Raw genomic sequence first — 56991 nt, 5'->3', positions numbered from 1 at the left:
GTGCCGGTCGGCCTGGTGATCTGCGAGGACCTGTGGTTCTCCGAGCCGCTGGCGGATACCGTGCGCAACGGCGCCGAACTGGTGCTGGTGCCGAACGCATCGCCGTTCGAGCGCGGCAAGCATGCGCAGCGCGACGCGCTGCTCGCCGAGCGCACGCGCGAGAGCGGTGCGGCGATCGCCTACCTCAACGTGGTCGGCGGGCAGGACGCGCTGGTGTTCGACGGCGCGTCGGTGGTCGCCGACGGCGACGGCACCGTGCATCCGGCCGCGGCGGCGTTCACCGACCAATGGCTGGTGGTGGACTACGCCGCCGGCGAGCGCCGCTTCGCGCCGGTGGTGTGGATGGACGACGGCGACGAGAGCATGGACGCGCTGGCCTGGCGCGCGGTGGTGCGCGGGGTGCAGGACTACTGCCGCAAGAATGGATTTTCGAAGGTGTGGCTGGGCCTGTCCGGCGGCATCGATTCGGCGCTGGTGCTGGCGATCGCGGTCGATGCGCTGGGGGCGGACAACGTCACCGCGGTGCGGCTGCCGTCGCGCTACACCGCCGGGCTGTCCAACGACCTGGCCGAGGAACAGTGCCGCGCGCTGGGGGTGAGGCTGGAGACCGTGCAGATCGAGCCGGCCTTCAAGGGGTTGCTGGAATCGCTGGGGCCGCTGTTCGCCGGCACCGAGCCGGACATCACCGAGGAGAACCTGCAGTCGCGCAGCCGCGGCGTGATCCTGATGGCACTGTCCAACAAGTTCGGCGGGCTGCTGCTGACCACCGGCAACAAGAGCGAATACGCGGTCGGCTACGCGACGATCTATGGCGACATGTGCGGCGGCTATGCGCCATTGAAGGACCTCTACAAGACCGAGGTGTTCGGGCTGGCGAAGTGGCGCAACACGGTGGGCGGCGCGCCGGTGATCCCGCCAGCGGTGATCGCGCGCCCGCCCTCGGCCGAACTGCGCGAGAACCAGAAGGACCAGGACTCGCTGCCGCCCTACGACGTGCTCGACGGCATCCTGTACCGCTACGTGGACCAGGAGCAGTCGCGCGAGGACATCGTCGCCGCCGGGTATGCCGCCGAGACCGTGGACCACGTGCTGCGCCTGGTGCGGATCAACGAATGGAAGCGCCACCAGGCCGCTCCGGGGCCGAAGGTGTCGCGGCGGGCGTTCGGGCGCGAACGGCGCTATCCGATCACCAACGGCTATCGCGGGCAGTGAAAGAGGGGGCGAAAGCCCCTTCTTCTGGGGGACTGCCAGTGCCGGGTGATGCTCCTGCGGGAGGGACTTCAGTTCGTGCCGCAGAAAAGCCAGTGAGCTATAGGGCTTGGCGCGCCGCCGCGCGAGGCGATGTCACCATTGGGGGCTGTCCCGTGGGAGGACTTCGGTGCCGGACGCTTGGCCAGAGGATCCCGAATCGAGCGACAGCCCAGTCGATGGCCGTGGACGCGGCTTCGGCCGGAAGCTCCCTCGGGAAGGCCTCATCGCGGCTGAAGCCGCTCCTACGGGAGACAGGATCCGTAGGCGCTGAATGAAGATCCGCGACGAGAAAGGGGCCCTGGAGGCCCCTTTCATGGTTGCGTGAATTCCGCTTTTGCTAGTTGCGATTCATCTTGGCGTTGGCCTGGCCGGTAGCGGCCGACTTCTCGCCCGCGAACGGGTTCAGCTTGCGGATCGCCCACGGGTACTTGGGCCAGTCGCCGGTCAGCCAGGGGTGCTTCGGATCGTTCATCTCGAGCACGCGGCGGGCATCGTCGGCGAGCTGCTTGTTGCCCAGGTGGGTATAGGCCTCGGCCAGCACCGCCACGGCGTCGTACTGGAACGCGCTCTGCGGGTAGGTCTCGAGGATGTAGTTGGCGCGGCCGGCGGCCGACACCCAGGCGGTGCGGCGCAGGTAGTACAGCGCGTTGTCCAGCTCGTACTGCGCGAACGTGTCGCGCAGCGCGATCATGCGCAGGCGGGCGTCGGCGGCGTAGCGGCTGTTCGGGTAGCGGTCGGCGACGGTGTTGAAGTCGTTGTAGGCCTGCTGCGGGGTGGACAGGTCGCGGCGGCTCGGGTCGAGCGACCACACCTTGCGCAGGAACACCGTGTCGCGGTTGCTGTTGGCCAGGCCGCGCAGGTAGTACAGGTAGGCGATGTTGCGGTGGGTCGGGTAGGTGCGGATGAAGCGGTCGATGCTGGAGACCGCGTCCTCGTTCTTGCCGGCCTTGTACTGGGCGTAGGCGCTCTCGATCATCGCCTGCTCGGTGTACGGGCCGTACGGGTACTGGGCGATCAGGCGCTTGAAGCTGGCCTCCGCACCGGCCCAGTTGCCCTTTTCCATCAGGCCGTGGGCCTTCTCATAGATCTGCTCGACGGGCGCGCCCTCGTCGGGGTTCTTCTTGGCGCCGCGGTGGCAGCCCGTGGCGACCACCACCAGGGCGAGCAGCAGGGCGGCGATGCGGACGGGCGCGTGGAGCTTGGAGCGTCGGATCATGGGTCGAGGGCAGGACGCGTCAGGAATACGAAAGGGCGATAATAGCCTAGTGGCCTGTCCGGCGACTGACTTCGGCCGGCCAGGTCCCGATTTCTCTTCACTTTCCCGGTTCCCCATGTCCGACAACCTCCCCGAATCCCCGCGCCAGGCCGTCGTGCCGGACCAGGCCGCGGGCCGCCGCTTCGATGCCGTGCTGGCCGAGCTGTTTCCTGAATTCTCGCGCTCGCGGCTGGCCGAATGGATCAAGTCGGGCGACGTGCTGCTGGACGGCGAGCCGGCCCGGCCGCGCGACCCGGTCCGCGGCGGCGAGACCGTGCGGTTGCAGGCGGTGCTGGAAACCCAGACCCACGCCGAGCCCCAGGACATCCCGCTGGACATCCTGTACCAGGACGACCAGGTGTTCGTGGTGAACAAGCCGGCCGGGCTGGTGGTCCATCCCGGCGCCGGCAACCCGGACGGCACCCTGGTCAACGCCCTGCTGTTCCGCGATCCGGCGCTGTCGGCGCTGCCGCGCGCCGGCGTGGTGCACCGGCTCGACAAGGACACCAGCGGGGTGATGGTGGTGGCGCGCACGCTCCAGGCGCAGACCGCGCTGGTGGAGCAGCTGGCCGCGCGCGAGGTGCACCGGCAGTACCTGGCGGTGGTGGTGGGGGCGCTGGTGTCCGGCGGCACCGCCAATGCCGCGATCGAGCGCCACCCGCGCGACCGGTTGCGGATGGCGGTGCGCGAGGACGGCAAGGAGGCGGTGACCCATTACCGGCTGCGCGAGCGGTTCCGCGCGCATACCGCGCTGGAGTGCCGGCTGGAAACCGGGCGCACCCACCAGATCCGCGTGCACATGGCGCACCTGAAGCACCCGATCGTCGGCGATCCGCTCTACGGCGGCCCGCTCAAGCTGCCCAAGGGCGCGACCGAGGACCTGGTCGCCGGGCTGCGCGGCTTCAAGCGCCAGGCGCTGCATGCGGAGACGCTGGAGTTCGCGCATCCGGCCAGCGGCGAGCCGGTCCGTGCCGTCGCGCCGGTGCCGGCCGACATGCAGCGGTTGCTGGCGGTGCTGCGCGAGGATTCCGCGCTGGCCGCCGAGCGGGAGCGGCGCTGACATGGCGGGCGTGCCGCTGCTGCGGGCGGATTGGCCGGCGCCTCCCGGCGTGCGGGCGTTCACCACGCTGCGGCACGGGGCAGGCGGCTCGCAGCCGCCGTTCGACCATTTCAACCAGGGCAATCGCTACGCGGCCGATGGCGACGACCCGGCCCAGGTCCAGCGCAATCGCGACGAACTGGCGGCCCTGGCCGGGCTGCCGTCGCCGCCGCACTGGCTGCGACAGGTGCACGGCACCGGCGTGCTGCGTTTCGAGGCGCCCCCGGCGGCGCAGGGGATCGAGGCCGAACCGACCGCCGATGCGGCGGTGACCGCGGTGCCGGGCGTGGTGCTGGCGATCCTGACCGCCGATTGCCTGCCGGTGGTCTTCGCCGCCGCGGACGGCAGCGAGGTCGGCGCGGCGCATGCCGGCTGGCGCGGGCTGGCCGACGGGGTGCTGGAGCGCACCGTCGCCGCACTGCGGACCGCGCCCGGGCACCTGCGGGCCTGGCTGGGCCCGGCAGCGGGATCGCAGGCCTACGAGGTCGGCGAGGACGTGTTCCACGCCTTCGTCGATGCCGATCCGGGAGCGCGGGCGGCTTTCGCCGCGACCCGGCCGGGGCACTGGAAGGTCGACCTGTACGCATTGGCCCGGCGGCGACTGGCGGCGGCAGGGGTCCCGGCCGACGCGATCCATGGCGGCGGCCTGTGCACGATCTCCGACCCCCAGCGGTTCTTCTCGCATCGCCGCGATCGCCGCAGCGGCCGCATGGCGACCCTGGCCTGGATCGCGCGCTGACCTCGCCCTTGTTCGAGGAAGATGCGGCGGTGGAGGTCGCGCTACCCCAGGTTCGGTCGGCACGGTGCCTGCCTGGCGCCGGACGTGTCGCTGCGCGGGCGGTCCCTCTCGGCTAGATCCGGAAGGGCTGGGCGACAGGTTGGCGGGAGGGACTTCAGTCCCGATGCTTGCCGCCAAAGCCCGCCGGGACTGAAGTCCATCCCGCAAGATCACGGGGGAACATGAAAAAAACCGGCCATCTTGCGATGGCCGGTCCGATTCCCGGAGCTGCGCTGCGACTTACAGCGATTGCATCTCCGGATTGGCATTGCGGTTCTTCTCCTTCTCGGCCGGCTTGGCCGCCGGAGCCGGTGCTGGCGCGCCATCCGCCTGAGTGACCGGCACTTCCAGGTAGGGCAGGTGCAGCGCCTGGCTGGTCATGCCGCGGATCTCGTTGGTCAGGGCCGCGCTGTCGTTGAGCTTGCGCCCGTAGGACGGGATGATGTCCTTCAGGCGCGCCTGCCAGCCGGCGGCCATTTCCCTCGGGAACGCCTTGGCCATCAGGTCCAGCATGATCGGCGGCGAGGTCGAGGCGCCGGGCGAGGCGCCCAGCAGCGCGGCGATGGTCTTGTCCTTGTCGGTCACGATCTCGGTGCCGAACTGCAAGATCGCGCCCTTTTCCGGGTCGCGCTTGATGATCTGCACGCGCTGGCCGGCGGTGATCAGCTTCCAGTCCTCGCGCTTGGCGTTGGGGTAGTACTTGAGCAGTTCGGCCTGGCGGTCCGCGTCGGTCAGCTCGGCCTGCTGCATCAGGTACTTCACCAGGTCGAGGTTGTCCTTGCCGACCTTCAGCATGTCGACCACGTTGTCGTGGTTGACCGAGGAGTACAGGTCGAACCAGGAGCCGTCCTTCAGGAACTTGGTGCTGTACAGCGCGAACGGCCCGAACAGCACCACCGGCTTGCCGTCGAGCTTGCGCGCGTCGATGTGCGGCACCGACATCGGCGGCGAGCCGGTCTCGGCCATGCCGTAGACCTTGACCTTGTGGCGCTCGGCGATGGCCGGCGCCTCGAAGGCCAGGAACTGCCCGCCGACCGGGAAGCCGGCGTAGTCCTTGGCCTCCGGGATGCCCGACAGCTGCAGCAGCTTGAGCGCGGCGCCGCCGGCGCCGATGAAGACGAAGCGGGACTTGACCGTGTGTTCCTGGCCGCTCTTGAGATCCTTGACGGTGACGTTCCAGGTCTTGTCGTCGTTCTGGCGCAAGGCGGTGACTTCATGCTGCAGCTGCAGCTTGAAGTTGGGATTGCGTTGCAGGGCGCGGGTCAGCTCGTTGGTGATCACGCCGAAATTGACGTCGGTGCCCAGCGGCATGTAGGTCGCGGCCACCTTCTGGTTGGGATCGCGGCCTTCCATCACCAGCGGCGCCCATTGCTTGATCTGCTCCGGGTCGGTGGAGAACTGCATGCCGTAGAACAGTGGGTTCTTGACCAGGGCGTCGTGGCGCTTGCGCAGGTACTCGATGCGGTCGTCGCCCCAGACGAAGCTCATGTGCGGGGTCGGGTTGATGAACTCCGACGGTTCCGGCAGCCGGCCCTGCTTGACCTGGTAGGACCAGAACTGGCGCGAGATCTCGAACTGCTCGGCGATGCCGACCGCACGCTTGGTCTCGATCGAGCCGTCCGGCAGCTCCGGCGTGTAGTTGAGCTCGGCGAAGGCGGAGTGGCCGGTGCCGGCGTTGTTCCAGCCGTTGGAGCTTTCCAGGGCCACGCCGTCCAGGCGCTCGAACAGTTCCAAGCGCCAGTCGGGCTGCAGTTCCTGCAGGTAGGTGGCCAGCGTGACGCTCATGATGCCGCCGCCGACGAGCACGACGTCCACGGGCTTGTCGTTCTCGGCGGGCGGCACCGAGCGCTCGTGGAGCGGCCAATAGAGGAACAGCACGCCCGCCAGTAGCAGCAGCACTACGACGCCTGCCAGGACCTTGATGAATTTCTTCATTGGATACTCGGGATGGGAGAGGGGGAGCCGTGCCATCGGAGCTGGATGCGGACGCGACGGGGCGCGTGCGTCGGGCAGGCACGAAGGTCGATTTTACTGCAATGCAGCATAATGGCCCTCCCGGCGCCGGCAGGGCTCGCTGGATCAGCCGCCCGCCTGCAGGGCCCGAAGATAGCACCGCCGCCAGTGGTTGATGTCGTTGCGGCGTAAATGCTCCATCATCGCCTGCCAGCGCTCGACCCGCTTGGGCCGGGCGAGGGTGGCGGCGGTGGCGATCGCGTCGGCGACCCCGTCCAGGTCGTGCGGGTTGACCAGCAGGGCCTCCTTCATCTCGTCGGCGGCGCCGGCCAGCAGCGACAGCACCAGCACGCCGGGATTGTCCGGGTCCTGCGCCGCCACGTACTCCTTGGCGACCAGGTTCATGCCGTCGCGCAGCGGGGTCACCAGGCCGACCGCGGCCGTGCGGTAGAAGCCGGTGAGGGTGGCGTGGGTGAAGTTCTGGTTGACGTAGCGCAGCGGCGTCCAGTCCGGCTCGGCGTGGCTGCCGTTGATGTGCCCGGCGATCTGTTCGAGCTGGTTGCGCAGTTGGCGGTACTCGGCGACGTCGCCGCGCGAGACCGGGGCGATCTGCAGGTAGGTCAGGCTGCCGCGCTGGTCGGGATGGCGGTCGAGATAACGCTCGAAGCCGAGGAAGCGCTCGGGCAGGCCCTTGGAGTAGTCGAGCCGGTCGACGCCGATCGCGAGCTGGCGCCCGCTCAGGCTGGTGCGCAGGTCGCGCACGGCCTGCTTGGACATCGCCACCTTGGCCTGCCGGGCGATCTGCTCGGTATCGATGCCGATCGGGAACGCGGCGGCGCGGAAGCGGCGCCCGTCCGGGGCTTCCACCAGGTCGCCGTCGAGCAGCCGGCCGCCGCCGAACAGGCGCACGTACGACTTGAACCGGTCCACGTCGCGCTGGGTCTGGAAACCGACCAGGTCGTAGGCATACAGGCTGGGGAAGAAGCGCGCATGGTCCGGCATGGCCTGCACCAGGTCGGCCGAAGGCATGGGCACGTGCAGGAAGAAGCCGATCCGCCCGCCGAAGCCGCGCTCGCGCAACAGCGCGCCGAGGGGGATCAGGTGGTAGTCGTGGATCCAGACGACGTCGCTGTCGCGCAGCATCGGCGCGAGCTTTTCGGCGAACAGCGCGTTGACCCGGCGATAGCCGTCGCGGGTGGCGCGGTCGTAGTCGACCAGGTCCAGCCGGAAGTGCAGCAGCGGCCACAGCGTTCGGTTGGCGAACCCGTTGTAGTAGGCGTCGATGTCGCGCTTGTTGAGGTCCATGGTGACGAAGCGGATGTCGCCATCCTGGTGCTCGTGCAGGGCGCCGCTGTCGCCGCGCACGGTCTTGCCGCTCCAGCCGAACCAGATGCCGCCCTGCTCCTTGAGCGCGGCCAGCAGGCCGACGGCGAGGCCGCCGGCGCGGCTTTCGCCGGGCACCGCGACGCGGTTGGATACCACCACCAGTCGGCTCATGACGCTTCCCTCCAGCTGCGCGACAGCCGCATCGCCGCGATGATCAGGCCGACGTGCGAATAGGTCTGCGGAAAATTGCCCCAGGCTTCCCCGTCCTCGAAGGCCAGGTCTTCCGACAGCAGGCCCAGGTGGTTGCGGCGCGCCAGCACGCTTTCGAACAGCTGCCGCGCCTCGTCCATGCGGCCGATGGCCGCCAGCGCGTCGATGTACCAGAAGGTGCAGATGGTGAAGCTGGTCTCCGGCTCGCCGAAGTCGTCGGGCGCGATGTAGCGGTACAGCGAGTCGCCGTGCTTGAGGGTGCGGCCGATCGCCTCGACCGTGGCGATGAAGCGCAGGTCGTCGCTGGCGACGATGCCGATGTCGGCCAGCAGCAGCAGGGACGCATCCAGGCGGTGGCCGCCGAGCGTGTCGGTGAAATGGTTGCGCTCTTCGCTCCAGGCGTCCTGCAGCACGCGCTGGCGGATCGTGTCGGCGCGCTCGCGCCAGTAGCCGATGCGTTCGTCCAGGCCGAGCCGGTGGGCGATCTTGGACAGCCGGTCGCACGCGGCCCAGCACATCGCCGCCGTGTAGGTATGCACCTCGGCGCGCCCGCGGAACTCCCACAGTCCGGCATCGGGCACGTCGTGCAGCGCGTAGGCGCGCTCGCCGAGCGGCTCCAGCCGGCGGAAGGTGTGCTCGTCGCCGGGGTCCTTCAGGCGCTGGTCGAAGAACAGCTGGGTGGAGGCGAGCACCACGCTGCCGTAGACGTCGTGCTGTTTCTGGATCCAGGCCAGGTTGCCGCGCCGCACCGGGCCCATGCCGCGATAGCCGGCCAGCGAGTCGACCTCGTGTTCTTCCAGCTGCGACTCGAAGCCGATGCCGTACAGCGGCTGCAGCGTGCCGTCGCTGGTGGCGATGTTGAAGATGTAGGCGATGAACTGCTCCATCGTGCGGGTCGCGCCGAGCCGGTTGAGCGCGCGCACCACGAAGGCGGCGTCGCGCAGCCAGCAGTAGCGGTAGTCCCAGTTGCGCGGCGTGTTGGGCGCCTCCGGGATCGAGGTGGTCATCGCGGCGATGATGGCGCCGCTGTCCTCGTACTGGCACAGCTTGAGGGTGATCGCGCTGCGGATCACCGCATCCTGCCAGTCGAGGCGGATGGACAGGTAGCGCACCCATTCGCGCCAGTAGTCCTCGGTGCGCTCCTGCGCCTCCTGCACGTAGCCGGTGAGGGAGCGGTTGAGCGACTCGTCCACGCCCAGCACCAGGTTGACCGGGTGGTTGAGCACGAATGGCAGCCCGTCGCGGATGAAGCGCACCGGCACGTCGGTGGTCAGGCGCAGGGTGAAGTCCGGCAGCAGCCAGCGGATGTGGTTGCTGCCCCAGGTCGATTCCGGCTTGCGCGAGCCCCAGTCCGCCAGCGGGCGGGCGCGTACGATGATGCGCGGGTTGCCGGACAGCGGGCGGATCTGGCGGATGATGCTGACCGGGCGGTAGAACCGCCCGTTGTTGCGCCAGCGCGGCGCGAAGTCGATCACCTCGATCGCGCCGCCCTTGTCGTCGCGGAGCACCGTGCGCAGGATCGCGGTGTTGGTGATGTAGCTCTGCTCGCTGCCGACCAGGCCTTCCAGCTCGACGGCGAAATCGCCGCCGGGCTGCTCGCGCGGCGAAAGCAGCGCGCAGAAGGCGGGGTCGCCGTCGAACGCGGGCATGCAGCTCCACACGACGCGCGCCTGCTTGTCGATCAGCGCGCCGAAGCTGCAGTTGCCGATCACGCCCAAGTCGAGATTGGGGACGCTTGGAACCGGTGAGTTCATGGAGTGTCTTCCGTTCACGGCCGTGCGTTGTCGTGCAGCCATGCGTGCACGGCGGGAATGTCGGGCAGGGCGTAGCGCGCCTGGGTGCCGGTGCGCCGGCCGACCAGCACGCTCCAGCCGCCGAGGCGGTTGGCGGCGGCGAAGCCGAACTCGTCGGTCAGGTCGTCGCCGACGAACACGGGGCGGCGGCCGGCGAACGGGGGCTGCCGCATCAGTCGTTCGACCGCGCCGCCCTTGTCGCTGCCTTCCGGCACGAACTCGACGACGTGGTCGCCGGGCTGCAGGCGATAGCCCGGCAAGCCCGCGATCTCGGCCTGGGCGAAATCGAGCACCGAAGCGCCGGCCTGCGGTGCCGAGCGCCAATGCAGCGCCAGGCTCACGCCCTTGTCCTCGACGAGCACGCCGGGATGGGCCTGCGCCATGTGCGCGGCGCGCCGGTGCAGTTCGTGCAGGAAGCCGGAGGTGTCGTCGGGAATGGCCACGCGCGCCTGGGCATCGCTGCGCAGTTCGTGGCCGTGCAGGCCGGCGGCGGGCAGTCGCAAGGGCTCGAACAGCGAGTCGAGTTGCGCGAGCGGCCGGCCGCTGACCAGCGCCACCGCGCCGAGCAGTCGGTCGCTGATGCGGCCTATGGTTTCGCGCACGTCGGGCAGCAGGCGGACCTGGTCGGGCTGCTCGGAGAAGGCGATCAAGGTGCCATCGACGTCCAGGAACAACGCGCAGGCGTCGTCCAGCGATGGCGGGGTGGGGAGTGGAGGGACCTCAGCCATTGGGGCATTGTGCCGGAAGTGGGTGTGAGCTTCCGGTTATGGCGGCTGGGCGAATGCCGGATCCTCGTTACTTCGTGCAGGAGGGATTTCGGTCCCGATGGGCTCTACCGAATTCGCTGGGTGGTCGCGGCCTCCTCCCATCGGGATGAAGGCGTGTTGCTTGCGAGTCGTTGGTTCGCAAGCGCCCGAACGCCTGGCGCGCCGGCGCCAGGCCGGGGCGCGCAGCGAAGTGCGCGATAGGCGGATGAGGGCGGGCGAAGCCTGCAACGACCCGTCACGAGCCGCGCGTACATGCCCCGGTATGACCCGGGCGGCATCTGCGGCCCGGGTCCCCGTGCGATCGGCATCGCCGGTCAGAACGTGTAACGCACCCGTCCGTACCAGTACGCGCCGTTGCTGCCGATCGGCGAGAGCACGTCGTACGGGAGGTTGCCGTAGTAGTTGGTCTCGCTGTTGGACAGGTCGGGATAGCTGTCGGTGACGTTCTGGCCGCCGATGGCCACGGTCCATTGCGGGGTGATGCGGTACTCGGCTTCCACGTCCAACTGCAGTTCCGCGCCGTAGGTCTGCGGGGCCGAGGCCCAGCCGAAGACGCGGGTGACGCTGCCGTAGCGCGACAGCCGCGAGGACAGCGTCCAGCGGTCGTTGCTCCAGTTGCCTGCCAGCGAGGCGCGCGTCTTGGGCGTGGCGGTGGTGAGCGTGTTGGTTTCCTCCACGCCGAACAGCACGTAGTCCGGGTCCAGCGCCAGCAGCTGCGACGGCGTGGCCAGCACGTTCTTCAGCGTGGTCTTGGCGTAGCTGTAGGTGCCGGTCAGCAGCAGGTTGCCGCCGAACGCCTCGCCGCGCCAGTTCGCCACCAGCTCGGCGCCGCGGGTGCGGGTGTCGGCGGCGTTGACGAAGAAGCTGGCGCTCTGCAGGCCGGCGACGCCGAAGTTGCCCGCGACGTAGTCGGTGAGCGCGTCGCCGGTGATGCTCTCCGATAGCGCGATGCGGTCGTCGATGTCGATCTGGAAGAAGTCCAGCGACAGGTCGACGTGCTGGCCGAGGCGGCTGGTGAAGCCGAGGCTGTAGTTGACCGACTTCTCCGGCTTGAGGTCGGTCGCGCCCAACGCGCGCGCGATCGGGTTGTTGACCGACAGCACGCGGCTCTGCACCAGCTGGCCGTCCGAGCCGTAGCCCGTCGAGGTGGATTCGAAGCCGATCTGGCTCAGCGACGGGGCGCGGAAGTTGTTGGAGATCGCGCCGCGCAGGGCGAATTCCGGCGCGAACTCGTAGCGCGCGGCGAGCTTGCCGGTCCACTGGCTGCCGAAGTCCTGGTAATGCTCGTAGCGGCCGGCCAGGTCGGTCGAGAGCTTCTCGCCGAACTGGCTGGACAGGCTGGCGTAGGCGCTGGCGACGTTGCGCGACAGGTCGGCCGCGTCTTCCGGGGTCAACCCGCCGCCGGCCTGTGCGCCCGTCGGGCGATCGCTGTACGGGCCGGCCGCGTAGCTGGCCGGTTCGCCCGCGTAGGTGCGGAACTGCTCGCGGCGGAATTCCACGCCGGTGCCGAAGGTATGGCTGGCGCCGGCGGCCTCGAAGCCGCGGGTCAGGTCGAGGTTGGCCACGGTCGCGTCGAAGACGTAGCGGCTGACTTTGAACGAGGTCGGGCTGTCCGGGCCGAGCGAGGCGTTGAGCGAATCGCGCAGCTTGTAGGTGAAATCGTTGCGGCCGTAGTCGAGGCTGGCGTCGTAGTCCCAGTCGCCCCATTGCCCGCGCGCGCCGACCACGCCCTGGTAGTCGCGGTTGTAGCCGAGCGAGACGGGCCGGTAGCCGTTCGGGTAGACCTCCGGCCAGTTGGCGCCGTCGGTGTCGTCCGGATAACGGAAGTAGTTGGCGCCCTGGGTGTCGCGATGGCTGTAGGTGCCGAAGGCGTAGAAGCGGCCGGTCCGGCCGAACGGCAGTTCGCCGTTGAACCAGGCGTTGATGTCGCGCGATTTGCCGTCGCCCAGCTGGTAGTTGCGCTTGCCCTGCAGCGCGAGGTTGGCCTCGTTCTGCTGCCAGTCCGGGATCTGGTCGAAACCGGCGCGGTTGGTCGGCGAGCGGCGCTTGTATTCCAGGCCGGCCTTGATGAAGCCCTCCTCGCCGAGGCGGGTGCCGGCCTTGGCGGTGACCTCGCCGGTCTGGCCGTCGGTCACTTCGCTGTGGATCGGCTTGAGGTCGGTGTGGTGCGCGCCCCAGGTGGCTTCGACCTCGCCGTGGTCCGGGTCGTCGTCGAGGATCACGTTGATGACGCCGGCGATCGCGTCCGAGCCGTATTGCGCGCCGGCGCCGTCGCGCAGCACTTCGATGCGCTTGATCGCGCTGACCGGGATCGAGTTGAAGTCCACCGGCGTGGTGCCCTTGCCGATCTTGCTGTCGGTGTTGACCAGCGCGGAGGTGTGGCGGCGCTTGCCGTTGACCAGCACCAGCACCTGGTCGGGCGACAGGCCGCGCAGCTGCGCGGCGCGCACGTGGTCGGCGCCGCCGGAATTGGACTGGCGCGGGAAGTTGAACGACGGCAGCAGCGCCTGCAGCGCGCTGCCCAGCTCGCCGTTGACGATGCCGGCCTTGCGGAGGTCCTCGGCGCTGAGCACGTCGACCGGGGCGGTGGATTCGAGCACGGTGCGGCCGCTGGCGCGGGTGCCGGTGACGATCACGGTATCCAGCGTGGCGGCGTCGGACTGCTGGGCATGAACCGGGGCGGACAGGGCCAGTGCCACGGCCAGGCCGAGCAGGGTGGGGATGGGGCGCGACATGGGGGGAGGGTCTCCTACGAACTGCGGGGATCGCGGCGATGGTTGCGATCGATATCAACATCCATCCGGATGAAGCGATATATTAACGGGCCGTTGACGCCGGCGCGAGGGGCCATCGGCCGTCCGCCGGCATCAGCTCATCACGGATACTTATTTGCGAGTCCTTCGCGGAAGCGGCGCATATCCCCATGCGCGGACGCTTCCGCGAACCCGTCGCAAGGCACGGCGCACCCCACGGCGCCCCGGGCCTTGTTCTTTCGTCGTCCCTGGAGAACCCATGAAATTGCTGCGCACTTCCCTGCTGGCCGCCGCCTTCGCCCTGTCGGCGTGTTCGACGCTGGCCCCGACCGCGCCGGGCACCAGCGGCACCACCGCCACCTTGCAGGGCGACGCGGCCCGCCCGGCCGACGCGCACGGCTGGGTGCGCAGCGAGCTGTATTTCGGCGTCGGCGAGGAGACCGGCCCGGCCGAGCGGCCGCAGACCGAGAAGATCAGCGAGGCGCAGTGGCGCGCCTTCCTCGACAAGGAGGTGACGCCGCGTTTTCCCGACGGCCTGACCGTGTTCGACGCCTACGGCCAGTGGTTGTTCCGCGGTGCCAAGGAGCCGAACCGGCTGGCCACCAAGGTGCTGGTGATCCTGCACGAGGACACGCCGCAGCGCCGCGCCGACATCGAGGCGATCCGGTTGGCATGGAAGCGGGCCACCGGGCACCAGTCGGTGCTGTGGTCGCGCCAGGCCGTGGACGTGTCGTTCTGAGCGCGGCGCGAATGACCGGCCCGGGTTACGCGATCCGCGAGGACGACCTTGGTGGCGAGGCGGTCCGCGCGCTGTTGGCATTGCACCTGCGGGGCATGCATGCGCAGTCGCCGCCGGGCAGCGTCTACGCGCTGGACCTGTCCGGCCTGCAACGGCCGGACGTGACCGTCTGGAGCGCCTGGCGCGGCGATGCGCTGGCCTCGATCGGCGCGTTGCGGACGCTCGGCGATGGCCACGGCGAGCTGAAGTCGATGCGCACGCATCCGGCCTTCCTGCGCCAGGGCGCGGCCGCGGCGTTGCTGGACCACATCATCGGCGTCGCCCTCAAGCGCGGCCTGCACCGGCTGAGCCTGGAAACCGGCAGCGGGCCGGCGTTCGAACCGGCACTGGCGCTGTACCGGCGGCGCGGCTTCGTCGAGGGCCCCGCATTCGGCGATTACGCGGCCAGCGATTTCAACCGGTTCCTGCACCTGGACCTGCGGGAAGGCGTATGACGCCCATGGCGAAATGGATGTTGGCCGCAAGCGCGTTCGCGGTGTCCGTGCCGGCGGCGGCAGGGAATCCGTTGGAGTTCCAGGTTGCGGCAGGCGTGCATGCCCGGGTCGATGCAGCAGGCGACGGTTCTTTTCAGGTCAAACTGCTGCCGAGCGGCATCGTGCAGCAGTTGCAGGGAGCCAGCAATGAGGACGGTGAGTCCAGCATCGATCATGCCGACTACAACTTCGATGGCTACGAGGACCTGGTGTCGTCGGCAAGGATGGGGCAGGTCAACGACGTCAATATCGTGTACCTGTTCGATCCCGGAAGCGGACGTTTTACCGAGCTGAAGCTGCCTGCGAACGCACCCAAGAGTTGCGAAGGTTTTTGGGATCTCGTGCCCGAGCCAAGAACCAGGCAGCTCTTCAGCAGTTGCCGTGGTGGCCCGATGTGGTACACGGACGTGTATCGCTACGACGTGCAAGGGCGGCTTTATGTGTATCGATCGGAGCGGGTGGTCGATCCCGCGGTGAGCGCAATGCTGGACCTCACGCCGGATGACGGCGCCCCTGTGGCGGTATGGTCGACTTACGACCCTGCGGGACGAGTGACGGAGCGGGCCGTCGGACTTGGGCTGGTGACCCCGCCCGAAGGCCCGCTAGTGCCATTGCAGGGCGTCGTCTCCGCGGAGCGCTTGCCGTTGCATGCCAAACCGATCGACGGAGCCGCCGCTCGCTACCTGGTGAAGCGGGATCGCTTCGAGGCGCTGGACATCAGCGAGGACGGGCAGTGGCTCAAGGTCCGCTACCGCAATCCGGACAAAGGCGCCGTCGTCGGTTGGGTGCATGTACCGCAGGATGCCTTATGAGCGTACGAGCCCGATGCGGCACAACGCTGTCGATGGCCCCGCATTCGGCGATTACGCGGCCAGCGATTTCAACCGGTTCCTGCACCTGGACCTGCGGGAAGGCGAAGCGGGATAGCGAAAGGGGAGCCGACATGCCCTCGATGTACGACATCTATGCGCGCCATGCCGATCGATACGACGAGCTGGTCTCGCGCGAGGACTGGCAGGGGAATCTTGGCCGGTACCTGCTCGGCACCTTCGACTTCGAAGGCAAGCGCGTGCTCGAGTTCGGGACGGGGACCGGCCGGGTCACTGCGCTGTACGCCGCACTCGCCGCGGAAATCGTGTGCTTCGATCGGTCCGCGCACATGCTGGAGCGCGCTCGGCGCCGCCTGCGGGCGCACGAGCACAAGCTGGCGTTCCGCCTGCTCGACAACGCCGACATCGCCACCCTGGCGGAGCAGGCGGACGTGGTGATCGAAGGCTGGAGCTTCGGGCACCGGGCGCTGGACATGGACGACCCGGCGGCGGCGGCCGACGAGCTGGTGGAGGCCTGCCTGGCGCAGTTGCGTCCCGGCGGCACGCTGGTCCTGATCGAGACCCTGGGGTCCAACGTCGATGCGCCGGCTGCGCCGCTTCCCGGACTCGAAACGTTCTATCGCGCGCTGGAGCAGCGCCACGGCCTGCGCCGCGATGTCGTGGCGACCGACTATCGCTTCGACAGCCCGGCCGATGCGGCGCGGGCGTTCGGCTTCTTCTTCGGCGAGGATGCCGCGGCGGGCATCGAGCAGCGCCACGATGGCGTGATTCCCGAGTACACCGGCGTATGGTCCAGGCGGAAGTAGCCGTCCGCCCCGGTCCGTGCGCAATGCAGTATCCCGCCGCGGTCGTCCTTCCGGAGGGGCGCGGGGATTATTCTCCGCTCCCTTGCCCCGTCTTTCTCCTCCCACGTCCCTTTAACCACGCATGAGCACATCCCCCTCCAAGTCGCCGCGCTGGTTCGTCGCGGCCGACCTCAACGGCTTCTTCGGCCTGGTGGTCGACAACCTGTCGATCCTGGGCTTCATCGCGATGGCCCTGGTCGGCATGTTCCAGTTCCCGGCGGACGTGGTGTTCGGCCGGATGTTCCCGGGCACCGCGTTCGGCGTGCTGGTCGGCAACCTGCTGTACACGCTGATGGCGCGGCGGCTGGCCGCCCGCACAGGGCGCGACGACGTCACCGCGATGCCCCTGGGCCTGGATGCGCCGACCAGCATCGGCATGGCGTTGCTGGTGCTCGGCCCGGCGTTCGTGACGTTCAAGGCGCAAGGCCTGGACCCGCACGCGGCGGCGCTGGCGACCTGGAAGCTGGGCATGGCCTCGCTCATCGTGATGGGCCTGCTCAAGCTGGTGCTGTCGTTCTTCGGCGAGGCGGTGACGCGCGCCTTGCCGCGCGCGGCGCTGCTCGGCTCGATCGCCGGCATCGCGCTGGTGCTGATGGGGCTGCTGCCGCTGCTGGAGACGCTGCGTTCGCCGATCGCGGGCTTCACCACGCTCGGCCTGCTGCTGTACGTGCTGGTCGCCAAGGGGCGCCTGCCGGTGAAACTGCCGGGCGTGCTGGTCGCGTTCGTGTTCGGCACGTTGCTGTACTACGGGCTCGGGTTGGCCGGGCTCGGCGCGCCGGGCTTCGCCTTGCCGCAGTGGACGCCGCCGCAGGTGGTGCTGCCGTGGCCGACGCTGGGCTTCGTCGAGGGCCTGCCGAACACCGTGCCGTACCTGCCGCTGCTGCTGCCGTTCGGCCTGCTGATGGTGGTTGGCGGCATCAACGTCAGCGAGAGCGCGCGCGCCGCCGGCGACGACTACCGCACCCGCGACATCCTGCTGGTGGAAGCGTTCGCCACGCTGGTCGCCGGCGTCTGCGGCGGCGTCGCGCAGACCACGCCGTACATCGGCCAGCCGGCCTACAAGCACATGGGCGCGCGCAGCGGCTACACGCTGCTGACCGGCCTGTTCGTGGGCATCGGCGGCATGCTCGGGATCGTCTCCGGGCTGGTGCAGTGGCTTCCGCTGGCGGTGCTCTCGCCGATCATCGTCTACGTCGCGATCGACATCACCACGCAGGCGTTCCAGGCCACGCCGAAACAGCACGCCGGCGCGATGGTGCTGGGCTTCCTGCCGTCGGCCGCCTACCTGCTGGCGATCAAGGCGCCCGGCTGGATCCCGCCGGAGCAGCTCGCCGCGCTGACCACCCGCGTGGATGGCCACGGCCTGCCGGAGCTGGCGGTGATCTTCACCCTGGGCAACGGCTTCATCATCACCGCGATGTTGTGGACGGCCGCGGTCGTGGCGATGATCGACGGACGCCTGCTGCGCGCCGCCGGATTCCTGCTGGTCGCGGCCGGCCTGGCCCTGTTCGGCCTGATCCACTCGGTCGACCCGCGTGGCGGCATCTACCTGCCGTGGCAGCTGGAAGGCCTGGCGCGCACGATCAGCTGGCAGTTCGTCGGTGCCTACGTCGCCCTGGCGGCGTTGCTCGGGTTGTTGTCGCTGCAGGGGGAGCAGGATCCGCTTCGAACCCCCGTCGCCCGGGAGTAGACTGCGTCCGGGGCAGCCTGGAGGCGGCGTGATGGACATGGCGCTGGCGGTGGACCGTATCGCGGCACGGGTCTATGCCGGCGTGCTCGACGATGGCCATTGGCGTGGCGGCCTGGATGCGGTCTGCGAAGCGGTCGGCGGTTTCTGCTTTCACCGCATGACCATGGATCCCCTGAGCCTCGATGTGGTCGAAAGCGAGGCCAGCTTCAGCGCGCCGCCCGACAAGGTGGTGGAGTACGAGCGGCACCATGCCGGCCGCGACCTGCGCGTCAGAGTCGGATTGGCCCTGCCGGTAGGGAGCCCCATGGTCGATCACCGCGACCTGGGCATGCGGGCGATCGCGCGCGACCCGATCTACGTCGACTGGCTGGCGCCGATAGGCCTGCGGCATTCGATGGGCGTTGTCCTGCGGAAGGACGCCGAGGCCACCGACCTCCTCGGGCTGCTGCGCGAACGCGCGCAACCACCATTCGAGGACGAGGCTTGCGAGCTTTTCCAGCGGCTGGCGCCCCATCTCGCCGAAGCCAGCCGTTTGCGCTCCCGCGCCCGTGAGCTGGCCCTGCAGGCGGCGCTGGGCCATGCCGCGCTGGATGCGCTACCGCAGGCCGTGATGATGATCGATGGCCAAGGCCGCGTCCTGCATGCGAACGCCCGCGCCCTGGCCTGTGCCCGGACCGGGCAACCCTTCGGCATCCGGCAGGGACGGCTCCGGTTCCCCGACGCGGCTGCCTCGGATGCCTTGGCGCGGGGACTGAACCGGGTCGGCGCCGGCCATGCCACGGCGTTCCGGCTGGCGCGGCCGGACGGGTGGATCGTGGCATCGATGCTGCCGTTGGCGGACGGGCACCGGTTGGCAGCGGGGCAGGGGCGGCCGTGGGCGCTGATGGTGATGTCGGGCATGGGCACGTCGCACGGCCCCGACCCGCGGCTGCTGCGCGAGCTGTTCGCACTGACCCCGAGCGAGATCCGGCTGGCGCTATGCCTGCTGTCCGGGCAGACCTTGTCGGACTTCGTCGCCTCGCAACGTTGCAGCGTGGAAACCGGGCGTACCCACCTGAAGAACCTCCTGCACAAGAGCGGGTGCCATCGCCAAACCGACTTGGTGCGGCTGCTGCATTCGCTGGGATAGGCGTTCCTACCGCATTCGGGGGATGCCGTTCGCGCGTGCCCCGCGATACCGTCAGGGCCGTGTCCAACGGGGGAGAGGCATGAACGCCAGGGCGGTATGCATGGTCTTGAAGGTGGGTTTTTGCATGGGCATGGCTGGTATCCCGGCCATCGGCCATGCACAGAGCCTGGAACAATGGCAACGCGCGATCCAGGTCGTCGGCGACGCGATCAGCGATGCGCAGCGTCGCCGCGAGGCCGAGGAAGCCGCCGAGGCGGAGCGCCAGCGCCAGCAGGCGCAGCGCCAGGAGTACGAGCTGCGGCAACGCGCCGCCGCCGCCGAGCAACAGCGGGTGCAGCAGGCGCGGGCGGAGGCGCAGCGGGTGGCCGCACTGAGCCCGCCGCCCCGGTACGACGGGCGCATCGTGCTGCACCGGCAAGTGCTGGAAGCCCAGCGCCAGTGGCCCGCGCCTTTCCTGGACTACAGCGGAAACCAATCTCCTGCCTGGTCGCCCGGCGGCGCCAGCCTGGCCTACCTGTACGCGGCACAGGTGCATTGGCTGGACCTGGCCGAAATGCGCGACAGGCCGCTACCCCCGCGCTTGCCCGACGCTGCCTGGATCCAGTTCCTGCGCGACGACGTCCTGCTGGTCACGGCGAGCGAACACGACGGGAAGACCTATCAGTCGCGCCATCGCTATTTCCTGCTGGACCGCCAGGGGACGCTGCTTGGACAGGGCCAGGAGCAGGCGAGCGTGCTGTATCACCCCGGCGACGGCAAGCCGCGCTACCTGCAGGTGGGGAATGCGGCGGGCGACTGCAAGCGCATCAGCGTGTTCGATGCCGCCGATCCGGCCGGCAAGGCACTGTGGACGCTCGAGCTGGGAAGGAAGGCGCGCGAATGCAACGCCACGGTGAGCGCCCAGGGCCACCACGAACTGCTCGTGGCGGACAGCGGGCGGATCGCGTACTACCGCGACGGCGTCCTGGTGCGGCGGTTCGGCTCCGGCATCGACGACGAGCAGCCGTACTTCGTCCCCAACCTTCCCTACGCATACGTCTCGCACCAGAACGATGAGGGAGGCAGCTACACCTACACCCTGAGTTTCTGGGACATCGACAGCGGCCGGAGCGTTTGCACGGTCACGCCTCCCGACGGTTCCTCCAGCGTCGGCATGGCCTATGCCGGCGGCAAGGCCCTGCTGAACAACTCTTCCCTGCTGCTGTCGCTGCCCGAGTGCGGCCTGGAACGCCTGCCCGGGGTACGCGCCGGGCCCGTGTGGGGCGAGCGGGCCCACGAGTTGGCCGCCCTGTACGGCGAGGCCGGCCGCGTCACCGTCCTCGATACCCGCACCTGGCAGCCGGTGGCCCGCCTGCAGGTCGATGCGCAGGGCTGGCCATCGTCGCCGGACGAGTACTACAAGCTGAGCGTGGCCTGGCATCCCCAGGGACGCGTCCTCTTCGGCCTCTTTGAGGCGGGCGAGACGCAGGAATTCGACGCAGCCACCGGGCGTCCGCTGGGCCGGCTGCCCGGGGGCGCGTCGCTGCGGGAGGACGGGCGCTACCTGCTGAGCTCGGAAGGATTTGACACCCGCCGAGGCGATGCCCGCTACCGCGTCTGGCGCTGGGACGCCCTGCACGACGACGCGCTGACGCGCTTCCTCGCCTCGCTGGTCAAGGACAAGTACGAGACCCGCGAGCAGTTCCGCCAGCGGCTCGCCACTGCCTCGGCGCCCTACACGCTGGAGGTGGCGCTGGCCGATTACGACGCCGATCGTGGCGCCTGGACGGCGCAGTGGCAGGGCATTCCGCTGCAGGTGCCGATGGCGCCCGCGCAGGCCCGCCGGCTGGAAGGCGTGCCGCGGCTGGTGCTGGAAGGCCGCCTGCACGCGCTGGATCCGGACTACCTGGAACTGCAGCAGCCGACGGCGCTGATGCCGGACGGCCAGCGCCTGCCGCTGCCGGTGGCGACGCATCCGCTATCGATCGACGACCCTGCCAGCATGGCCTCCATGACGGCCGTGGCTTCCGCTACCAGTGGAGCGAGCGCGATCGAAGCATCGCCCGAGCAGGCCGCGCCGGCACTGGCGCATGCTTCTGCCGTGCCGCCCGGTTGTTCGGAATCCGACTATCGCGCCCGCTATGCGCAAATGGAGCGGGAAATCGCCACTGGCGACTACGGTATCTGTGGTGGTGGCCGGCTCGGCAAGCGCCTGGCCGAGGAGACGCTGGCGATGCTCTCGGCTTGCCCGTCCACGCCGGCAATGGAGGAGTATCGTCGCGAGATGGAACAACTGCGCAGCGATTCGCTGGGCATGATCGAGGGTGCCTGCGGGGACTGAAGTGCATCGTGCCCGAGACCTGCAGCCGCCGGCGTGGCTCCGTCGCCGGCGTGATGCCTTGGCTGCGATCGCAGCGGCCGGCCATTCAGCCGTGGATGCGGAACCTCGCGGGGGCGCGCGGGTCAGACCTGGGGTATCCACGGCGAGAATTACTCGACATGCAGAACAAGACCGCGCTCTGGCCCTGGCTCACCGGGGCGATCCTGGTCGCCGGCATCGGCTGGTGGCTGTTCCGCCCCGACACGACCACGCACACCACGGCCTCGCCGCCGGCCTTCCCCTCGCGCACCGAACCGCCGGTCCAGGCGCCGCCCTCCGCGAGCGCCGCGGCGCCCGGGGGGCCGCAGCATCCGGTCGAGAGCCCGGCGGCCGCGGATCCGGCCATTCCGGCGCTGGCAGACAGCGATGCGGCGGCGTGGGAGGCGCTCTCCAACCTGGCCGGCGATGCGTCCGTGCTGGACGTGCTGTTGCGCGACCACCTGATCCAGCGGCTGGTCACGATGGTCGACAACCTGCCGCGGCGCAGCGCCACCCGCCAGTCGCTCGCGCTGCGCCCGCTGCCGGGCGAACTGCAGCTGCGGCAGGACGAGGCCGGCGCGACGCTGGCTCCCGCCAATGCCGAACGCTATGCGCCGTACGTGAAGGCCTTCGCCGCCGTCGATCCGCAGGCGCTCGCGCGCGCCTACCGGCGTTTCTACCCGCTGTTCCAGCAGGCCTACGTGGAGCTGGGCTATCCCGACGGCTACTTCAACGATCGCCTGGTGCAGGTGATCGACCATCTGCTGCAGGCGCCGGAACCGGCGCAGCCGCCGCTCGTCGAACCCAACGGACGCGGCAAGTACCGCTTCGTCGACCCGGCGCTGGAATCGCTGTCGGTCGGACAGAAGGCGCTGGTGCGGCTGGGCCCGGGGCAGGAGGCGGCGGTGAAGCGCCAGTTGCGCGCGATCCGGGCGGCGTTGACGCGCTCCTGAGCGGCAAGGCGGGACGGAGGAAGGATCAGGCCGGATCCGTCCGCGCGGGTTCGTCCTGCCCCGCCAGCAGCCAGGCCAGCTTGCGCGCGCGCGGCTGCCGCTTGAGCTGCCACTCCGCGCGCGAGGCGGAAGCGCGATCGGGGTAGGGCCGGCTGCCGAGCAACTGCAGCGGCGGATTCGCCCGGGTATAGCGTGCGCCCTTGCCGGCCAGGTGCGCTTGGTAGCGCGCCTGCAGGTCGTTGGTGATGCCGGCGTAGTAGCTGCCGTCGCGGCACAGCAGCAGGTAGAGATACCAGGGCTTGGGCGGTTGCATGGCGCGCATTATCGGCCTGCGTCGGGGGCGGAGGGGACGGAGGGCGCGGTGGGCGTGCTTGGCCTGGCGCGGATGCTCGACAGGTAGGCGTTCCGGGTAGCGTGGCTGTCCTCGCCGGGGATTTCCGGCCGGCCAGTCCATCGGTATCGGTGGCGACGGATGCGATGTCCCCGGCGCCGCGCTCGAGGAGGCGAGTTCGGGCATCGGCACCGGGCCGGGATGTGAGAGTGACTTCAGCCGCGATGGGGGCGGTCATGCAGGCCCCTCTGCAAAACCCCGCACGTCCATGTGCGAGGGCCAAATGGAGGAGCCCCATCGCGGCTGAAGCGGCTCCCGCAGGGGCCCCGGCCGGGCTCTTGAAACCGCCGCGTCGAGCCGCATCTGCTTGATATCGCCGGGTTTCCCGGCCCTTCACTGTTCCGAGGATTCCCCATGCGGATGGACAAGCTCACCTCGCGTTTCCAGCAGGCGCTGGCCGACGCGCAGTCGCTGGCCGTGGGCCGCGACCACAACATCATCGAGCCGGTGCACGTGCTGACCGCGCTGCTCGACCAGCAGGGCGGCAGCACGCGGCCGCTGCTGGCCCAGGCCGGCGTCAACGTGCCGGTGCTGCGCGAGCGCCTGGGCGAGGCGCTGGACAAGTTGCCCAAGGTCTCCGGCCAGGCCGGCAGCCTGTCGATCGGCAACGATCTCAACCGCCTGCTCAACCAGACCGACAAGCTCGCCCAGCAGCACGGCGACGCCTTCATCGCCAGCGAGTGGTTCGTGCTGGCGGCTGTGGACGATGGGGGCGCGCTCGGCGTCGCGCTGCGCGCGGCCGGCGCCGACAGGGGCCGGATCGAGGCCGCGATCGAGAAGGTGCGCGGCGGCGAGACCGTGCAGAGCGAGAACGCCGAGGACCAGCGCCAGGCGCTGGAGAAGTACACCATCGACCTGACCGCGCGCGCCGAGAGCGGCAAGCTCGATCCGGTGATCGGCCGCGACGAGGAAATCCGCCGCACCATCCAGGTCCTGCAGCGCCGCACCAAGAACAATCCGGTGCTGATCGGCGAGCCGGGCGTGGGCAAGACCGCGATCGTCGAGGGCCTGGCCCAGCGCATCGTCAACGGCGAAGTGCCGGAAGGCCTGCGCGGCAAGCGCGTGCTCTCGCTCGACATGGGCGCGCTGATCGCCGGCGCCAAGTTCCGCGGCGAGTTCGAGGAGCGCCTGAAGGGCGTGCTCAACGACCTGGCCAAGAACGAGGGCCAGATCATCCTGTTCATCGACGAGCTGCACACCATGGTCGGTGCCGGCAAGGCCGATGGCGCGATGGACGCCGGCAACATGCTCAAGCCGGCGCTGGCGCGTGGCGAGCTGCACTGCATCGGCGCGACCACGCTTGATGAGTACCGCAAGTACATCGAGAAGGACGCCGCGCTGGAGCGGCGCTTCCAGAAGGTGTTCGTCGGCGAGCCGACCGTGGAGGACACCATCGCGATCCTGCGCGGGCTCAAGGAGCGCTACGCGGTCCATCACGGCGTGGAAATCACCGACCCGGCGATCGTCGCCGCGGCCACGCTGTCCAACCGCTACATCACCGACCGCCAGCTGCCGGACAAGGCCATCGACCTGATGGACGAGGCCGCCTCGCGCATCCGCATGGAGATCGATTCCAAGCCGGAGGAACTGGACCGCCTGGAGCGGCGCCTGATCCAGCTCAAGATCCAGCGCGAGATGCTGAAGAAGGAGAAGGACGAGGCGTCCAGGCAGCGGCTCGCGGACCTGGAGAACGACATCGACAAGCTCGAGCGCGAGTTCTCCGACCTCAACGAAGTGTGGAAGTCGGAGAAGGCGGCGCTGCAGGGCGCGACCAAGATCAAGGAGCAGATCGAGCAGGCCAAGATCGAGCTGGAAGCGGCGCAGCGCCGCCAGGACTTCGCCAAGATGAGCGAGATCCAGTACGGCGTGCTGCCGCAGCTGGAGAAGCAGCTGGCCGCGGCCAACGAGGCCGAGCAGCACGAGTTCAAGCTGGTGCAGGACCGCGTCACCGCCGAGGAGATCGCCGAAGTGGTGTCGCGCTGGACCGGCATCCCGGTCAACAAGATGCTGGAGGGCGAGCGCGACAAGCTGCTGCGCATGGAAGATGTGCTGCACGAGCGCGTGGTCGGGCAGGAGGAGGCGATCAAGGTCGTGTCCGACGCGGTGCGCCGTTCGCGGGCGGGCCTGTCCGATCCGAACCGGCCGAGCGGCTCGTTCCTGTTCCTCGGCCCGACCGGCGTGGGCAAGACCGAGCTGTGCAAGGCGCTGGCCGAGTTCCTGTTCGACAGCAGCGACGCGATGGTGCGCATCGACATGAGCGAGTTCATGGAGAAGCACTCGGTCGCCCGGCTGATCGGCGCGCCTCCGGGCTATGTCGGCTACGAGGAAGGCGGCTACCTGACCGAGGCGGTGCGACGTCGCCCGTATTCGCTGATCCTGCTCGACGAGGTGGAGAAGGCGCATACCGACGTCTTCAACATCCTGCTGCAGGTGCTCGACGACGGCCGCCTGACCGACGGCCAGGGCCGGACGGTGGATTTCCGCAACACCGTCATCGTGATGACCTCCAACCTCGGCTCGCACCAGATCCAGGAGCTGAGCGGTGACGATTCACCGGAGGCCTACACCCAGATGAAGGCAGCGGTGATGGGCGTGGTGCAGGCGCACTTCCGTCCGGAGTTCATCAACCGGCTCGACGACATCGTGGTGTTCCATCCGCTCGACAAGCGGCAGATCAAGCAGATCGCCAAGATCCAGATGCATGGGCTGGAGAAGCGGTTGGCCGAGCGCGGCTTGAAGATCGAGGTCTCGGACAAGGCGTTCGAACTGCTCGGCAACGTCGGCTTCGACCCGGTGTACGGCGCGCGTCCGCTCAAGCGCGCGATCCAGTCGCAACTGGAGAACCCGTTGGCGCAGCGCATCCTGGCCGGCGATTTCCTCGGCGGCGACACCGTGAAGGTGGATGCCGAGGGCGGGCAGTTGGTGTTCGCCAAGGGCTGAGCCCGGCACCGGGGCGGGACTCCGGTCCCGCCCTGGCTGGCCCATGGGGCGCTAGAACGGCGGCAGCCGGCGCTTGACGGGTTGCGACTTCACGATCGAGGTACTGGTTTCGGCCATTTCGGCGATGCGATCGAGGATGAAGTCCAGGTGCTCGATGGAGCGCAGGTAGAGACGGCCGATGAAACAGTCTTCGCCGGTGACCTTGTCGCATTCGGCGAACTCCGGGATGGCTTCGATCAGCGCCTGCACGGCCTTGAGTTTTCCGGGCATGGGCCGGATGCGGACGATGGCCTGCATCGGATAGCCCAGGGCGCGCGGTTCGGCCTGCACGGTGAAGCCCTGGATCACGCCGCGGTCCTCCAGGCGGCGCAGCCGGTCGGCGGTGCCCGGGGCGGACAGGCCGACCCGTTCGGCCAAGGCCTTGGTGGGCATCCGGGCGTCCTGTTGCAGCAAGGTCAGGATGCGGCGATCGGTTTCGTCGAGCGACATGAGAAATATCCTGGGTCTTTCCTTTCAAGGAAAGATTTTCTTGTGGATTCGCCTTTATTTCGAAAGGAAAGATCGCCTGGCCGTCTGTAGATTGCAAGCCCACGATTGAAGAGGGCGCTGCAATGACGGAACGTACCCGGGGTGTGCTGGAAATGGTCGCGGCGATGGCGATCTCCGGGACCATCGGCTGGCTGGTGGTGGTGTCCGGGCAGCCGGTGGCCAGCGTCGTGTTCTGGCGCTGCCTGTTCGGCGCGCTCACGCTGATACCGGTGTGCCTGATGCGCGGCTATTTCAGGTCCGGCACGATCACGCCCCGGCAGGCCGGCGTGGCCGTATTGGGCGGCATCGCGCTGGTGGCGAACTGGCTGCTGCTGTTCGCGGCGTATTCCGGGGCTTCCATCTCGATCGCCACCGCGGTCTACAACACGCAGCCGTTCATGCTGGTCGGGCTCGGCGCCCTGTTCCTGGGCGAGCGGCCGACGCTGCGCAAGCTGGGGTGGCTGGCGCTGGCGTTCGGGGGCGTGCTGTTGATCGTCCAGGCGCGGCCGGGGCAGGGCAGCGGCACGCACTACCTGGCGGGCGTGTTGCTCGCGCTCGGCGCGGCCTTCTGCTACGCGCTGGCGGCGCTGTTCGCGAAGCGGCTCAAGGGCGTACCGCCGCACCTGATCGCCCTGGTCCAGGTGTCGGTCGGGGTGGCCGCGCTGTGGCCGTTGGCGAGCTTGCCGGAAGCGACCGGTGCGGCCGCCGCCTGGACGACGCTGGCGACGATGGGCGTGGTGCATACCGGGTTGATGTACATCCTGCTGTATGGCGCGATCCAGAAGCTGCCGACGCCCGTGACCGGCGCGTTGTCCTTCATCTATCCGATCGTCGCGATCGCCGTGGACAGGCTCGCGTTCGGCCATGCGCTGCAGCCGGTGCAGGTCGCCGGTGCCGTGATGGTGCTGTTGGCGGCGGCCGGCATGACGCTGGGCTGGCCATGGCGCAGGCCAGCGCCGGCAGCCGCGTCGCAGGCGACGCGTTGACGGCCGGCCCGGCGCTCGCGCAGCACGGGAGGCAGCCGAAAGCTGGGCGAAAGCCGTGCGGGCCAGCCTGACGGCCAGGCCTGCTCCCTCCCTCCCCGCATGCAGGCCGAGGAGCTGCCTGCGATGCTGTCCATCCCGCATGTCTGGGCCTTGCTGGTCGAAAGCCTGGCCGATCGGGTGGTGGCGCCGACGCTGGCTGCGCTGCACCTGACCGGACTGAGCGACGACCCGCACGACATCGCGGCCTCGCTGCTGATCGCAACGCTGCAGCTGGGCATCATCGGCGTGATATTCCGGCCACTGGAGAGCCTGTGGCCGGCCGAGCGCTGGGAGCACCGGCGCCTGGCCCGTATCGATTTCCACTACACCTGGACGATGCTGGTCGGGGTGTTCCCGCTGTTCTCGTTCCTGGTTCTGACCCCGCTGGCCAACCTGCTTGGGGGCGGCCAAGCCGGCGAGGATGCCCACATCGGCCTGCGCTACCTGTGGCCGTGGCTGGACCGGCATCCGCTGGCGCTGTTCGCGCTGTACTACCTCGCCTACGACTTCACCTACTACTGGATGCACCGCGTGCAGCACTGGATGCCGTGGTGGTGGGCGATGCATAGCATGCACCACAGCCAGCGCCAGCTCAGCTGCTGGGCCAACGACCGCAGCAACTATCTCGATGGCGCACTGCAATCGTTCGTGCTGGCCGGGGTCGGCGTGGCGTTCGGCATCGCCGCCGACGAGTTCGCCTGGCTGATGCTGCTGGGCGAACTGGTGCAGAACTTCTCGCACGCCAACGTGCGCATCGGCTTCGGGCCGGTGCTGGAAAAGGTCTTCGTCGATCCGAAGTTCCACCGCCTGCACCACATGGTGGTCGACCCGGAACGCCCGGACCTGCACAACTGCAACTTCGGCCAGGTGCTGGCGATCTGGGACGTGCTGTTCGGCACCGCGTTGTACGGAGAACCGGTGCGCCCCACGGGCGTGGCCGACCCGATGGTGGACCGCGACAACGCGCTCGGCTTCGTGGCCTTGCAGGTCGAGGGGCTCAGGCGTTTCTGGGGTGCGGTACGCCGTCGCGAGGGGTGGGCTCCGGGCGAGGTCGCCTTTGGCGAGGACTATCGGCCGATCCCGGTGCGGCATGTGCCGGTGCCGCGGCTGGAGGAGACCGAGGCCGATCCGTCGTAAGGGCTTCGAGCGCGTTTCGAGAGCGGCGGCGACGCCTTGCGTGACGTCGTGGAGAGCCCGGGCCGCTTCCGCGATGCGCGCCAGGTGGCCTGGCCGTCTTCCTGCTACCATGCGCGGCCCTGAGGTGACTGCCGGGATGCCGGCGGTTTAAACGGGAATCCGGTGCGTCGGCCGTCCATGCCGGCAATTCCGGAGCTGCCCCCGCAACGGTGGGCGAGTACACGTTCCGCATGCAACGCCACTGTGCCGCCGGCATGGGAAGGCGCGGGACGGAAGGCGCAGCCTTCGCTCGCGAGCCCGGAGACCGGCCCCAGGATCGACCCGGCGCGCGGTGGGCGTGGCCATGGTGCCGGCGCGAACGCCGGCGCCATCTCCTGCTGCCTGCATGCCGGCTTTACCCAGATGTCCGCGCGGGAAGGCGCGGCTGCAGGAGCCACCCACGATGTCGTTGTCCCCGATCGTTTCCCCACGCCGCGCCGCGCTTGCGCTGGCGCTGTCCCTGGCCGCCGCTCCGGCGCTCGCGGCCGATGCCACCGACCTGGACCAGGTCGTGGTCACCGCGAGCCGTACCGCGCAGACCCAGGACCAGGCCCTGGCCCCGGTCGCCGTGATCGATCGCGCCGAGATCGAGCGCCGCCAGGCGCGCTCGCTGCCGGAACTGCTGCGCGGCGAGCTGGGCGTGTCGATCGTCAACAACGGCGGGCCGGGCAAGAGCACTTCGCTGTTCCTGCGCGGCAGCGAATCCGACCACGTGCTGGTGCTGGTCGACGGCGTGCGGATCGGGTCGGCCACCCTCGGCGGCGCGTCGCTGCAGGACATCCCGGTCGAGCAGGTCGAGCGCGTGGAGATCGTGCGCGGGCCGTTCTCCAGCCTGTACGGCTCGGAGGCGATCGGCGGCGTCATCCAGATCTTCACGCGCAAGCCGCAAGGCGCGTTCGTACCGACCTTCAGCGTCGCGACGGGCAGCGACAACGCGCGCCGCTACGGCGCCGGCGTGGCCGGGCGCAGCCAGGGCGACCTCGGCGAGCGCGGCGGCTGGTACTCGGTCAATGCGGTGCACGACGAGACCGACGGCATCAACGCCTACCTCGATACCGCCAACAGCGCCTACGATCCGGACCGCGACGGCTACCGCAACGATTCGCTGAGCGTGAAGGGCGGCTGGCGCTTCAACCGCCAGTGGGATGCGGACGTGCAGGCCCTGCGCGCCGAGAGCCGCAACGAATACGACGGCACGATCTACGGCGGCAACCTCTCCAAGGGCGTCCAGCAGGTGGCGGGCGGCCGCGTCCGCTACGCGCCGAGCGAGGCGTTGAAGCTCACCGCCAGCCTCGGCGCCAGCCAGGACCTGAGCGATGCGTACTACGACGGCAGCTACGTCTCCACGTTCGACACGCGCCGCGCGCTCGGCTCGCTGCAGGCCGACCTCGATGCCGGCCCGGGCCTGCTGACGCTGGGCTTCGACTGGCAGCGCGACCGCATCGCCAGCAACGAAAGCTACGACGAGGACCAGCGCATCAACCGCGGCGCGTTCGCGCAATGGCAGCAGACCTTCGGCACGCAGTCGGTGCAGGCCAGCGTGCGCCGCGACGACAACAGCCAGTTCGGCGGCAAGAACACCGGCAGCCTGCTGTGGGGCTGGAACTTCGCCGAGCACCTGCGCCTGACCGCCAGCTACGGCACCGCGTTCAAGGCGCCGACCTACAACGAGCTGTACTACCCGGGCTACGGCAATCCGAACCTGGGGCCGGAGACTTCGCGCAGCGTGGAGCTGGGGCTGCGCGGCGAACACGACTGGGGCACCTGGACGCTCAACGCCTACCAGACCCGCGTCGACGACATGATCGCCTACGACGCCGCGCTGGTGGACGCGGCGCATCCGTTCGGCCAGCCCAACAACATCGACAAGGCGCGCATCCGCGGCGTCGAGGCCGGCTACGACACCACGCTGGCCGGCTGGACGGTGGCGACCCGCCTGACCTGGCAGGACCCCAAGGCCGACGGCGCCGTCAACCACGGCAACTGGCTGCCGCGGCGCGCGCGCCAGAGCGGCAGGATCGATGCCGACCGGCGTTTCGGCGCGTTCTCGGTGGGCGGCAGCGTGTACGCCTCGGGCGAGCGCTACGACGAACTGGCCAATGCCACGCGGCTGGGCGGCTACGGCCTGCTCGACCTGCGCGTGGGCTACGCGGTCGGCCGCGACTGGAACCTGGCGTTGAGCGCGAACAACGTGTTCGACCGCGACTACCAGACCGCGGCCTGGTACGCGCAGCCCGGCCGCAACTACCAACTGACCCTGCGCTACCATCCGGCGCAGTGACGGCGCGGCGTCGTGGTCCCTCCCGCGAGTTCGCCCGTCCCCGGCAGTCCAGTCCCTTCTCCAGGAAAGCCCCGATGAAATCCCTGTCCCGCCCCGCAGAAACCGGCCTGTTCGTCGCGCTGATGGTGGCCATGGTGGCCACGCGCTTCAATCACGTGGGCGATTGGCTGCACCTGCCGGACGCGTCGATGGCGGTGTTCTTCCTGGGCGGGCTGTACCTGCGCCGGCACTGGCAGTTCGCGGCGCTGCTGGGGCTGGCGTTCGCGGTGGACTGGGCGGCGATCGAGCTGGCCGGCGTCAGCGATTTCTGCGTCACCGCGGCGTATGCGCTGCTGCCGGTCGCGTACGGCGTGCTCTGGTACGCCGGCCGCGCCTTCGCCGCGCGGCTGAGCGAGCGGGTGGGTTCGCTGGCACTGGCCTGGCTGGTCGGCGTGGTCGCGGCGGCGCTGTCGTTCCTGGTGTCCAACGGTGCCTTCTACTGGCTCGGCGGCCGCTACGCCGAACCGCACATGGCCGAGTACCTGGCGCGCGCCTGGCAGTGGGGGCCGCTGTTCGTGCGCACCACGGCATGCTACGTGGCTGCGGGGTTGGCGCTGCACGGCGCGATCGCCAAGGTCGCGGCGACGCGGCGCGTGGACGCGGCCGGGCGGGCGGCATGAGCGGGATCGAGCGCGACGACGCCTACTACCGCGAGCGCGCGCAACGGCAGAAGGAACTGGTCGACCGGCGCATCGCGCGGGCGACGATCGACCGCGGCGTGCTGGTGGTCAACACCGGCAACGGCAAGGGCAAGAGTTCCTCCGGCTTCGGCATGCTGGCGCGTTCGCTCGGGCACGGCCTGCGCTGCGGCGTGGTGCAGTTCATCAAGGGCAGCTATTCGACCGGCGAGGAGGCGTTCTTCCGACGCTTCCCGGAGCAGCTCGACTACCACGTGATGGGCGAGGGCTTCACCTGGGAAACCCAGGACCGCGGCCGCGACATTGAGGTGGCCATGGCGGCATGGGCGCTGTGCAAACGGATGCTGTCCGATCCCGGCTACGACTTCGTGCTGCTGGACGAGCTCAACATCGTGCTGGCCAAGGAGTACGTGCCGCTGGACGACGTGCTCGCCGCACTGGCCGCGCGCCCGCCGCGCCAGCACGTGGTGATCACCGGGCGCGGGGCGCCGGATGCGCTGGTGGAAGCCGCCGATACCGTCACCGAGATGCGCGTGGTCAAGCATGCGTTCAAGGCCGGCATCAAGGCGCAGAAGGGCATCGAGCTCTGAGCGCGATGGCCGTGGCGATCGCGCTCGCGGCGGTCGTGCTGGACCTGGCGCTGGGGGAGCCGCGCCGCGCGCATCCGCTGGTGCTGTTCGGGCGCTGGGCGGGCTGGATCGAATCGCGCTGCCATCGCGACCGCCGCCGTGCCGGGGCGCTGGCCTGGTGCCTGGCGGTGCTGCCGTGGGTGGCGCTGGCCGCACTGTCGCAATGGCTGTTGTGGCGATGGTCGCCATGGGCGGGCGCGGCGTTCTCGGCCATCGTGCTGTATGCCGCGCTTGGCCTGCGCAGCCTGGGCGAACACGCGTTGCCGGTGGCGCGGGCATTGGAAACGCACGACCTGCCGGCCGCCCGCGCCGCGGTGGGGCGCATCGTCAGCCGCGATGCCGCCGCGCTCGATGCGGAACAGGTCGCCGCGGCCGCCACCGAATCGGTACTGGAGAACGGCAGCGATGCGGTGTTCGCCGCGCTGTTCTGGGGCGGGCTGCTGGGCGCGCCGGGCGCGGTGCTGTACCGGTTGGCGAACACCCTGGACGCGATGTGGGGTTACCGCACGCCACGATGGCTGCGGTTCGGCTGGGCGGCGGCGCGCATCGACGACGTGCTGAACCTCATCCCGGCGCGGCTGACCGCGCTGACCTATGCCGCGCTCGGCCACACGCGCACCGCGCTGGACTGCTGGCGCCGGCAGGCGAAGAGCTGGAAAAGCCCGAACGCCGGCCCGGTGATGGCCTCCGGCGCGGGCGCATTGCGGGTCGCCTTGGGCGGGCCCGCGCCTTACCACGGGCAATGGCAGGCGCGTCCGGCGCTCGGCCTGGGCCGCACGCCGGATGCGCAAGGCATCCGCCGCGCCCTGTGGCTGGTGCGCGGCGGGGTGGCGCTGTGGCTGTCGTTGGCGGCGTTGCTGGCCGCCGGGAGCCCGTGGTGATGTCAGTGGGTCTTCAGGCAACCGCTGACGAAGGTCTTGCGGGCATCGCCGGTCAATTGCTTGGTGGTGGCCTCGGCATTGCAGTCCTTCATGCGCTGCTGCGGCGAGACCTTGGCGTTGCTCACGCTCTTGCCGCCGCCCAGGCAGGCTTTCTGCGCGGCCTTGTAGTCCTCGCCGGTCTTGCCCTTGTTCTGCGCCGAGCACTTCGCCATCAGCTCCTGCTGGGCGGTCTTGGGGGCGGCGGTGGCGAGCAACGGGGTGGCGGCCAGTGCAAGGACCAGGAGGGGAACGAAGCGATGGGCAGGCATGAGGATGGCTCCGGGGAAAGTGGCCACATGCTGCGCCCGCGTGGTGACGGCGAATATGTCGGCGCCGCCACAATCGCGGGTGCCGCTCAGCCGGCTGTCGGCCGTGCCGGCGCGGGGGCGGGATGATGCTGGAGCACGGGGGGCGGTTGCTGCGTGCGGCGCAACGCTACGGCATTCCGGCCGAGCGCTGGCTGGACCTCTCGACCGGGGTCAGTCCGTTCCGTTGGCCGGTACCGCCATTGCCGGCGGCCGCCTGGCATCGCCTGCCGGAGGACGAGGACGGCCTGGTCGAGGCGGCGCGGGCGTACTACGGCGCCCCGGCGCTGTTGCCGGTGGCCGGGTCGCAGGCCGCGATCCAGGCCTTGCCGCTGCTGCGCGCGCCGTGCCGGGCCGGCGTGATCGCGCCTGGGTATGCCGAGCACGCGCATGCATGGCGGCGCGCCGGGCACGCGGTGCACGTGCTTCCGGCGGAAGACCTGCTCCGGCGCGCGGACGCGTTCGACGCGATCGTGCTGATCCATCCCAACAATCCCGGCGGCGACCGGTTCGACGTTCCCGCATTGCTCGACCTGCACGCGCGGCTGGCGGTGCGAGGGGGCTGGCTGGTGGTGGACGAGGCGTTCATGGATGCGACGCCGGAGGCCAGCCTGTGCCCCCATGCCGATCGCGAGGGACTGGTGGTGCTGCGTTCGGTGGGCAAGTTCTTCGGCATGGCGGGCGCGCGCGCCGGTTTCGCGTGCGCCGCGCCGGCGTTGCTGGAGGCGTTGCGCGAGCGGCTCGGGCCCTGGACGCTGGCCGGTCCCACGCGCTGGGCATTGCGCCAGGCATTGGCCGACCGCACCTGGCAGCGGCAGGCGATCCCGCGCCTGCACGAGGCCAGTGCGGCCCTGACGGCGGTGCTGCGCCGGCATGGCCTGGAGCCCAGCGCCGGCACGGCTTTCTTCCAATGGTGCCGGCACGCGGACGCGGCCGGGGTGCACGAAGCGTTGGCCCGGCGCGGCATCCTGGTGCGGTTGTTCGACGCGCCGACGAGCCTGCGCTTCGGCTTGCCGGCGGATGCTGAAGAACTGACGCGGCTGGATGCGGCGCTGAGCGAAGTAATGCCCCCCGCCCTGCGGGAGAGGGGGGAGAGTACGGAGCGAAGCCCTCGTGTGGCTCAATTGCACGAGACTTCGCTCGTACCCTCATCCGCCCCTTCGGGGTGCCTTGTCCAGGGGGGAGAAGGAAGGAATGCCGCGACTTTGATGGTCCAAGGCTGCACCTCCGACGCCGGCAAGAGCACGCTGGTGGCGGCGCTGTGCCGTTGGCTGCAGCGGCGTGGCGTGGCGGTGGCGCCGTTCAAGCCGCAGAACATGGCGCTGAACTCGGCGGTGACCGCGGACGGCGGCGAGATCGGGCGCGCGCAGGCGGTGCAGGCGCAGGCCTGCGGGCTGGAGCCGCATACCGACTTCAATCCGGTGCTGCTCAAGCCCAACAGCGATACCGGCGCGCAGGTGATCGTGCACGGCCGCGCCATCGGCAACCTCGATGCGGTCGCCTACCACGCCTACAAGCGCACCGCGCGCGAGGCGGTGCTGGCCTCGCATGCGCGCCTGCGCGAGCGCTTCCGGGTGGTGATGGTGGAAGGCGCCGGCAGCCCGGCCGAGATCAACCTGCGCGAGGGCGACATCGCCAACATGGGGTTCGCCGAGGCGGTGGACTGCCCGGTGCTCCTGGTGGCCGACATCGACCGCGGCGGCGTGTTCGCGCACCTGGTCGGCACGCTGGCGCTGCTGTCGCCGAGCGAGCGCGCACGCGTGGCCGGCTTCGTCATCAACCGCTTCCGTGGCGATCTCGCCTTGCTGCAGCCCGGCCTGGACTGGCTGCAGCGCGAGACCGGCAAGCCGGTGCTCGGCGTGCTGCCGTACCTGCACGGCCTGCAGCTGGAAGCGGAAGATGCGCTGCCGCATGTCCGGCCCGACAAGCCGAGCGCGCAGCTGCGGGTCGCCGTGCCGGCGCTGCCGCGGATCAGCAACCACACCGATCTCGACGCGCTCGCCGCGCACCCCCAGGTGGCGCTGCATTTCGTCGGGCCGGGCGAATCCGTGCCTGCCTGCGACCTGATCGTCCTGCCCGGCAGCAAGTCGACCCGCGCCGACCTGGCTTGGTTGCGCGCGCAGGGCTGGGAGGCGGCCATCGCCCGGCACCTGCGCCATGGCGGCAAGCTGGCCGGCATCTGCGGCGGTTTCCAGATGCTGGGCCGGCGCGTGCACGACCCGCACGGCATCGAGGGCGAGGCGGGCAGCAGCGAGGGGCTCGGCTGGATGGACCTGGAGACCACATTGGAACCGGAGAAACAGCTGCGGCGCAGGGCCGGCACGCTGCACCTGGGCGGAGCCGCGGCGCCCGTGCACGGCTACGAGATCCACTGCGGGGCCAGCGACGGCCCGGCATTGCGGCGGCCGTTGCTGCACTTCGCGGAAGGCGGCGCCGACGGCGCGGTCTCCGACGAGGGGCATGTGATCGGTTGCTACCTGCACGGCCTGTTCGACGCGCCGCAGGCCTTGGCCGCGTTGCTGGAATGGGCCGGGCTGCGCGAGGCGCAACCGCTGGACATCGCCGCGTTGCGCGAGGCCACGCTGGACCGGCTGGCCGACGCGGTCGAACGGCACCTGGACACGCGCGCGCTGGCGCGCCTCACCGGCACGGAGGACCTGGCATGCGCGAACTGATCCTGGGCGGCGCGCGTTCCGGCAAGAGTGCGCTGGCCGAACGCATCGCCGCCGGCAGTGGCGAGGACGTGGTCTACGTCGCCACCGCGCAGGCGCTCGACGACGAAATGGCCGCGCGCATCGCGCACCATCGCGCACAGCGCCCCGCGCACTGGCGCTGCATCGAGGAACCCCTGGCATTGGCCGACGTCTTGCGTGCGCATGCCGCCGGCGGCCGCTGCCTGCTGGTGGATTGCCTGACGCTGTGGCTGAGCAACCTGCTCGCGGGCGAAGACCGCGGGCGCCTCGCGCGCGAGCGCCAGGCCTTGCTCGACACGCTGCCGCGTCTGCCCGGCCGGATCGTGCTGGTGAGCAACGAGGTCGGCCAGGGCATCGTGCCGCTGGGCGAACTGGCGCGCCGTTTCGTCGACGAGGCCGGTCGCCTGCACCAGGCGCTGGCCGCGCGCTGCGAGCGCGTGGTGTTCGTCGTTGCCGGCCTTCCCATGGTGTTGAAAGGAGACCCGCTGTGAACCTGGACTGGATCCATGCCCCGTGCGCGGTGCCGGACGCGCAAGCCCGCGAGGCCGCCGCCGCGCGCCAGCGCCAGCTGACCAAGCCGCCCGGCTCGCTGGGCATGCTGGAGCGGCTGGCGCTGGACCTGGCCGCCTGGCAAGGGCGCGAACGGCCGCGCCTGGACAAGGTGTGGATCGCGGTCTACGCCGGCGACCACGGCATCGCCGCCGAAGGCGTGTCGGCCTTCCCGCAGGTGGTGACCGGCGAGATGGTGCGCAACTTCGCCACCGGCGGCGCGGCGATCGCGGTGCTGGCGCGCACGCTGGGGGCGACGCTGGAAGTGGTCGACCTGGGCACGGTCAACGACCCGGGCGAGGTGCCCGGCGTGCGCCGCGCGATCATTGCGCCGTCCACCGCCAATGCCTGCGAGGCCCCGGCGATGACCGAGGCGCAACTCGCCGCCGCGCTCGCGGCCGGCGCCGAGAGCGTGGCGCAGGCGCGTGCCGAGCAGGCCGGGCTGTTCGTCGCCGGCGAAATGGGTATCGCCAACACCGCTTCGGCCGCCGCGCTCGCCTGCGCGTTGCTGGCGCGGGAGCCGGAGGCCATGACCGGCGCGGGCACCGGCCTGGACGCCATCGGCATCGCGCACAAGGTCGCGGCGGTGGCGCGCGCGCTCGCCCGCCATGCCGGCGCCGATACGCCGCTGGAAAAGTTGCGCTGCCTGGGCGGCTTCGAGATCGCGGCGATGAGCGGCGCCTATCTCGCCGCGGCGCAGGCCGGCCTGCCGGCGCTGGTGGACGGCTTCATCGCCAGCACCGCGGCGCTGGCCGCGGTGCGGATCAACCACGGCGTGCGCGACTGGCTGCTGTTCGCGCACCGCTCGCCCGAACGCGGCCACGCCGCGGTGCTCGAAGCGCTGCAGGCCCGGCCGCTGCTGGACCTCGGCATGCGCCTGGGCGAGGCCAGCGGTGCGGCGGTCGCGGTACCGCTGTTGCGCCTGGCCTGCGCCCTGCATGACGGGATGGCGACGTTCGACGAGGCGGGCGTGTCGGAAGCCGGGTCCCGGCAGCCCGGGGCCGGGCAGGCGAAGGCATGAAGGCGGTGAAACTTCCGCTCCCGGCTTCGATCGAGCTGCTCCGCCACGGCGACACCGGCCAGCGCAGCTATCGCGGCCAGCTCGACGATCCGCTCAGCGAACTCGGCTGGCGCCAGCTGCGCGAAGCCACGGCGAACGGGGAGTGGGACGCGGTGGTGTCCTCGACCCTGCAGCGCTGCGCGCGCTTCGCCGAAGAGTTGGCCGCCGCGCGCGGGCTGCCGCTGCGGCTGGACGCGCGCCTGCAGGAGTACCACTTCGGCGACTGGCAGGGCGTGCCGATCGCCGACATCGACCGCGACCACGGCGAGGCGCTGGGACGCTACTGGGCCGATCCGGCGAACCATCCGCCGCCGAACGCCGAGCCCTTCGCCGCATTCCGCCAGCGCCTGTCCGACGCGCTCGACGCCATCGTCGCCGAGCATCCGGGCCGGCGCGTGCTGGTGGTGACCCATGGCGGGGCGATCAAGCTGATCCGCAGCCTCGTAGAAGGCCGCGCGTTCGGCGGCATGGTCGAACTGCACGTGCCGCACGCCTCGCTGCATCCGGTCGCGTGGCCGCCGGCATGATCGACGGCCTGCTCGCCGCGCTCGGCCTGCTGACCCGCATCCCGGTCCCGGCGCGGGTCTGGCAGGCGCCGGGCGTGCAGGCGCGTTCGCTGCCGTGGTATCCGCTGGTGGGGATGCTGCTCGGCGCCTTGCTGGCGGCGCTGGCGTGGTGCTTGCGCGATGCCTCGCCGTTGCTGATGGCGGCGATGCTGGTCGCGGCGTGGGCGTGGTTGACCGGCGGCCTGCACCTGGACGGCCTGGCCGACAGCGCCGACGCCTGGGTCGGCGGCCTGGGCGACCGCGAGCGCACGCTGGCGATCATGAAGGACCCGCGCAGCGGCCCGGCCGGCGTCGTCGCGCTGGTGCTGGTGCTGCTGCTGAAGACCGCCGCGCTCGCCAGCCTCGCCGCGTCGGCGTGGTGCGGGTTGTGGCTGGCGCCGCTGCTCGCGCGCGCGGCGCTGGTCGCGGCATTCCTGGCGTTGCCCTACGTGCGCGCCGGCGGCATGGGCGCGGGGCTGGCGGGTGCGGCGCGGCTGTCGTGCGCGGTCGCAGTGCTGGCGACGTTGCTTGCGGCGTTGCTGGCCGCGCGCGTGCAGGGCGCGCTGGCCGTGCTGGCGGCCGGCGTGGTGTTCGCCTTGTGGTGGCGCGCCTGCCGCAAGCGCCTGGGCGGCATGACCGGCGATACCTGCGGCGCGCTGGTCGAACTGGTCGAGGTCGCAGTGCTGGTCGCGTTGGCGTTGTAGGGTTCTCGATCGGGAAGGCCGGCAGCGTTTCCGATCATGGACGTGCCCCTGTGGGAGCGGCTTCAGTCGCGGCGGGACTTACCGGGAAAGCCTGTCGCGACTGAAGCCGCTCCCATAGGGGCGCCGGCATGGAATGGACAGGAACATCAACGACGGGAGTGCCGCTCAACCGAAGAACCGGCTCGGCGGCAATCCGAACTGGCGCCGGAACATCGCGCTGAACGCGCTGGGGCTGTCGTAGCCGAGCGCGATCGCCACGTCGATGATCTTCTCGCCCGCGGCGAGCCGCTCCAGTCCCCGCAGCAGCCGTACCTGCTGCCGCCACTGGCCGAAGGTCATGCCGAGTTCGCGCTGGAACAGGCGCTGCACGGTCTTGCCGTCCAGGTGCAGCCGCGCCGCCCAGTCGTCCAGCGTCGAGGCGTCGGCCGGATCGGCCTGCAACGCGTCGCAGATGCGGCGCAGGCGGGCGTCGTCGGGCTCGGGCAGGTGCAGCGGCAGTTCCGGCAAGGCGTGCAGTTCGTCGAGGATCAGGCGCATCAGGCGACCGTCGCGCGACTGCGCCGGATGGTCCCAGGGGATCGCCGCGGCGTGCCGGATCAGCTCGGCGAGCAACGGCCCGACCTCGACCACCGAGGGTTGCGCCGGCATCCCCGCGATCGCGCCGGTGCGTATGTACAGGCTGCGCATGCGCACCATGCCGATGCAGCGCACCGCGTGCACGGTGCCGCCGGGTATCCACAATGCGCGCGTGCTCGGCACCACCCAGCGGCCGTTGCCGGCCATCACCACCATCAGCCCTTGCATCGCATAGATCAACTGGTGGCGCTGGTGATGGTGCGCGGCGATGAACGCGTCGGCCGGGTAGTCGGTCGCCCGGCAGACCACGTCGGCAGGGGCGCCGTCGGCGTCCTCGGGACGGGTCCGGCGGGCGGGTGGAATGTCCTTTTTGCGACGATGGATGACCATATCTCGCGAGAAGGTCGAGGGCGATCACCCTACCATGCGCCGCACCTTCCATCAGGTTCGCCAGGATCGCACCCCCATGTCCGTCTCGAGCGCTTCCCTTGCCGCCACACGCCGCCCGGTCGCGGTGGGCGTGCTGGCCGCGATCACCTCGTCCCACCTGATCAACGACATGATGCAGTCGCTGATCCTGGCGCTGTATCCGGTGCTCAAGGGCCAGTTCCAGCTCAGCTTCGCGCAGGTCGGCCTGATCACGCTGACCTACCAGCTCACCGCATCGCTGTTCCAGCCACTGATCGGCCTGCGCACCGACCGGCGGCCGGCGCCGTATTCGCTGCCGGTCGGCATGACCTCGACCCTGTTCGGCCTGTTGCTGCTGGCGTACGCGCCCAGCTTCGCCGCCGTGCTGCTGGCGGCGGCGATGGTCGGCATCGGCTCGGCGGTGTTCCATCCGGAGTCGTCGCGGATCGCGCGGCTGGCTTCCGGCGGCCGCCACGGGCTGGCGCAGTCGGTGTTCCAGGTCGGCGGCAACGCCGGCACCGCGCTCGGCCCGCTGATCGCGGCGGCGGTGATCGTGCCCAACGGGCGCCACAGCGTGGCCTGGTTCGGCGCCGCGGCGCTGCTGGGCATCGCGCTGCTGTCCTACGTCGGCCGCTGGTATGCGCTGCACCTGAGCCTGCGCGCGGCCACGCCGCGGCCGGCCGCCACCGCCGAGGCGGCGCCCTCGCGAGGGGTGGCCTGGATCGTCGCGATCCTGCTGGTGCTGATCTTTTCCAAGTACTTCTACATCGCCGGCATCAGCAGCTACTACACCTTCTACCTGATCCAGCGTTTCGGCATCTCGGTGCAGGAGGCGCAGCTGCACCTGTTCGCGTTCCTGCTGGCCTCGGCGCTGGGCACGCTGATCGGCGGCCCGGTCGGCGACCGGATCGGGCGCAAGCCGGTGATCTGGGTATCGATCCTGGGCGTGGCGCCGTTCGCGCTGGCGCTGCCCTACGTCGGCCTGCATGCCACCACGTTGCTGGCGGTGTTGATCGGCTTCGTGCTGTCCTCGGCGTTCTCGGCGATCCTGGTCTATGCGCAGGAGCTGATGCCGGGCCGGATCGGCATGGTCTCCGGCCTGTTCTTCGGCTTCGCTTTCGGCATGGGCGGGCTGGGCGCGGCGGTGCTGGGCCTGTTCGCCGACCGGTTCGGCATCGTCGCGGTCTACAAGGCGATGGCCTACCTGCCGCTGCTCGGCATCGCCGCGGCCTTGCTGCCCGGACGGCGCACCCGCGGCTGAAGGGATCAAGCAAGATCGGGAACGCGCACCGGCCTGCGCGGTGACACACTGCGTCCCTGCCACGGAGGAGAGGGGACATGCGCAGCCGTACCGGCCATGCCTATCGGCGCGCGATCGAACGGGCGGTCGCGCACCTGCAGCGCCTCGTGCAAGCCAACGCACCGTTGCCGGACCTGGACGCGCTGGCGGCGGTCGCGCACCTGTCGCCGTTCCACTTCCATCGCATCTACCGCGCCCTGACCGGCGAGACCGTCGGCAACACCGTGGCGCGGCTGCGGATGCTGCGCGCCCTGCGACTGCTGGCGGAAGGCGACGCGCCGGTCGCGCGGATCGCCCTGGACGTGGGTTACGGCACGCCCCAGGCGCTGGCCCGCGCCTTGCGCGCGGCGGTCGGCGCGTCGCCGAGCGAACTGCGTTCGACGCCGGGGCTGCTGCAGGCCAAGCAGCGCGTGCTGGCCGACCCGCCGGTGCCGGACAGGCCCGATGCGACGCCGTTGCAGGTGAGGGTGGACGTCCTGGCGCCGTTCGAGGTGGTGACGCTGCGCAAGCGCGGTGCCTTCGACGACCTGGATCGCGGTTTCGCGCGCCTGTTCGGCTGGGCGGTGCGGGAGGGCATCGCCGATCGCCTGCAATGCCTGGCCGGCATTCCGCACGGGGACCATCGCGATGTGCCGGCACGCGCGCTGGAGTTCGATTGCGCGATGGGCTTCGATGCGCCGGTGGCCCCGCCGTCTCCGTTCGCGACGCGCACGCTCGGCGGCGGCCGTTACGCGCTGCTGCGCCACGTCGGCCCCTACGACCGGCTGGAGGACGCGCTGGACCGGCTGCTCGCCGAGTGGCTGCCCGGCAGCGGCCACGCGCTGCGCGACGCGCCGGTCCACTACCTGTTCCTGGACGATCCGGAGGAGGTGCCGGCGGCGATCCTGCGGGCGGATGTCTGCGTGCCGCTGCGCTGATGGCATCGCGCAGCGGCAATACCGAGCCGGATCCACTTCCGCCGGGCATCGCGTCCAGGCCTCCTGGGCCTGGGCCGCATGGGGGTACGTCCTAGCCCCGCAAGGCCCGGTACGGCGGCGTGGACATCACCATCTCCGCCAGCGAGTAGGCCAGCTCGCGCTCGGCCAGCACCGCGCCGTCGGCGCCGTGTTCCAGCAGGTGCTTCACCTCGGCATCGCTGTGCGCGCGCGCCAGCAGCGTCAGCGCGGGGTTCATCGCGCGCAGCTTGGCCAGGGCTTCGCCGGCCTCCAGCGGCTGCGGGATGGCGAGGATCGCGATCTTGGCGCGTTCCGGGTGCGCCTCGGCCAGCACCAGGTCGGCCGCCGCGCTGCCGCGGATGCCGGGAATGCCTTCGTTGTGCGCGCGCTCGACATGGTCGCGGTTGTCGTCGATCACCAGCACCGGCACGCCGCGGTCGCGCAGCAGGTGCGCCAGCGCGCTGCCGACGCGGCCGTAGCCGATCACGATCGCGTGGTCGTGCAGGTCCAGCGACGGGCCGGGCGGGATGTCCGGTTCGGCCACCACGGGCGCCTGCTGCGCATGCCTGGCCTGCCAGCGGTCCAGCCAGTTGAACAGGAACGGGTTGGCGATGATCGACAGCAGCGCGCCGGCCAGGATCAGGTCGCGGCCGGTCTCGGGCAGGATCGCCAGGCCCACGCCCAGGCCGGCGAGGATGAAGGAGAACTCGCCGATCTGCGCCAGGCTCACCGAGATCGTCAGCGCGGTACCGGCCGGGTGCCCGAACGCGCGCACGATGAAGAACGCGGCCACCGACTTGCCGACGGTGATGGTCAGGAACGTCGCCAGCACCTGCCACGGGTGCTCGATCAGGATGTGCGGGTTGAACAGCATGCCGACCGAGACGAAGAACAGCACCGCGAACGCGTCGCGCAGCGGCAGCGAGTCGTTGGCGGCCTTGTGGCTCAGTTCGGATTCGTTGAGCAGCATGCCGGCGAAGAACGCGCCGAGCGCGAACGACACGCCGAACAGCGTGGCCGAGCCGAACGCCACGCCCAGCGCGATCGCCAGCACCGACAGCGTGAACAGCTCGCGCGAACCGGTCGCGGCGATCTTCTCCAGGATCCAGGGGATCGCGCGGCGGCCGACGATCAGCATCACCGCGACGAACGCGGCCATCTTCAGCAAGGTCCAGCCCATCGCCGCCAGGATCGCGCCGGCGCCGCCGTCCTTGCCGCTGTCCAGTGCGCTGGCCAGGGCCGGCAGCAGCACCAGCGTCAGCACCATCGCCAGGTCCTCGACGATCAGCCAGCCGATCGCGATCCTGCCGCGCTGGGTTTCCAGCAGGCGGCGTTCCTCGAGCGCGCGCAGCAGCACCACGGTGCTGGCCACCGACAGCGCCAGGCCGAACACCAGCCCGTGCAGCGCCGGCCAGCCCATGCTCCAGGCGAGGATCCAGCCGAGCGCGGTGGCGACCGCGATCTGCGCGACCGCGCCGGGGATCGCGATCCACTTCACTTCCAGCAGGTCTTCCAGCGAGAAGTGCAGGCCGACGCCGAACATCAGCAGCATCACGCCCAGCTCCGAGAGCTGGTTGGCCAGGTCCTGGTCGGCGACGAAGCCGGGCGTGAACGGTCCCACCACCATGCCGGCGATCAGGTAACCCACCAGCGGCGACAACCGCAGTTTGTTGGCCAGCGCGCCCAATACGAAGGCGACCGCGAGGCCGACGGCGATGATGTCGATGAGGCTGGTGTCGTGATGCATCTAGCGCGTGTCTTCCATTCCAGGGAGTGAGGTGTCCAGGCGGCCGTCCGCGGCCCGGCGCGCGCCGGGGACCGACGCCCGGGCCCATGCGCGGCGCAAGGCGTCGGCATGGCGAAGACCAGGGGGGGAGCCCTCATGGCAGGAGCATCATCGTCCAGCCATGGGAGCAGCCACGGCCTTGCGTTTACCCGATCCGGGCGGCACCAGAACGGCGGCCCCGTCTGGACGGACGACACGCCCCGGAACACGGGGGCAGGAGTCCCGAGTGTCGCCGATCTATGCGTCCCAGGGCAAACCGCGCGGGGAAACGGCGCTGTCCGCTTCCACGCGATTTCCGCCGCGGCTGGCCCGCCGTGTCCTCCGCCGTGGCGGGAAGGACTTCGGTCCCGGCGCTGGGCCGGGACCGCCCGTCGGGGCTGAAGTCGCTGCCGCAACATCGCTGCCGATGAGGACGAATCGGAGCAGGAGCCCCGACGCCGAGTCGGGGCCCGGGGCGGCCGGCGCGGCGGTCACCACTTGTAGTTGACGTTGGCGTACGCGAACGCGCCGTTGAAGCCGAACGGCGAGGAGCCGCTGTACGGCAGGTAGGTGCGCGTGCCTTCGCCGACCCGCATGCGATCGGGGTACTCGTTGGTCACGTTGTCGCCACCGAGCGTGAAGCTCCACCTGTCGAGCGTGTAGGTCGCGGCCAGGTCCAGCGTCCACTTCGCCGAATAGGTCTGCTGCACCGGCGCGCTGGTCGGCGAGTTGTAGACGGTGAACTCGCCCCAGCGCGTGGCGGTCGCGGTGAACGACCAGCCGTCCAGGTTCCACACGCCGCTCAGGAACGCCTTGTTGCGGGGCGCGCCTTCGGTGATGCGGACCAGCTCGGCCTGGCCGATGCGGACCGCGGTCGGGTCGATCGCCGCCAGCCGCGCCGGGTTGTCGGCGACGCGGGTCACCTCGGTCTTGTTGTAGTTGTAGCCGAGCGTCAGGTCGAGCGCGCTGCCGTCCAGCTGCCAGTGGTAGCTGCCGACCGCGTCCACGCCGGTGGTCTTGGTGTCCACCGCATTGGTGAAGTAGCGGCCGCCGCCGATGCCGGCATAGCCGTTGGCCTGCAGGTAGTTGCGCACCGCGGTGGAAGTCAGGTTCTCCGACAGCACGATGCGGTCGTCGATGTCGATGCGGTAGGCGTCGATGGTCACGTACAGCCCGTCCACCGGCTGCAGCACCAGGCCGAGCCCGTAGTTCCGGGATTCCTCGGCCTTGAGCGGCTCGGCGCCGAGCGCGACCGCGGCCGGGTTGTCGGTGCGGAACGTGCCGATGTCGTACGGCACGCCGCCGATGAAGTTGGTGGCGATCGATTGGAAGTACTGCTGCTGCAGCGACGGCGCGCGGAAGCCCGTGGACGCGGTGGCGCGCAGCGCGATCTTGCCGGTGAAGGCGTAGCGCAGCGACAGCTTGCCGGTGGCGGTGTCGCCGAAGTCGCTGTAGTTCTCGTAGCGCCCGGCCAGGCCGGCCGAGAGCTTCTCGGTGAGATCGCCCTCCAGGTCCGCGTACAGCGAATAGCTGTTGCGGTCGTAGTGGCCGGCGTCGGTCGGCTTGAAACCGGCGAACACCTGCGCGCCCGGCAGCAGCGTGCCGGCGCTGGAGGGAATGCCGCCGTTGGCGTAGGACGCCACCTCGCCCGGCGATTCGTTGAACTTCTCGCCGCGCCACTCCGCGCCGAACGCCAGCGTCACCGGGTAGGCCAGGCCCCAGTCCAGCGACTTGCTGAAATCGGCGTTGAGCACGTTCTGGGTGACTTCCAGCGCGCCGGCGTAGAACTCGGTCGGGCTGTCCAGGCCGAGGCTGTTGTTGAGGCTGTGGCGGACGTCGAAGGTGAGGTGGTTCTGGCCGTAGTTGTAGCTGAGGTCGATGGCGAGCCCGCCGGCGGTGCTGGTCTTCAGCCCGCCGACCCAGCTCACGTCCTTGCTGACGTTGTAGATCTGCGGCAGGAAGCCGTCCGGGTAGATCTGCGGGCGGTTGCGCGGGTCGGTGGCCCAGCGGAAGTAGCCGTTGGACAGCGCCTCGCGGCGGCTGACCATGCCGAACGAGTAGAAGGTCAGGTAGTCGGTCGGGCTGTACTCGCCGTTGTAGGAGAACGCGCCCTGGTCGATCTCGGGATCGCCGTAGCGCTGTTCGACCACGCCGTTGTAGGGCTTGGCGCGATCGGTCTGGTCCTGGTGCCCGGCCTGCGCGGCGAAGTGGACCTTGCCGGTGCCGGCGAAGCTGAGGCCGGCATCGCCGGACAACTGGTACTGCTCGCCGTCGCCGGCGCTGTACTTGCCGTAGCGGCCGGCGATGCTGCCGCCTTCGCCGCTGCCCTTGAGCACCACGTTGATGACGCCGGCGATCGCATCGGAGCCGTACTGCGCGGACGCGCCGTCGCGCAGCACCTCGATGCGCTCGACCGCGGCGATCGGGATGGTGTTGATGTCGGCCGGCGAGGAGCCGCGGCCCTGGCTGCCGTTGAGGTTGATCAGCGCGGTGGTGTGGTAGCGCCTGCCGTTGACCAGCACCAGCACTTGGTCGGGCGCCAGGCCGCGCAGCTGCGCGGGGCGCACCGCATCGGTGCCGTCGGTGATCGCCGGACGCGGGAAGTTCAGCGAGGGCACCGCGCGCGACAGCGCGGTGGCCAGCTCGGTGGTGCCGGTGGCCTCGAGCGTCTGCGGCGAGATGATGTCGATCGGCGAGCTCGATTCGGCGACCGTGCGGTCGGCCACGCGGGTGCCGGTGACGATGATGGTGTCCAGGGTGCGGGCACCGCCGCCCTCGGACTGGGCCTGGGCGGAGGCGGAGAACGCGAGGGCGGCGGCGGAGACGGCGAGGGCGAGAGGGCAGCACTTCGACTTGCGCTTCATGCAGGAACTCCGGGAATGGTTGAGGAAGCGCCGCGGCATTCCCCCCCGGGTCGCACGTTTCGTGTCGACAGCTGCGGTGCTGTGGCAACCAGTAACCCGAACCGGCAAGTTTCGTCAAATTTTTGTTAAGTTGCGATTGCAACCGTCATGCGCGCGGCAATGCGACGGCATGGCAGGACGTTGCCGGACGCCGCGCCTGGATCAAGGATCGGGTTGCAGCCGTGCCATGAAGTCCCGGGTCAGCCGCGCGACTTCTTCGGTCTTTTCGTCGAGGGCGAAATGGCCGGCATCGAGGACGTGCAACTCCGCTCCCGGGACGTCGCGCTTGTAGCCCTCGGCGCCCGGCGTGACGAACGAGGGATCGTAGCGCCCCCACATCACCAGCAGCGGAGGCTGGCGTTCGCGCAGCCAGGCCTGCCAGCGCGGATAGGAGGCGACGTTGGTGCGGTAGTCGTAGAGCAGCGCCGCTTGGATCGTGCGTTGCCCGGGCCGCGAAAGGAATGCGAATTCGTCGGACCAGGTATCGGGGTCGTAGCGCTCGGGGTGCGGGCTGTTGCCCAGGTGGCGCAGCCTCGTGCCTTCGAAACCGACGAAGGCATCGACTTGTTCGGGATGCGCTTCCGGGGCGGCCCAGTACTTGGCGATGTTCGCCCACTTGGCGCCCAGCCCTTCCTCGTAGGCGTTGGCGTTCTGGACGATCAAGGCCTGCACGCGCTCGGGTGCCGCCAGGGCGATGCGGAACCCGACCGGTCCGCCGTAGTCCTGCATGAACAGCGTGTAGCGCCCGATCCCCAGCTTTTCGAGCAGGTGCGAGGTGGTTTCGGCCAGGTGATCGAAGGTGTACCGATAACGCTCCGGGGGAGGCGCTTCGCTCCGGCCGAAGCCCGGGTAATCGGGGGCGACGACGTGGTAGCGGTCGGCGAGCAATGGAATCAGGCTGCTCCACATGCGCGAAGAGGACGGATAACCGTGCAGCAGCACGATCGCCGGTGCGGTCTTCGGCCCGGCTTCGCGGTAGAACAACCGTACCCCGTCCACGTCGGTCGTACGGTACTCGGTGGTGGCACTCGTATAAGGAACGGCAGGGCCACCACTCGCCAGTGCAATGGCCATGGTCATTTCCTTCAGCATCTAGAGTTCACCCGTCAGGAACTGGGCCTTGCCCAGGCCGAAGCTCCAGTCGGCATCGGTGTTCTCGATGCAGGAGACCATGACGTCCCCGGCGGCGATCCCGCAACGCTCGCCAAGGTTTTCCACCAGGAGCGCGTAGAAGCGCTCCTTCATGCCGCGCGATCTCGGACGCGTCGTCATGTGGATGAGGACGCGGCGATCCGTCCGGTCGAAACCAAGACCGGTGTCTTCCATCACCAGATGGCCCGCCTCGTGCTCGTGGAGGATCTGGTAACGATCCCGGACCGGGACCTCGAACGCGGCGACCATGGCCTCGTGGATGGCCTGCAGCAGGACCGAGGTCTGCTGGGGCGTGCGTCCCTTGACCACGTGGATGTCGAGCAGGGGCATGGCGGTTTCCTCGGTGGGGATCGGGGGCGCGCTCAGGAACCGGCCGGCCACAGCTCCCGGGCGAGCTGCTGGACCAGCCGGGCGGCGGGCAGTTCGCGCGCCAAGGGCGCTCCCTGTCCTGCCCAATGGGCGGCGAACGCGTGGTCGCCCTGCGCCGCGGCGATGGCGTTGAGCCGCTTGGCCAGGTCGTAGGCGACCGGATAGGCCGGCGGTGGCGGGCTCCCCGCCGCTTCGCCGTATTCGATGAGGCGGTTGGCGATGCCCCGTGCCGGGCGGCCCGACAGGACGGCGGTCAGGCGCGTGGTCCCGGCGCGCGCGCTCCTGAGGTTTTCCCGGTAGCCGGCATTGGCCGCCGACTCCGGGCACAGCACGAAGGCGGTGCCCAGCTGCGCGGCGGCGGCACCCAGGTCGAGCGCGGCGCGGATGCCGCGGCCGTCCATGATTCCGCCGGCGGCGATCACGGGCAGCCTGGTCTTCGAGCGCAGCAGCCTCACGAGGACGGCCATGGGCAGCCTTTCGTCGGCCCGGTGCGGATCGAACAGGCCGCGATGCCCGCCCGCCTCGATGCCTTGCGCGACGATCCCCTCGACGCCTGCCGCCTCGATCGCCAGCGCCTCGTCCAGGTGGGTCGCGGTCGCCAGGGTGGCGATGCCGGCCTCGCGGAAGGCGTCGATCCACGCCCGCGGGGGCAGGCCGAAGTGGAAGCTGACCACGGCGGGGCGCGCTTCGAGCAGCATGCGGAAGACCGCTTCGCCCGAGAGGAAGCTCTCGTAGATTTCCTGCAGCTCGGCCGGCGGTCCGGCCTGGAACTCGGCGAACAGCGGGGCGAGGTGCTTCAGCCATGCGGCCTCGACCTGCGCATCGCGCCGCGCCGGCGCGTGGCAGAAGACGTTGACCTGGAACGGCCGGTCGGTCAGCGCGCGCGTGTCCTCGATCGCCTGGCGCGCCTGGGCCACGGTGCTCGCCCCGATCGCGATCGATCCCAGTGCGCCGGCATTGGAGACCGCGGCGGCGAGCGCAGGCGTCGACACGCCGGCCATCGGCGCCTGGATGAGGGGGAGGTTGATGCCGAGCCGGTCGAGCAGGTCCATGGGCGTGGGGATGGATGGCGGAGGGGCGGAGAACAGCGATCGATACTTGTTCCTGTATTGAGAATACACTTGCAGGAAAATTCTGCAATGGAGAATTGGTTTGGACCTCGCATCGTTGGGCGTGTTCCGCGCCGTGGCCCTGCAGCAGAGCATCACGCGGGCGGCCGAACTGCTCGGGCGCGTTCCCTCGAACGTCACCACCCGCATCCAGCAATTGGAGGCGGAGGTCGGCGTACCGCTTTTCCAGCGCGACCGGAAGCGCATGGAACTGACCCCGGAAGGCGTGGCCTTCCTGGACTACGCGGAGAAAATCCTGAACCTCGCCGACGAGGCCGTGCAGGTCGTCAACCCGGCCGGGCCGAGGGGCGTGCTTCGCGTGGGCTCGATGGAATCCGCCGTCGCCACGCGGCTGGCCTCGCCGCTGGCGCAGTTCAACGCGCGCTGGCCGGAGGTGGCGCTCGACCTCACGACGGGGCCGACGCGCCAGCTCGTCGACGCGCTGCTCGCGCGGCGGATCGATTGCGCCTTCGTCGCGGCGCCTTCCGAGGCATGGTGGGAGGCATCGGATGCGCTGGACAGGACGCCGGTGTTCCGGGAGGAACTGGTCCTGCTGTTGCCGCCGGGCCATCCGCGAGCGGCGCGCCCGGAACAGATCGGGCCGAGGGCCCTGGCGGCGTTCGCGCCGGGTTGCACCTATCGCATGCTGGCCGAGGACTGGATCGCCGGCTCCGCTTCCCGGCCCGTGGCGCTGCAAGTCCACGAAGTGAGGTCCTATCACGCCATGGTCGCGTGCACGGCCGCAGGCGCCTGTTTTTCCGTGCTGCCCAGGCGCGTGCTCGACCTGTTCCCGGATGCGGCCCGCTTCACCGTCGTTCCGCTGGTACGCGCCGACACCTGGCTGGTGTCCCGCCCGGGCTTCAAGACGCCTGCGTTCGAGGCGTTCCGGGACCTGGTGGTGGCGTCTTCCGACTTCGCCGGGGCGCGGCATGCCGCGACGAGCGCATAGCGCCGCGGCGGCCCGGGACCCGGCGATCGGCCGGGCCCGGAACGCCGGGTCGCCATTGGATCACCAGCGGTAGGCGATTCGCCCGTACACGTAGGCGCCGTTGAAGCCGAACGGCGAGTAGTTGCTGTACGGCATCATCCCGTAGGTGGAGTTCAGCGGGTTGACCACCTTGTCCGGGTAGGTGTCGAACAGGTTGTCCGCGCCCAGCGTCAGCGTCCACTGGCTGCTCGGCTTGTAGCTGACCGAGGCGTCCGCCAGCCACTTGGCCGCGTAGGTCTGGTCGCGCGCGGCGGTGGCCGAGTTGCGCACCGTGTAGCTGCCGTAGCGGGTGGCGGTCAGGCTCACGTCCCAGCGGTCGGACTTCCAGGTGCCGCCGAGGATGATCTTGTCCTTCGGGAAGCTGTCCTCGATGCGGCCGACCTCGTCGCGCGCCACCAGCGCCTGGGTGATGCCGAGCGTGCCCAGCACCGCCGGCGAATCGGCGACGCGGGTCACCTCGGTCTTGTTGTAGCTGTAGCTGGCGGTCAGGTCGAGCGAGCTGGCCGCGAACGGGATGGTGTAGGTGCCCACCACGTCCACGCCGCGGGTGCGGGTGTCCAGCGCGTTGGTGAAGTACGAGAACGCCGTGACCGGGGTGATGCCGAGGCCGCTCAGCAGGTTCTGGGCGGCGGCGGTCGTGGCCACGCTCGACGAGTAGATGATGCGGTCGTCGATCTCGATCTGGTACGCGTCCACGGTCACGTACAGCTGGTCCACCGGCTGCAGCACCAGGCCCAGGCTGTAGGAGGTGGACGTCTCCGGCTTGAGCGGGGTGGCGCCCAGCGCCTGCGCCGCGGCGCTGGTGGTCGGGAACGTGCCGCGGTCGTAGAACACGCCGTTGGTGGTGATGCTGGAGATCGCCTGGTAGCTCTGCTGCGCCAGCGACGGCGCGCGGAAGCCGGTGGAGGCGGTGGCGCGCAGCGCGACCTTGTCGGTGAACGCATAGCGCGCCGAGAGCTTGCCCGAGGTCTTGTCGCCGAAGTCCGAGTAGTCCTCGTAGCGGCCGGTCAGGCCGGCGGAGAACTTGTCGGTGAGGTCCGCTTCCAGCCCGGCGTAGACGGCGTAGTTGTGGCGGTCGGCGTGCACGGCGTTGGCCGGGGTGAAGCCCGGGAAGCCCTGCGCGCCGCTGCCGGTGTAGGAATTGGGCTCGCCCGGCGACTGGTTCCACTTCTCCTCGCGGTACTCGGCGCCGAACGACAGCGTCACCGGATACGCCAGGCCCCATTCCAGCGGCTGGGTGAAGTCGGCGTTGAAGATGTTCTGGGTGTACTCCAGCGCGCCGTCGTAGAAGCGGGTCGGGCTGCTGGCGCCGAGCGCGTAGTTGATGGTGTTGCGGGTGCCGTAGTCGATCTTGTTGTAGCCGTAGTTGTAGCTCACGTCCCAGGTGAAGCCGCCCTGGGTGGCGCCCTTCAGGCCGGCCACCAGCGAGCGGTCCTTCGAGTACTGGTTGATCTGCGGCACGTACCCGTCCGGGTAGAACTGCGCCAGCAGCGCGCTCTGGCCGCTGTGGTTGGCCGAGCGGTAGAACGCGGAGGAGGTGATGTCGCGGTTGCTGGCGATGGCGGTCGCGTAGGCCGACACCGCATCGCTGAACTGGAAGCTGCCGTTGGCCGAGACCGCCTTGGCATCGACCTCCGGGTCGCCGACCACGAAGGTCTTCTCGCCGACGCCCGGGTAGTTGCCGGTGTCGGCCAGCGAGGCCGGGCCCTGGAACGGGCCGGCGCGGTTGGTGGCGTCCTGCTGGGTGACCTGGCCGGCCAGGTGCAGCGTGCCGCGGCCATCGGCGAAGGTCACGCCGGTATCGCCGGAGAGCTGGTACTTGGCGCCGTCGCCGGCCGAGTACCGGCCGTAGTCGGCCACCAGGCTGCCGCCCTGGCCGGAGCCCTTGAGCACGATGTTGATCACGCCGGCGATGGCGTCGGAGCCGTACTGCGCCGAAGCGCCGTCGCGCAGCACTTCCACGCGCTCGATCGCCGCGATCGGGATGGCGTTGAGGTCCACCGCGGTGGAGCCGCGGCCGATGGTGCCGTTGATGTTCAACTGCGCCGAGGTGTGGCGGCGCTTGCCGTTGACCAGCACCAGCACCTGGTCGGGCGACAGGCCGCGCAGCTGCGCGGGACGCACGCCGCTGGTGCCGTCGGTCAGCGCCGGGCGCGGGAAGTTCAGCGAGGGCAGGGCGCGCGACAGCGCGGTGGCCAGCTCGGAGGTGCCGGTGGCGTTGAGCTGCTCGGGCGAGATGATGTCGATCGGCGACTGCGACTCGGCGACCGTGCGGTCGCTGACATGGGTGCCGGTCACGATGACCGTGTCGAGGGTGTTGGGCGTGGCCGGGGTCGAGGACTGCGCCAGGACAGGCGCGGCGAAGGGGAGGCCGAGCGCAACGGCGACGGCGGCGGCGAGCGTGCTGGTCTTGCGGTTCATCAGGGTACGGCTCCGGTGGGGACAGACACGTCGCAGTGGCCGGCCGGCCGACGGCGCCGGGGCGACTACGAGGCGCGTCTGGGATTAACGCATTGCTAATCTTTGTGTCAAAACAGGTTTCGGCTGAAAGCGCGCCCGCGGGCGGCGCCGGTGCCATCGCCAGGGCGACGATGCGCCCCGGCGGTGTCAAGTATTCGTTAACGCTAGAATGGCGTCGCAGGAGTGCTGCTCATCTGCTCATTCCTTTCGGTTATATCGGATCGTCCCCACATGATTTCCCTGCGCAACTTCGCCATGCGCCGCGGCGAGCGGCTGCTGTTGTCCAACGTCGACCTGACGATGCATGCCGGCTACCGGGTCGGCGTGGTCGGCCGCAACGGCACCGGCAAGTCCAGCCTGTTCGCGGCGATCCGCGGCGAGCTGGAATCGGACAAGGGCGACGTGGAGCTGCCGGGCAAGGTGCGCATCGCCAGCGTCGCGCAGGAGACGCCGATGCTGCCGGACCCGGCGATCGAGTTCGTGCTCGGCGGCGACGACGTGATCGCCGCGGTGCTGCGCGAGGAAGCCGAGGCCAATGCCCGCGAGGACTGGGAGGCGGTGGCCGCCGCCCACCAGAAGCTGGCCGAGCTCAACGGCTACGACGCCGAGGCCCGCGCCGGGCGCCTGCTGCACGGCCTGGGCTTCCCGGCCGAGACCCACCACCGGCCGGTGTCCTCCTTCTCCGGCGGCTGGCGCGTGCGCCTGAACCTGGCGCGCGCGCTGATGATGCCGTCGGACCTGCTGCTGCTCGACGAGCCCACCAACCACCTCGACCTCGACGCGGTGTACTGGCTGGAGCAGTGGCTGCTCAAGTACCCGGGCACGCTGCTGCTGATCTCGCACGACCGCGAGTTCCTCGACAACGTCGCCACCCATACCCTGCACCTGCACGGCGGCAGCGCCAAGCTGTACGTGGGCGGCTACACCGATTTCGAGCGCCAGCGCGCCGAGCAGCTGCGCCAGCAGCAGATCGCGCACGAGAAGGAACAGGCCGAGCGCGCGCACCTGCAGAGCTTCATCGACCGCTTCAAGGCCAAGGCGTCCAAGGCCAAGCAGGCGCAGAGCCGGATGAAGCGCCTGGAGAAGCTGGCCGGCACCGAGGCGGTGCGCGCCGAGCGCGAGTTCCGCATCGAGTTCGCGCCGCCGAACAAGCTGCCGCATTCGCTGATCCGGCTGAACCACGTGCGGGCCGGCTATCCCGGCCAGGATTCGGGATTCGGGATCGGGGATTCGGAAAAGCGGGATTCCTCGGCTGTTGCTCTTGCGGATCCCCAATCCCCGATCCCCAATCCCGTCGTCGTCCTCGACGACGTAGGCTTCGGCCTGGAGGCCGGCGACCGCATCGGCCTGCTCGGCCCCAACGGCGCCGGCAAGACCACGCTGGTGCGGACCCTGGTGGGCGAGCTGGCGCCGCTGGCCGGCGAGCGCAGCGCGCACCCGGACCTGCGCATCGGCTACTTCGCCCAGCACACGGTCGAATCGCTGCACGAGGGGCAATCGCCGATCGACCACTTCCGCGAGATATCCCCGGACGCGCCCACGCAGTCGTTCCGCGATTTCCTCGGCAAGTGGAACTTCCCCGGCGACCGCGCCTTCGAGCCGGTCGACGGCTTCTCCGGCGGCGAGCGCGCGCGCCTGGCGCTGGCGCTGATCGCCTGGCAGCAGCCGAACGTGCTGCTGCTCGATGAACCGACCAACCACCTCGACCTGGAGATGCGCGAGGCGCTCGCCGAGGCGCTTTCGGACTTCGACGGCGCGATCGTGATGGTCAGCCACGACCGCCACCTGATCGGCCTGGTCTGCGATACCTATTGGCGCGTGGCCGACGGCGTGGTCGAACCGTTCGCCGGCGACCTCGACGCCTACGCGGCATGGTTGCGCGCCCGCCCGGGCGCGCAGGGCGCCAAGCAGCGGATGGCCGAGGCCGCGCCGGTCGCCAAGCCGCAACCGCAGCCGCCGCAGCCGCCGGCGAAGAAGCCGGCCAATCCGCACAAGCTCGCCGCCGCCGAGAAGAAGGTGGGAGAGCTGGAAGCGTTGCTGGCCGAACTGGACCGCCAGCTCGGCGAGCCGGCCCATCGCGCCGACGGCGCGAAGCTGGTCGCGCTGGGACGCGAGCGCGAGGCGGCCGCGCAACGCCTGGCCGAGGCGGAAGCGGCGTGGCTGGAGCTGATGGAAGGCGCGTCCTGATCCGGCGCGGGACGCCGTAAGTGGCTCGTAAGCCTGGCGCTCGGATACTGGCCGGCATTCCCCCTGCCGGATCGGTACATGACCAGGTTGCCCGCGTTGTTCTTCCTGCTGTTCCCTTCGCTTGCGCTCGCCCAGTCCTCGGTGGTCGAGGACGTGGCTTCCACCAGTGCCCCGAAACGCTGGCAGCTCGGTGCGGGGGTCTCGGTCAACGACAGCCCCTACGTCGGCGAAGGGATGCGGATCCGTCCGTTCCCGTGGGTCAGCTACGAAGGCGAGCGCCTGTTCTGGCGGGGGCTGTCCGGCGGCGTGCACGTCCATAAATCGGACGGTTTCGTCTTCGACGCGATACTCGCCGGCAACTTCGACGGTTTCGACATCGACGACCTCAGCCGCAGCGGGCTCGAGCGCAACGGCCTGGACCCGGCGCGGCTGGAAGACCGCGACGACGGCGTCGATGCCGGCCTGGCCGCGACCTGGCGCGGGGCGGCAGGAGAGCTGAAGCTGCAGGCGTTGGCGGACGTGACCGACCGCAGCGGCGGCTACGAGCTCGGGCTCGACTACGGCTATCCGCGGCGATGGGGCAGGACCTTGCTGATCCCGAGCGTCGGCGTGCGCTGGTTGTCCAAGGACGTGGTGCGCTACTACTACGGCACCCTGGACGAGGAGGAGGCGCGCGGCGTCGCGCCGTACCGCCCGGATGCGGCGCTGGTGCCGCAGGTCAGGCTCGGCATCGTACGGCCGCTCGGCGGAAACTGGCGCCTGGTCGGTGCGCTGAGCTACCGTTTCCTGCCCAGCGAGATCGGCGACAGCCCGTTCCTGGAGCGTGGCAGCAACGGTACGGGCAGCCTGCAGCTCGGCTTCGTGCGGAGCTTCTGAGCCGGCAGCGGGACGCTCCCCTATGCTGTCGCCCGGCGTTGCCGGAGACGGAGGCTGAGTGAACAGGATCGCATTGGTCGAGGACCATCTGCGCCTGGCCGAACTGATCGGCCGCGGGCTGGAACCGGCAGGCATCGGCGCCGACGTGTACGGCAGCGTACAGGCGGCCTGGTCGGGCATCGCCGAGCGGGATTACGCCGCGATCGTGGTCGATCGCGGCTTGCCCGACGGCGATGGGCTGGCGCTGGTAAGGCGCCTGCGCGCCGCCGGCAGCCGCGTGCCGTGCCTGGTGTTGACCTCGCGCGACGCGCTGCGCGATCGCGTCGACGGGCTCGAGGCGGGCGCCGACGACTACCTGCCCAAGCCGTTCGCGCTGGAGGAACTGGTGGCGCGGGTGCGCGCGCTGATGCGGCGCGCGCCGGTGCTGCGCGACCTGCAGCCGTGCCACGCCGACCTGCGGGTGCTGCCCGAGGCCGGATGCATGAGCTGCGGCGAGGAGAGCGTCACCCTGTCGGCATCGGAACTGCAGATCATCATCTGCCTGGTCCGCGCCGAGGGCGGCATCGTCCGCCACGCCGCGCTGGAGGCCGCGGCCTGGGGGCGCGGCGAAGGCGTCACCCCGAACGCCCTCGAGGTGGCCCTGCATCGCCTGCGCAGGAAGCTGGCCGCGATCGGCTCGGAGCTCTCGATCAGGAACATCCGCGGCCATGGCTTTGCCCTTTATCGAACGCATGTGGCCCCGTAGCCTGTCCGGCCGCCTGATGTTGGCGACCCTGGCGGGCATGGTCGCCGCGGCCGGCGTGGTGGCGGTCGCGATGCTGGCGGCGCGGCCTTCCGTCGCGTCGATGATGGCGCGCGAACTGGCCAAGGCCGCCGACCGGATCGACCAGGGGCTGCGCATCGACGCGGCCGGCAACGCATCCGTCCACCTGGATCGCCGCAAGAGCGACATCTACGACGCGATGCGGAAGGACGCGGCGTACCGGGTGGTCGATGCCGGTGGCCGCACCGTCGCATCGAGCGGCGAAGGCCCGCTGCTCGATGCGCTGCAGTCGATGCCGCTCGCGGTGAGGGAGTTCAGGATGCCCGCTCCCGACGGGGACATGGCGATCCTGGCCGACGCCCGCCCGGTCGTGCGCGACGGGCGCCGCTACACGGTGCAGGTCGCGCGCAGCGACCGCCTGGTGCTCACGCTCGACGAGTACGAGGGCCAGCTCTACCTGCAGGCCGGGCTGGCCAGCGCGGCCTGCGCGCTGGCGGTCTTCTGCCTGGTGGTGTTCCTGACGGTCAGGCGCATG

General features: G+C 70.1%; 46 protein-coding genes, 1 pseudogene and 1 riboswitch (2 of these 48 only partly in view). Of the genes and pseudogenes, 31 read left to right on the top strand and 16 right to left on the bottom strand.

Going from position 1 to position 56991, the window contains the following annotated elements:
* Window positions 1-1212: the 3' portion of an NAD+ synthase gene (locus FD678_RS03560; protein WP_140719327.1), read on the top strand. It extends 429 nt beyond the left edge of the window; only the last 1212 of its 1641 coding nucleotides appear in the window; its start codon lies beyond the left edge, outside the window; the stop codon is at window positions 1210-1212.
* Between the two features lie 376 nt (window positions 1213-1588).
* Here the strand turns inward: FD678_RS03560 and FD678_RS03555 are convergent, their stop codons facing one another.
* The gene (locus tag FD678_RS03555) at window positions 1589-2467 is read right to left on the bottom strand and encodes an outer membrane protein assembly factor BamD (protein ID WP_140719325.1); all 879 of its coding nucleotides are present in this window, start codon (window positions 2465-2467) and stop codon (window positions 1589-1591) included.
* 115 nt (window positions 2468-2582) lie between these two features.
* Between FD678_RS03555 and rluD the strand changes: the two genes are divergently transcribed.
* Together rluD and pgeF are read left to right on the top strand one after the other, a co-directional pair.
* On the top strand, window positions 2583-3566 hold the full coding sequence (rluD, locus tag FD678_RS03550; RefSeq protein ID WP_140719323.1) for a 23S rRNA pseudouridine(1911/1915/1917) synthase RluD: 984 nt from the start codon (window positions 2583-2585) through the stop codon (window positions 3564-3566).
* A gap of 1 nt (window position 3567) precedes the next feature.
* Complete coding sequence (gene pgeF / locus FD678_RS03545; protein ID WP_140719321.1) at window positions 3568-4344, top strand: peptidoglycan editing factor PgeF; 777 nt, start codon at window positions 3568-3570, stop codon at window positions 4342-4344.
* Between the two features lie 279 nt (window positions 4345-4623).
* On the opposite strand, the gene mqo is transcribed toward pgeF, so the two are convergent.
* From mqo to FD678_RS03520, 5 genes are all read right to left on the bottom strand, one after another.
* Window positions 4624-6318, bottom strand: a complete 1695-nt coding sequence (gene mqo, locus FD678_RS03540; protein WP_140719319.1) for a malate dehydrogenase (quinone) — start codon at window positions 6316-6318, stop codon at window positions 4624-4626.
* A gap of 144 nt (window positions 6319-6462) precedes the next feature.
* On the bottom strand, window positions 6463-7833 hold the full coding sequence (otsA, locus tag FD678_RS03535) for an alpha,alpha-trehalose-phosphate synthase (UDP-forming) (RefSeq protein WP_140719316.1): 1371 nt from the start codon (window positions 7831-7833) through the stop codon (window positions 6463-6465).
* On the bottom strand, window positions 7830-9626 hold the full coding sequence (locus tag FD678_RS03530; RefSeq protein WP_140719314.1) for a glycoside hydrolase family 15 protein: 1797 nt from the start codon (window positions 9624-9626) through the stop codon (window positions 7830-7832). Before FD678_RS03530 ends, otsA begins: the two co-directional genes overlap by 4 nt.
* Before the next feature lie 14 nt (window positions 9627-9640).
* Window positions 9641-10393, bottom strand: a complete 753-nt coding sequence (gene otsB, locus FD678_RS03525) for a trehalose-phosphatase (RefSeq protein WP_140719312.1) — start codon at window positions 10391-10393, stop codon at window positions 9641-9643.
* A 353-nt stretch (window positions 10394-10746) separates the two neighbouring features.
* A complete protein-coding gene (locus FD678_RS03520) occupies window positions 10747-13167 on the bottom strand; it encodes a TonB-dependent receptor plug domain-containing protein (protein ID WP_140719310.1) in 2421 nt (806 codons plus the stop codon).
* A gap of 277 nt (window positions 13168-13444) precedes the next feature.
* Between FD678_RS03520 and FD678_RS03515 the strand changes: the two genes are divergently transcribed.
* From FD678_RS03515 to FD678_RS03485, 8 genes are all read left to right on the top strand, one after another.
* On the top strand, window positions 13445-13924 hold the full coding sequence (locus FD678_RS03515) for a DUF3574 domain-containing protein (RefSeq protein WP_140719308.1): 480 nt from the start codon (window positions 13445-13447) through the stop codon (window positions 13922-13924).
* A gap of 11 nt (window positions 13925-13935) precedes the next feature.
* Entirely contained in the window at window positions 13936-14418 is a 483-nt protein-coding gene (locus FD678_RS03510; protein WP_140719306.1) for a GNAT family N-acetyltransferase, read from the top strand.
* Window positions 14415-15269, top strand: coding sequence for an XAC2610-related protein (locus tag FD678_RS20165; RefSeq protein WP_177497539.1), 855 nt, complete (start codon window positions 14415-14417; stop codon window positions 15267-15269). The genes FD678_RS03510 and FD678_RS20165 overlap by 4 nt, the downstream gene beginning before the upstream one ends.
* 131 nt (window positions 15270-15400) lie before the next feature.
* Window positions 15401-16093: a class I SAM-dependent methyltransferase gene (locus FD678_RS20160; RefSeq protein WP_177497537.1), complete on the top strand. Its 693-nt coding sequence runs from the start codon at window positions 15401-15403 to the stop codon at window positions 16091-16093.
* 121 nt (window positions 16094-16214) lie between these two features.
* Entirely contained in the window at window positions 16215-17822 is a 1608-nt protein-coding gene (locus FD678_RS03500) for a hypothetical protein (RefSeq protein WP_140719302.1), read from the top strand.
* A 31-nt stretch (window positions 17823-17853) separates the two neighbouring features.
* On the top strand, window positions 17854-18951 hold the full coding sequence (locus FD678_RS03495; RefSeq protein WP_140719300.1) for a helix-turn-helix transcriptional regulator: 1098 nt from the start codon (window positions 17854-17856) through the stop codon (window positions 18949-18951).
* Between the two features lie 124 nt (window positions 18952-19075).
* A complete protein-coding gene (locus tag FD678_RS03490) occupies window positions 19076-21271 on the top strand; it encodes a YncE family protein (RefSeq protein WP_140719298.1) in 2196 nt (731 codons plus the stop codon).
* Between the two features lie 158 nt (window positions 21272-21429).
* On the top strand, window positions 21430-22242 hold the full coding sequence (locus tag FD678_RS03485; protein WP_140719296.1) for a DUF3014 domain-containing protein: 813 nt from the start codon (window positions 21430-21432) through the stop codon (window positions 22240-22242).
* Window positions 22243-22267: 25 nt separating this feature from the next.
* Here the strand turns inward: FD678_RS03485 and FD678_RS03480 are convergent, their stop codons facing one another.
* Window positions 22268-22555 (bottom strand): GIY-YIG nuclease family protein, encoded by a 288-nt coding sequence (locus FD678_RS03480; protein WP_140719294.1) that lies wholly within the window; start codon window positions 22553-22555, stop codon window positions 22268-22270.
* A 432-nt stretch (window positions 22556-22987) separates the two neighbouring features.
* Between FD678_RS03480 and clpB the strand changes: the two genes are divergently transcribed.
* Entirely contained in the window at window positions 22988-25573 is a 2586-nt protein-coding gene (gene clpB, locus FD678_RS03475) for an ATP-dependent chaperone ClpB (RefSeq protein WP_140719292.1), read from the top strand.
* 51 nt (window positions 25574-25624) lie between these two features.
* On the opposite strand, the gene FD678_RS03470 is transcribed toward clpB, so the two are convergent.
* On the bottom strand, window positions 25625-26062 hold the full coding sequence (locus FD678_RS03470; protein WP_140719290.1) for an Lrp/AsnC family transcriptional regulator: 438 nt from the start codon (window positions 26060-26062) through the stop codon (window positions 25625-25627).
* Window positions 26063-26184: 122 nt separating this feature from the next.
* Here FD678_RS03470 and FD678_RS03465 point away from each other — a divergent pair, with 122 nt between their 5' ends.
* The 6 genes from FD678_RS03465 (at window position 26185) to cbiB (ending at window position 32770) form a co-directional block, all read left to right on the top strand.
* Window positions 26185-27087: a DMT family transporter gene (locus tag FD678_RS03465; RefSeq protein WP_140719288.1), complete on the top strand. Its 903-nt coding sequence runs from the start codon at window positions 26185-26187 to the stop codon at window positions 27085-27087.
* Between the two features lie 123 nt (window positions 27088-27210).
* Window positions 27211-28263: a sterol desaturase family protein gene (locus FD678_RS03460; protein ID WP_140719286.1), complete on the top strand. Its 1053-nt coding sequence runs from the start codon at window positions 27211-27213 to the stop codon at window positions 28261-28263.
* A 105-nt stretch (window positions 28264-28368) separates the two neighbouring features.
* Window positions 28369-28590, top strand: a riboswitch (cobalamin riboswitch).
* A 115-nt stretch (window positions 28591-28705) separates the two neighbouring features.
* The gene (gene btuB / locus FD678_RS03455) at window positions 28706-30583 is read left to right on the top strand and encodes a TonB-dependent vitamin B12 receptor (protein ID WP_140719284.1); all 1878 of its coding nucleotides are present in this window, start codon (window positions 28706-28708) and stop codon (window positions 30581-30583) included.
* Between the two features lie 74 nt (window positions 30584-30657).
* A complete protein-coding gene (locus FD678_RS03450) occupies window positions 30658-31242 on the top strand; it encodes a hypothetical protein (protein WP_140719282.1) in 585 nt (194 codons plus the stop codon).
* Window positions 31239-31850, top strand: coding sequence for a cob(I)yrinic acid a,c-diamide adenosyltransferase (cobO, locus tag FD678_RS03445; protein WP_140719279.1), 612 nt, complete (start codon window positions 31239-31241; stop codon window positions 31848-31850). Before FD678_RS03450 ends, cobO begins: the two co-directional genes overlap by 4 nt.
* Window positions 31851-31855: 5 nt before the next feature.
* A complete protein-coding gene (gene cbiB, locus FD678_RS03440; RefSeq protein ID WP_140719277.1) occupies window positions 31856-32770 on the top strand; it encodes an adenosylcobinamide-phosphate synthase CbiB in 915 nt (304 codons plus the stop codon).
* 2 nt (window positions 32771-32772) lie between these two features.
* Here the strand turns inward: cbiB and FD678_RS03435 are convergent, their stop codons facing one another.
* Window positions 32773-33078 (bottom strand): PsiF family protein, encoded by a 306-nt coding sequence (locus tag FD678_RS03435; RefSeq protein WP_140719275.1) that lies wholly within the window; start codon window positions 33076-33078, stop codon window positions 32773-32775.
* Between the two features lie 122 nt (window positions 33079-33200).
* Here FD678_RS03435 and cobD point away from each other — a divergent pair.
* The 6 genes and pseudogenes from cobD to FD678_RS03410 form a co-directional block, all read left to right on the top strand.
* Window positions 33201-34157, top strand: a pseudogene (gene cobD, locus FD678_RS20535) (threonine-phosphate decarboxylase CobD); the annotation flags it as partial.
* 165 nt (window positions 34158-34322) lie between these two features.
* Complete coding sequence (locus tag FD678_RS20530) at window positions 34323-35789, top strand: cobyric acid synthase (protein WP_256661864.1); 1467 nt, start codon at window positions 34323-34325, stop codon at window positions 35787-35789.
* Window positions 35777-36298: a bifunctional adenosylcobinamide kinase/adenosylcobinamide-phosphate guanylyltransferase gene (gene cobU / locus FD678_RS03425; RefSeq protein ID WP_140719271.1), complete on the top strand. Its 522-nt coding sequence runs from the start codon at window positions 35777-35779 to the stop codon at window positions 36296-36298. The genes FD678_RS20530 and cobU overlap by 13 nt, the downstream gene beginning before the upstream one ends.
* Window positions 36295-37377 carry a nicotinate-nucleotide--dimethylbenzimidazole phosphoribosyltransferase gene (gene cobT / locus FD678_RS03420; protein ID WP_140719269.1) on the top strand — a complete coding sequence of 361 codons (1083 nt, stop codon included), beginning with the start codon at window positions 36295-36297 and terminating at the stop codon, window positions 37375-37377. Before cobU ends, cobT begins: the two co-directional genes overlap by 4 nt.
* Window positions 37378-37382: 5 nt before the next feature.
* Complete coding sequence (locus FD678_RS03415) at window positions 37383-37943, top strand: histidine phosphatase family protein (RefSeq protein ID WP_218569469.1); 561 nt, start codon at window positions 37383-37385, stop codon at window positions 37941-37943.
* The gene (locus FD678_RS03410; RefSeq protein ID WP_140719953.1) at window positions 37940-38665 is read left to right on the top strand and encodes an adenosylcobinamide-GDP ribazoletransferase; all 726 of its coding nucleotides are present in this window, start codon (window positions 37940-37942) and stop codon (window positions 38663-38665) included. Before FD678_RS03415 ends, FD678_RS03410 begins: the two co-directional genes overlap by 4 nt.
* A 165-nt stretch (window positions 38666-38830) precedes the next feature.
* On the opposite strand, the gene FD678_RS03405 is transcribed toward FD678_RS03410, so the two are convergent.
* A complete protein-coding gene (locus FD678_RS03405) occupies window positions 38831-39631 on the bottom strand; it encodes an AraC family transcriptional regulator (protein WP_140719265.1) in 801 nt (266 codons plus the stop codon).
* A gap of 76 nt (window positions 39632-39707) precedes the next feature.
* Here FD678_RS03405 and FD678_RS03400 point away from each other — a divergent pair, with 76 nt between their 5' ends.
* Both FD678_RS03400 and FD678_RS03395 read left to right on the top strand, forming a co-directional pair.
* Complete coding sequence (locus FD678_RS03400; RefSeq protein ID WP_140719263.1) at window positions 39708-40910, top strand: MFS transporter; 1203 nt, start codon at window positions 39708-39710, stop codon at window positions 40908-40910.
* A 77-nt stretch (window positions 40911-40987) separates the two neighbouring features.
* Window positions 40988-41866, top strand: a complete 879-nt coding sequence (locus FD678_RS03395; RefSeq protein WP_140719261.1) for an AraC family transcriptional regulator — start codon at window positions 40988-40990, stop codon at window positions 41864-41866.
* 91 nt (window positions 41867-41957) lie between these two features.
* On the opposite strand, the gene ybaL is transcribed toward FD678_RS03395, so the two are convergent.
* The 5 genes from ybaL to FD678_RS03370 form a co-directional block, all read right to left on the bottom strand.
* Complete coding sequence (ybaL, locus tag FD678_RS03390; protein WP_140719259.1) at window positions 41958-43631, bottom strand: YbaL family putative K(+) efflux transporter; 1674 nt, start codon at window positions 43629-43631, stop codon at window positions 41958-41960.
* Window positions 43632-44140: 509 nt separating this feature from the next.
* A complete protein-coding gene (locus tag FD678_RS03385; RefSeq protein ID WP_140719257.1) occupies window positions 44141-46513 on the bottom strand; it encodes a TonB-dependent receptor plug domain-containing protein in 2373 nt (790 codons plus the stop codon).
* Between the two features lie 201 nt (window positions 46514-46714).
* Complete coding sequence (locus FD678_RS03380) at window positions 46715-47626, bottom strand: alpha/beta fold hydrolase (RefSeq protein WP_256661837.1); 912 nt, start codon at window positions 47624-47626, stop codon at window positions 46715-46717.
* Window positions 47627-47644: 18 nt separating this feature from the next.
* A complete protein-coding gene (locus FD678_RS03375; RefSeq protein ID WP_140719253.1) occupies window positions 47645-48034 on the bottom strand; it encodes a tautomerase family protein in 390 nt (129 codons plus the stop codon).
* 32 nt (window positions 48035-48066) lie between these two features.
* Window positions 48067-49125, bottom strand: coding sequence for an NAD(P)H-dependent flavin oxidoreductase (locus FD678_RS03370; RefSeq protein WP_140719251.1), 1059 nt, complete (start codon window positions 49123-49125; stop codon window positions 48067-48069).
* 100 nt (window positions 49126-49225) lie between these two features.
* Here FD678_RS03370 and FD678_RS03365 point away from each other — a divergent pair, with 100 nt between their 5' ends.
* Window positions 49226-50131 (top strand): LysR substrate-binding domain-containing protein, encoded by a 906-nt coding sequence (locus FD678_RS03365; protein WP_140719249.1) that lies wholly within the window; start codon window positions 49226-49228, stop codon window positions 50129-50131.
* Window positions 50132-50191: 60 nt separating this feature from the next.
* Here FD678_RS03365 and FD678_RS03360 read toward each other — a convergent pair whose 3' ends face one another.
* A complete protein-coding gene (locus FD678_RS03360) occupies window positions 50192-52591 on the bottom strand; it encodes a TonB-dependent receptor plug domain-containing protein (RefSeq protein ID WP_140719247.1) in 2400 nt (799 codons plus the stop codon).
* A gap of 270 nt (window positions 52592-52861) precedes the next feature.
* Between FD678_RS03360 and abc-f the strand changes: the two genes are divergently transcribed.
* The 4 genes from abc-f to FD678_RS03340 form a co-directional block, all read left to right on the top strand.
* Window positions 52862-54817: a ribosomal protection-like ABC-F family protein gene (gene abc-f, locus FD678_RS03355; RefSeq protein WP_140719245.1), complete on the top strand. Its 1956-nt coding sequence runs from the start codon at window positions 52862-52864 to the stop codon at window positions 54815-54817.
* 78 nt (window positions 54818-54895) lie between these two features.
* Entirely contained in the window at window positions 54896-55693 is a 798-nt protein-coding gene (locus FD678_RS03350; RefSeq protein WP_140719243.1) for a MipA/OmpV family protein, read from the top strand.
* A 58-nt stretch (window positions 55694-55751) separates the two neighbouring features.
* The gene (locus FD678_RS03345; protein ID WP_140719241.1) at window positions 55752-56438 is read left to right on the top strand and encodes a response regulator transcription factor; all 687 of its coding nucleotides are present in this window, start codon (window positions 55752-55754) and stop codon (window positions 56436-56438) included.
* On the top strand, window positions 56425-56991 hold the 5' portion of the coding sequence (locus FD678_RS03340) for a sensor histidine kinase (RefSeq protein WP_177497533.1). It continues 801 nt past the right edge of the window; only the first 567 of its 1368 coding nucleotides appear in the window; it begins with the start codon at window positions 56425-56427; the stop codon falls past the right edge of the window. The genes FD678_RS03345 and FD678_RS03340 overlap by 14 nt, the downstream gene beginning before the upstream one ends.

It is taken from the genome of Pseudomonas sp. Hp2 (assembly GCF_006386585.1).
GTDB classification, from domain to species: Bacteria; Pseudomonadota; Gammaproteobacteria; order Xanthomonadales; family Xanthomonadaceae; genus Pseudomonas_S; species Pseudomonas_S boreopolis.
This window is presented reverse-complemented; position numbering and strand designations above follow the sequence as displayed.

Bases quoted from the DNA above. Each gene is read 5' to 3' on its own strand.
- FD678_RS03555 (WP_140719325.1), bottom strand. From the start codon at position 2,467: ATGATCCGACGCTCCAAGCTCCACGCGCCCGTCCGCATCGCCGCCCTG.
- rluD (WP_140719323.1), top strand. From the start codon at position 2,583: ATGTCCGACAACCTCCCCGAATCCCCGCGCCAGGCCGTCGTGCCGGAC.
- pgeF (WP_140719321.1), top strand. From the start codon at position 3,568: ATGGCGGGCGTGCCGCTGCTGCGGGCGGATTGGCCGGCGCCTCCCGGC.
- mqo (WP_140719319.1), bottom strand. From the start codon at position 6,318: ATGAAGAAATTCATCAAGGTCCTGGCAGGCGTCGTAGTGCTGCTGCTA.
- otsA (WP_140719316.1), bottom strand. From the start codon at position 7,833: ATGAGCCGACTGGTGGTGGTATCCAACCGCGTCGCGGTGCCCGGCGAA.
- FD678_RS03530 (WP_140719314.1), bottom strand. From the start codon at position 9,626: ATGAACTCACCGGTTCCAAGCGTCCCCAATCTCGACTTGGGCGTGATC.
- otsB (WP_140719312.1), bottom strand. From the start codon at position 10,393: ATGGCTGAGGTCCCTCCACTCCCCACCCCGCCATCGCTGGACGACGCC.
- FD678_RS03520 (WP_140719310.1), bottom strand. From the start codon at position 13,167: ATGTCGCGCCCCATCCCCACCCTGCTCGGCCTGGCCGTGGCACTGGCC.
- FD678_RS03515 (WP_140719308.1), top strand. From the start codon at position 13,445: ATGAAATTGCTGCGCACTTCCCTGCTGGCCGCCGCCTTCGCCCTGTCG.
- FD678_RS03510 (WP_140719306.1), top strand. From the start codon at position 13,936: ATGACCGGCCCGGGTTACGCGATCCGCGAGGACGACCTTGGTGGCGAG.
- FD678_RS20165 (WP_177497539.1), top strand. From the start codon at position 14,415: ATGACGCCCATGGCGAAATGGATGTTGGCCGCAAGCGCGTTCGCGGTG.
- FD678_RS20160 (WP_177497537.1), top strand. From the start codon at position 15,401: ATGCCCTCGATGTACGACATCTATGCGCGCCATGCCGATCGATACGAC.
- FD678_RS03500 (WP_140719302.1), top strand. From the start codon at position 16,215: ATGAGCACATCCCCCTCCAAGTCGCCGCGCTGGTTCGTCGCGGCCGAC.
- FD678_RS03495 (WP_140719300.1), top strand. From the start codon at position 17,854: ATGGACATGGCGCTGGCGGTGGACCGTATCGCGGCACGGGTCTATGCC.
- FD678_RS03490 (WP_140719298.1), top strand. From the start codon at position 19,076: ATGGGCATGGCTGGTATCCCGGCCATCGGCCATGCACAGAGCCTGGAA.
- FD678_RS03485 (WP_140719296.1), top strand. From the start codon at position 21,430: ATGCAGAACAAGACCGCGCTCTGGCCCTGGCTCACCGGGGCGATCCTG.
- FD678_RS03480 (WP_140719294.1), bottom strand. From the start codon at position 22,555: ATGCAACCGCCCAAGCCCTGGTATCTCTACCTGCTGCTGTGCCGCGAC.
- clpB (WP_140719292.1), top strand. From the start codon at position 22,988: ATGCGGATGGACAAGCTCACCTCGCGTTTCCAGCAGGCGCTGGCCGAC.
- FD678_RS03470 (WP_140719290.1), bottom strand. From the start codon at position 26,062: ATGTCGCTCGACGAAACCGATCGCCGCATCCTGACCTTGCTGCAACAG.
- FD678_RS03465 (WP_140719288.1), top strand. From the start codon at position 26,185: ATGACGGAACGTACCCGGGGTGTGCTGGAAATGGTCGCGGCGATGGCG.
- FD678_RS03460 (WP_140719286.1), top strand. From the start codon at position 27,211: ATGCTGTCCATCCCGCATGTCTGGGCCTTGCTGGTCGAAAGCCTGGCC.
- btuB (WP_140719284.1), top strand. From the start codon at position 28,706: ATGTCGTTGTCCCCGATCGTTTCCCCACGCCGCGCCGCGCTTGCGCTG.
- FD678_RS03450 (WP_140719282.1), top strand. From the start codon at position 30,658: ATGAAATCCCTGTCCCGCCCCGCAGAAACCGGCCTGTTCGTCGCGCTG.
- cobO (WP_140719279.1), top strand. From the start codon at position 31,239: ATGAGCGGGATCGAGCGCGACGACGCCTACTACCGCGAGCGCGCGCAA.
- cbiB (WP_140719277.1), top strand. From the start codon at position 31,856: ATGGCCGTGGCGATCGCGCTCGCGGCGGTCGTGCTGGACCTGGCGCTG.
- FD678_RS03435 (WP_140719275.1), bottom strand. From the start codon at position 33,078: ATGCCTGCCCATCGCTTCGTTCCCCTCCTGGTCCTTGCACTGGCCGCC.
- FD678_RS20530 (WP_256661864.1), top strand. From the start codon at position 34,323: ATGGTCCAAGGCTGCACCTCCGACGCCGGCAAGAGCACGCTGGTGGCG.
- cobU (WP_140719271.1), top strand. From the start codon at position 35,777: ATGCGCGAACTGATCCTGGGCGGCGCGCGTTCCGGCAAGAGTGCGCTG.
- FD678_RS03410 (WP_140719953.1), top strand. From the start codon at position 37,940: ATGATCGACGGCCTGCTCGCCGCGCTCGGCCTGCTGACCCGCATCCCG.
- FD678_RS03405 (WP_140719265.1), bottom strand. From the start codon at position 39,631: ATGGTCATCCATCGTCGCAAAAAGGACATTCCACCCGCCCGCCGGACC.
- FD678_RS03400 (WP_140719263.1), top strand. From the start codon at position 39,708: ATGTCCGTCTCGAGCGCTTCCCTTGCCGCCACACGCCGCCCGGTCGCG.
- FD678_RS03395 (WP_140719261.1), top strand. From the start codon at position 40,988: ATGCGCAGCCGTACCGGCCATGCCTATCGGCGCGCGATCGAACGGGCG.
- ybaL (WP_140719259.1), bottom strand. From the start codon at position 43,631: ATGCATCACGACACCAGCCTCATCGACATCATCGCCGTCGGCCTCGCG.
- FD678_RS03385 (WP_140719257.1), bottom strand. From the start codon at position 46,513: ATGAAGCGCAAGTCGAAGTGCTGCCCTCTCGCCCTCGCCGTCTCCGCC.
- FD678_RS03380 (WP_256661837.1), bottom strand. From the start codon at position 47,626: ATGGCCATTGCACTGGCGAGTGGTGGCCCTGCCGTTCCTTATACGAGT.
- FD678_RS03375 (WP_140719253.1), bottom strand. From the start codon at position 48,034: ATGCCCCTGCTCGACATCCACGTGGTCAAGGGACGCACGCCCCAGCAG.
- FD678_RS03370 (WP_140719251.1), bottom strand. From the start codon at position 49,125: ATGGACCTGCTCGACCGGCTCGGCATCAACCTCCCCCTCATCCAGGCG.
- FD678_RS03360 (WP_140719247.1), bottom strand. From the start codon at position 52,591: ATGAACCGCAAGACCAGCACGCTCGCCGCCGCCGTCGCCGTTGCGCTC.
- abc-f (WP_140719245.1), top strand. From the start codon at position 52,862: ATGATTTCCCTGCGCAACTTCGCCATGCGCCGCGGCGAGCGGCTGCTG.
- FD678_RS03350 (WP_140719243.1), top strand. From the start codon at position 54,896: ATGACCAGGTTGCCCGCGTTGTTCTTCCTGCTGTTCCCTTCGCTTGCG.